57 protein-coding genes, 2 tRNA genes and 1 other RNA gene (1 of these 60 running past the window's edge) are annotated in these 54107 nt (G+C 61.3%); 38 read left to right on the forward strand and 22 right to left on the reverse strand.

Annotated features, from left to right (window positions below; all coding sequences use genetic code 11):
• The 4 genes from NW848_RS08375 to NW848_RS08390 all read left to right on the forward strand — a co-directional run.
• On the forward strand, nt 1–1450 hold a 1450-nt coding region (locus tag NW848_RS08375; RefSeq protein WP_414510875.1), incomplete at its 5' end, for an ABC1 kinase family protein.
• 42 nt (nt 1451–1492) lie between these two features.
• Nucleotides 1493–1867: a hypothetical protein gene (locus NW848_RS08380; RefSeq protein ID WP_011430406.1), complete on the forward strand. Its 375-nt coding sequence runs from the start codon at nt 1493–1495 to the stop codon at nt 1865–1867.
• Nucleotides 1868–2029: 162 nt separating this feature from the next.
• Nucleotides 2030–2359, forward strand: a complete 330-nt coding sequence (locus tag NW848_RS08385; protein WP_011430407.1) for a YggT family protein — start codon at nt 2030–2032, stop codon at nt 2357–2359.
• Entirely contained in the window at nt 2352–3719 is a 1368-nt protein-coding gene (locus NW848_RS08390; RefSeq protein WP_414402334.1) for a cytosine deaminase, read from the forward strand. The genes NW848_RS08385 and NW848_RS08390 overlap by 8 nt, the downstream gene beginning before the upstream one ends.
• On the opposite strand, the gene NW848_RS08395 is transcribed toward NW848_RS08390, so the two are convergent.
• The gene (locus NW848_RS08395; protein ID WP_011430409.1) at nt 3716–4885 is read right to left on the reverse strand and encodes a lipid-A-disaccharide synthase-related protein; all 1170 of its coding nucleotides are present in this window, start codon (nt 4883–4885) and stop codon (nt 3716–3718) included. The two genes, NW848_RS08390 and NW848_RS08395, sit on opposite strands and share 4 nt — an antisense overlap.
• Nucleotides 4886–5012: 127 nt before the next feature.
• Between NW848_RS08395 and NW848_RS08400 the strand changes: the two genes are divergently transcribed.
• From NW848_RS08400 to NW848_RS08435, 8 genes are all read left to right on the forward strand, one after another.
• Nucleotides 5013–5318 (forward strand): hypothetical protein, encoded by a 306-nt coding sequence (locus NW848_RS08400; protein WP_011430410.1) that lies wholly within the window; start codon nt 5013–5015, stop codon nt 5316–5318.
• A 67-nt stretch (nt 5319–5385) separates the two neighbouring features.
• Nucleotides 5386–6432, forward strand: coding sequence for a thiamine phosphate synthase (locus NW848_RS08405; RefSeq protein WP_414508507.1), 1047 nt, complete (start codon nt 5386–5388; stop codon nt 6430–6432).
• 154 nt (nt 6433–6586) lie between these two features.
• Complete coding sequence (locus tag NW848_RS08410) at nt 6587–8110, forward strand: AAA family ATPase (RefSeq protein ID WP_414402350.1); 1524 nt, start codon at nt 6587–6589, stop codon at nt 8108–8110.
• A 171-nt stretch (nt 8111–8281) separates the two neighbouring features.
• Nucleotides 8282–10390 carry an NAD(P)/FAD-dependent oxidoreductase gene (locus NW848_RS08415; protein WP_049749753.1) on the forward strand — a complete coding sequence of 703 codons (2109 nt, stop codon included), beginning with the start codon at nt 8282–8284 and terminating at the stop codon, nt 10388–10390.
• 401 nt (nt 10391–10791) lie between these two features.
• Entirely contained in the window at nt 10792–11130 is a 339-nt protein-coding gene (locus tag NW848_RS08420; RefSeq protein ID WP_011430414.1) for a hypothetical protein, read from the forward strand.
• Between the two features lie 48 nt (nt 11131–11178).
• Nucleotides 11179–11520 carry a histidine triad nucleotide-binding protein gene (locus NW848_RS08425; RefSeq protein ID WP_011430415.1) on the forward strand — a complete coding sequence of 114 codons (342 nt, stop codon included), beginning with the start codon at nt 11179–11181 and terminating at the stop codon, nt 11518–11520.
• 81 nt (nt 11521–11601) lie between these two features.
• Nucleotides 11602–12252 carry a precorrin-8X methylmutase gene (locus NW848_RS08430; protein ID WP_011430416.1) on the forward strand — a complete coding sequence of 217 codons (651 nt, stop codon included), beginning with the start codon at nt 11602–11604 and terminating at the stop codon, nt 12250–12252.
• Between the two features lie 173 nt (nt 12253–12425).
• Nucleotides 12426–12800, forward strand: a complete 375-nt coding sequence (locus NW848_RS08435) for a hypothetical protein (RefSeq protein ID WP_041438360.1) — start codon at nt 12426–12428, stop codon at nt 12798–12800.
• Nucleotides 12801–12880: 80 nt separating this feature from the next.
• Here the strand turns inward: NW848_RS08435 and NW848_RS08440 are convergent, their stop codons facing one another.
• Both NW848_RS08440 and hflX read right to left on the reverse strand, forming a co-directional pair.
• Nucleotides 12881–14611 (reverse strand): diflavin flavoprotein, encoded by a 1731-nt coding sequence (locus NW848_RS08440; RefSeq protein WP_099812067.1) that lies wholly within the window; start codon nt 14609–14611, stop codon nt 12881–12883.
• A gap of 114 nt (nt 14612–14725) precedes the next feature.
• Nucleotides 14726–16468 carry a GTPase HflX gene (gene hflX, locus NW848_RS08445; RefSeq protein WP_414402333.1) on the reverse strand — a complete coding sequence of 581 codons (1743 nt, stop codon included), beginning with the start codon at nt 16466–16468 and terminating at the stop codon, nt 14726–14728.
• Nucleotides 16469–16614: 146 nt separating this feature from the next.
• Here hflX and NW848_RS08450 point away from each other — a divergent pair, with 146 nt between their 5' ends.
• Nucleotides 16615–17889: an amidohydrolase family protein gene (locus NW848_RS08450; protein ID WP_414402332.1), complete on the forward strand. Its 1275-nt coding sequence runs from the start codon at nt 16615–16617 to the stop codon at nt 17887–17889.
• Here NW848_RS08450 and NW848_RS08455 read toward each other — a convergent pair.
• From NW848_RS08455 to NW848_RS08470, 4 genes are all read right to left on the reverse strand, one after another.
• Nucleotides 17886–18326, reverse strand: a complete 441-nt coding sequence (locus tag NW848_RS08455) for an FxLYD domain-containing protein (RefSeq protein ID WP_011430429.1) — start codon at nt 18324–18326, stop codon at nt 17886–17888. The genes NW848_RS08450 and NW848_RS08455 overlap by 4 nt on opposite strands.
• Nucleotides 18327–18351: 25 nt before the next feature.
• Nucleotides 18352–18930 (reverse strand): 5-formyltetrahydrofolate cyclo-ligase, encoded by a 579-nt coding sequence (locus tag NW848_RS08460; RefSeq protein WP_240527650.1) that lies wholly within the window; start codon nt 18928–18930, stop codon nt 18352–18354.
• A 108-nt stretch (nt 18931–19038) separates the two neighbouring features.
• Nucleotides 19039–19503, reverse strand: coding sequence for an FKBP-type peptidyl-prolyl cis-trans isomerase (locus tag NW848_RS08465; RefSeq protein WP_041438366.1), 465 nt, complete (start codon nt 19501–19503; stop codon nt 19039–19041).
• Nucleotides 19504–19561: 58 nt separating this feature from the next.
• Complete coding sequence (locus NW848_RS08470) at nt 19562–20203, reverse strand: hypothetical protein (RefSeq protein WP_011430432.1); 642 nt, start codon at nt 20201–20203, stop codon at nt 19562–19564.
• 55 nt (nt 20204–20258) lie between these two features.
• Between NW848_RS08470 and cobJ the strand changes: the two genes are divergently transcribed.
• A complete protein-coding gene (gene cobJ / locus NW848_RS08475; RefSeq protein ID WP_099812059.1) occupies nt 20259–22127 on the forward strand; it encodes a precorrin-3B C(17)-methyltransferase in 1869 nt (622 codons plus the stop codon).
• A 31-nt stretch (nt 22128–22158) separates the two neighbouring features.
• Here the strand turns inward: cobJ and NW848_RS08480 are convergent, their stop codons facing one another.
• Nucleotides 22159–22299 carry a hypothetical protein gene (locus NW848_RS08480; RefSeq protein WP_414401526.1) on the reverse strand — a complete coding sequence of 47 codons (141 nt, stop codon included), beginning with the start codon at nt 22297–22299 and terminating at the stop codon, nt 22159–22161.
• 255 nt (nt 22300–22554) lie between these two features.
• On the opposite strand from NW848_RS08480, the gene NW848_RS08485 reads away from it, so the two are divergent.
• The 6 genes from NW848_RS08485 to NW848_RS08510 all read left to right on the forward strand — a co-directional run bounded on the left by NW848_RS08485 (nt 22555) and on the right by NW848_RS08510 (nt 29604).
• Complete coding sequence (locus NW848_RS08485; RefSeq protein ID WP_011430435.1) at nt 22555–24414, forward strand: NAD(P)H-quinone oxidoreductase subunit F; 1860 nt, start codon at nt 22555–22557, stop codon at nt 24412–24414.
• Nucleotides 24415–24427: 13 nt separating this feature from the next.
• Nucleotides 24428–25945 (forward strand): NADH-quinone oxidoreductase subunit M, encoded by a 1518-nt coding sequence (locus NW848_RS08490; RefSeq protein WP_414402331.1) that lies wholly within the window; start codon nt 24428–24430, stop codon nt 25943–25945.
• Between the two features lie 53 nt (nt 25946–25998).
• On the forward strand, nt 25999–27258 hold the full coding sequence (locus NW848_RS08495; RefSeq protein ID WP_414402330.1) for a CO2 hydration protein: 1260 nt from the start codon (nt 25999–26001) through the stop codon (nt 27256–27258).
• Nucleotides 27259–27530: 272 nt separating this feature from the next.
• Nucleotides 27531–27602, forward strand: a tRNA-Cys gene (locus NW848_RS08500).
• A gap of 30 nt (nt 27603–27632) precedes the next feature.
• The gene (locus NW848_RS08505; RefSeq protein ID WP_011430438.1) at nt 27633–28793 is read left to right on the forward strand and encodes a pyridoxal-phosphate-dependent aminotransferase family protein; all 1161 of its coding nucleotides are present in this window, start codon (nt 27633–27635) and stop codon (nt 28791–28793) included.
• A 142-nt stretch (nt 28794–28935) separates the two neighbouring features.
• Nucleotides 28936–29604: a PHP domain-containing protein gene (locus NW848_RS08510; RefSeq protein WP_011430439.1), complete on the forward strand. Its 669-nt coding sequence runs from the start codon at nt 28936–28938 to the stop codon at nt 29602–29604.
• Nucleotides 29605–29622: 18 nt separating this feature from the next.
• Here NW848_RS08510 and NW848_RS08515 read toward each other — a convergent pair whose 3' ends face one another.
• Nucleotides 29623–30672, reverse strand: a complete 1050-nt coding sequence (locus NW848_RS08515) for a potassium channel family protein (protein WP_011430440.1) — start codon at nt 30670–30672, stop codon at nt 29623–29625.
• 88 nt (nt 30673–30760) lie between these two features.
• On the opposite strand from NW848_RS08515, the gene NW848_RS08520 reads away from it, so the two are divergent.
• Nucleotides 30761–30973, forward strand: coding sequence for a DUF2997 domain-containing protein (locus NW848_RS08520; protein ID WP_011430441.1), 213 nt, complete (start codon nt 30761–30763; stop codon nt 30971–30973).
• Between the two features lie 39 nt (nt 30974–31012).
• Here the strand turns inward: NW848_RS08520 and NW848_RS08525 are convergent, their stop codons facing one another.
• The 3 genes from NW848_RS08525 to NW848_RS08535 form a co-directional block, all read right to left on the reverse strand.
• Nucleotides 31013–31243, reverse strand: a complete 231-nt coding sequence (locus NW848_RS08525) for a hypothetical protein (protein WP_011430442.1) — start codon at nt 31241–31243, stop codon at nt 31013–31015.
• Nucleotides 31244–31394: 151 nt separating this feature from the next.
• Nucleotides 31395–31805, reverse strand: a complete 411-nt coding sequence (gene petE, locus NW848_RS08530; protein WP_011430443.1) for a plastocyanin — start codon at nt 31803–31805, stop codon at nt 31395–31397.
• Between the two features lie 821 nt (nt 31806–32626).
• Complete coding sequence (locus NW848_RS08535) at nt 32627–32794, reverse strand: hypothetical protein (RefSeq protein WP_011430444.1); 168 nt, start codon at nt 32792–32794, stop codon at nt 32627–32629.
• Nucleotides 32795–33196: 402 nt separating this feature from the next.
• Here NW848_RS08535 and NW848_RS08540 point away from each other — a divergent pair, with 402 nt between their 5' ends.
• The 12 genes from NW848_RS08540 to NW848_RS08595 all read left to right on the forward strand — a co-directional run bounded on the left by NW848_RS08540 (nt 33197) and on the right by NW848_RS08595 (nt 41271).
• Nucleotides 33197–33583, forward strand: coding sequence for a hypothetical protein (locus NW848_RS08540; protein ID WP_011430445.1), 387 nt, complete (start codon nt 33197–33199; stop codon nt 33581–33583).
• A gap of 54 nt (nt 33584–33637) precedes the next feature.
• Nucleotides 33638–33856, forward strand: coding sequence for an NAD(P)H-quinone oxidoreductase subunit O (gene ndhO / locus NW848_RS08545; RefSeq protein WP_011430446.1), 219 nt, complete (start codon nt 33638–33640; stop codon nt 33854–33856).
• A gap of 42 nt (nt 33857–33898) precedes the next feature.
• A complete protein-coding gene (locus tag NW848_RS08550; RefSeq protein WP_011430447.1) occupies nt 33899–34738 on the forward strand; it encodes a cell division protein FtsQ/DivIB in 840 nt (279 codons plus the stop codon).
• A 21-nt stretch (nt 34739–34759) separates the two neighbouring features.
• Entirely contained in the window at nt 34760–35485 is a 726-nt protein-coding gene (locus tag NW848_RS08555) for an energy-coupling factor ABC transporter ATP-binding protein (protein WP_011430448.1), read from the forward strand.
• Nucleotides 35486–36016: 531 nt separating this feature from the next.
• Complete coding sequence (locus tag NW848_RS08560) at nt 36017–36325, forward strand: carbon dioxide-concentrating mechanism protein CcmK (protein WP_011430450.1); 309 nt, start codon at nt 36017–36019, stop codon at nt 36323–36325.
• A gap of 91 nt (nt 36326–36416) precedes the next feature.
• Complete coding sequence (locus tag NW848_RS08565) at nt 36417–36758, forward strand: carbon dioxide-concentrating mechanism protein CcmK (protein ID WP_011430451.1); 342 nt, start codon at nt 36417–36419, stop codon at nt 36756–36758.
• Entirely contained in the window at nt 36759–37058 is a 300-nt protein-coding gene (locus NW848_RS08570; protein WP_011430452.1) for a EutN/CcmL family microcompartment protein, read from the forward strand. It begins immediately after the preceding gene.
• 48 nt (nt 37059–37106) lie between these two features.
• A complete protein-coding gene (locus tag NW848_RS08575) occupies nt 37107–39071 on the forward strand; it encodes a ribulose bisphosphate carboxylase small subunit (RefSeq protein WP_099812057.1) in 1965 nt (654 codons plus the stop codon).
• Between the two features lie 62 nt (nt 39072–39133).
• A complete protein-coding gene (locus NW848_RS08580; protein WP_099812056.1) occupies nt 39134–39841 on the forward strand; it encodes a hypothetical protein in 708 nt (235 codons plus the stop codon).
• 31 nt (nt 39842–39872) lie between these two features.
• Nucleotides 39873–40589, forward strand: a complete 717-nt coding sequence (locus tag NW848_RS08585) for a BMC domain-containing protein (protein ID WP_099812055.1) — start codon at nt 39873–39875, stop codon at nt 40587–40589.
• Between the two features lie 129 nt (nt 40590–40718).
• Nucleotides 40719–40816: signal recognition particle sRNA small type (ffs, locus tag NW848_RS08590), an RNA gene on the forward strand.
• A gap of 41 nt (nt 40817–40857) precedes the next feature.
• Nucleotides 40858–41271: a hypothetical protein gene (locus tag NW848_RS08595; protein WP_414402329.1), complete on the forward strand. Its 414-nt coding sequence runs from the start codon at nt 40858–40860 to the stop codon at nt 41269–41271.
• A 261-nt stretch (nt 41272–41532) separates the two neighbouring features.
• Here the strand turns inward: NW848_RS08595 and NW848_RS08600 are convergent.
• Together NW848_RS08600 and rplS are read right to left on the reverse strand one after the other, a co-directional pair.
• A tRNA-Trp gene (locus NW848_RS08600) sits at nt 41533–41605 on the reverse strand.
• Between the two features lie 62 nt (nt 41606–41667).
• Nucleotides 41668–42051, reverse strand: a complete 384-nt coding sequence (gene rplS, locus NW848_RS08605; protein WP_011430457.1) for a 50S ribosomal protein L19 — start codon at nt 42049–42051, stop codon at nt 41668–41670.
• 171 nt (nt 42052–42222) lie between these two features.
• On the opposite strand from rplS, the gene NW848_RS08610 reads away from it, so the two are divergent.
• The 3 genes from NW848_RS08610 to thrB all read left to right on the forward strand — a co-directional run bounded on the left by NW848_RS08610 (nt 42223) and on the right by thrB (nt 45821).
• A complete protein-coding gene (locus NW848_RS08610) occupies nt 42223–43620 on the forward strand; it encodes an efflux RND transporter periplasmic adaptor subunit (RefSeq protein WP_011430458.1) in 1398 nt (465 codons plus the stop codon).
• Nucleotides 43617–44828: an ABC transporter permease gene (locus tag NW848_RS08615; RefSeq protein WP_011430459.1), complete on the forward strand. Its 1212-nt coding sequence runs from the start codon at nt 43617–43619 to the stop codon at nt 44826–44828. Before NW848_RS08610 ends, NW848_RS08615 begins: the two co-directional genes overlap by 4 nt.
• A gap of 72 nt (nt 44829–44900) precedes the next feature.
• Entirely contained in the window at nt 44901–45821 is a 921-nt protein-coding gene (gene thrB / locus NW848_RS08620) for a homoserine kinase (RefSeq protein ID WP_011430460.1), read from the forward strand.
• A gap of 228 nt (nt 45822–46049) precedes the next feature.
• Here the strand turns inward: thrB and NW848_RS08625 are convergent, their stop codons facing one another.
• From NW848_RS08625 to NW848_RS08635, 3 genes are all read right to left on the reverse strand, one after another.
• The gene (locus NW848_RS08625; RefSeq protein WP_099812054.1) at nt 46050–46592 is read right to left on the reverse strand and encodes a diacylglycerol kinase family protein; all 543 of its coding nucleotides are present in this window, start codon (nt 46590–46592) and stop codon (nt 46050–46052) included.
• Nucleotides 46576–47067, reverse strand: a complete 492-nt coding sequence (gene ybeY, locus NW848_RS08630) for an rRNA maturation RNase YbeY (RefSeq protein WP_041438372.1) — start codon at nt 47065–47067, stop codon at nt 46576–46578. The genes NW848_RS08625 and ybeY overlap by 17 nt, the downstream gene beginning before the upstream one ends.
• A 385-nt stretch (nt 47068–47452) precedes the next feature.
• Nucleotides 47453–48193 carry a bifunctional 4-hydroxy-2-oxoglutarate aldolase/2-dehydro-3-deoxy-phosphogluconate aldolase gene (locus NW848_RS08635; protein WP_011430463.1) on the reverse strand — a complete coding sequence of 247 codons (741 nt, stop codon included), beginning with the start codon at nt 48191–48193 and terminating at the stop codon, nt 47453–47455.
• Nucleotides 48194–49007: 814 nt separating this feature from the next.
• Between NW848_RS08635 and NW848_RS08640 the strand changes: the two genes are divergently transcribed.
• Nucleotides 49008–50141: a murein hydrolase activator EnvC family protein gene (locus tag NW848_RS08640; RefSeq protein ID WP_071813517.1), complete on the forward strand. Its 1134-nt coding sequence runs from the start codon at nt 49008–49010 to the stop codon at nt 50139–50141.
• Here the strand turns inward: NW848_RS08640 and NW848_RS08645 are convergent.
• Nucleotides 50132–50782 (reverse strand): ABC transporter ATP-binding protein, encoded by a 651-nt coding sequence (locus NW848_RS08645; protein WP_011430465.1) that lies wholly within the window; start codon nt 50780–50782, stop codon nt 50132–50134. The two genes, NW848_RS08640 and NW848_RS08645, sit on opposite strands and share 10 nt — an antisense overlap.
• Before the next feature lie 58 nt (nt 50783–50840).
• On the reverse strand, nt 50841–51089 hold the full coding sequence (locus NW848_RS08650; protein ID WP_011430466.1) for a hypothetical protein: 249 nt from the start codon (nt 51087–51089) through the stop codon (nt 50841–50843).
• Between the two features lie 151 nt (nt 51090–51240).
• On the opposite strand from NW848_RS08650, the gene NW848_RS08655 reads away from it, so the two are divergent.
• Entirely contained in the window at nt 51241–51741 is a 501-nt protein-coding gene (locus NW848_RS08655) for a low molecular weight protein-tyrosine-phosphatase (protein WP_011430467.1), read from the forward strand.
• Between the two features lie 22 nt (nt 51742–51763).
• Here NW848_RS08655 and nuoK read toward each other — a convergent pair whose 3' ends face one another.
• From nuoK to NW848_RS08670, 3 genes are all read right to left on the reverse strand, one after another.
• Nucleotides 51764–52069 carry an NADH-quinone oxidoreductase subunit NuoK gene (gene nuoK, locus NW848_RS08660; protein WP_041439067.1) on the reverse strand — a complete coding sequence of 102 codons (306 nt, stop codon included), beginning with the start codon at nt 52067–52069 and terminating at the stop codon, nt 51764–51766.
• 79 nt (nt 52070–52148) lie between these two features.
• Complete coding sequence (locus NW848_RS08665; RefSeq protein WP_414347733.1) at nt 52149–52757, reverse strand: NADH-quinone oxidoreductase subunit J; 609 nt, start codon at nt 52755–52757, stop codon at nt 52149–52151.
• Nucleotides 52758–52862: 105 nt separating this feature from the next.
• Nucleotides 52863–54107: the 3' portion of a TPM domain-containing protein gene (locus NW848_RS08670; RefSeq protein ID WP_414508510.1), read on the reverse strand. It continues 84 nt past the right edge of the window; only the last 1245 of its 1329 coding nucleotides appear in the window; its start codon lies off the right edge, out of view; it ends in the stop codon at nt 52863–52865.

A 54107-nucleotide genomic window follows, 5' to 3' on the forward strand; every position in this document is an offset into this window, starting at 1 on the left:
GCCCAGCTTTCCTTCCCAGGAGGCGTTTGCCCGCATTGAGTCAGAGTTGGGCCGGCCGATCACCGAGATCTACGCCCAGATCTCGCCCGAGCCGGTGGCTGCCGCCAGCTTGGGCCAAGTTTACAAAGCGCAACTGCACAGTGGCGAATGGGTGGCGGTGAAGGTGCAACGGCCCCACCTGCGGGAGCGGCTGAGCCTGGATCTGTACCTCATCCGCTGGGCCTCCACCTGGCTGGGGCCTTGGCTGCCCCTGAACCTGGGCAACACCTTGACGGCGGTGGTGGATGAGTTTGGTCGCAAGCTGTTTGAGGAGATCGACTACCTGCAGGAGGGACGGAACTGCGAGCGCTTTGCCGAATACTTTCGCGGCGATCCCGATGTGTATGTGCCGCGCATCTTTTGGGCCTACAGCACCCGCCGGGTGTTGACCCTGGAGTGGATTGACGGCATCAAGCTCACCGATGTGGAGCGCATTCGGGCGGCCAACTTGGAGGTGAAACAACTGGTGCGCATCGGCGTGGTGGCCGGACTGAAGCAGTTGCTGGAATACGGCTTTTTCCACGCCGATCCCCATCCGGGCAACCTGTTTGCCCTCCCCGATGGCCGCCTGGCCTACATCGACTTTGGCATGATGGATCAGCTCACCGAAGAAATGAAGGAGTACCTGGTGGACGCGCTGGTTCACCTGGTGGATCGCGACTACGACGCCTTGATCGACGATTTTATTCACTTGGGCTTTTTACAGCCGGATGTCAACCGTCAAGAGCTGATCCCTGCTTTGGAGACGGTGTTGGCGGATGTGTTGAACCAGGAGGTGGGCAACTTTAACTTCAAAACCGCCACCGACCAGTTCTCCGATTTGATGTACCGCTACCCCTTTCAGGTGCCCTCCCACTTTGCGTTGGTCATCCGCTCTTTGGTTACCCAAGAGGGGGTGGCCCTCAGCCTCTATCCGCAGTTTCGCATTGTCGGCGTGGCCTATCCCTATGTGGCCAAGCGCCTGCTGACGGACGAATCGCCCCGCATTCGCCAGCGGCTGCTGCAAGTGCTAATTAAAGATGGCAAGTTCCGCTGGAACCGCTTGGAGAACCTGATCCAAATTGCCCGCAGCGATGGGGGGCTGGATTGGGTACCCACCGCCCGCATGGGTTTGCGCTACCTGATGTCGGAGGAGGCCCGTGAACTGCGCCGCCAGTTGGTGCTTTCTCTCACGGAAGATGACCGCCTTCACTTTGAGGAGCTGCAGCGGCTGTGGCATGTGATCAGCCCCGACTTGTCTCCAACTCACCTCTGGCAGGCGGCACTGGGATCCCTGCCCTCAACCAGCGATCTGCAACATACTTTGGCCGAGTTGAGGGAACAGGTGCAGGCCCACCTGGAGCGGCTCAGCCCCTGGCGACTTCCCCAGCCCTGGCCGAATTGGCTGGCGGGAGTGGGACAGGAAAGGTAAAACGGAAAAAGATAGCTTAAGTTTGGTGAGCTGGACAAAAGCGTGGCAGATCAGAAAGGCGACTTCATTGCCGGTGTGGTAGCCGGCGCTGTGTTGGGCGGGATCATCGGCGGGGTGATCGCCTTTGTGCTGGCCCCCCGACTAAGCAAGGGATCCGCCGAAGGCCAGCGCCGGGATCCCGACCGTCTCAACGGCACCTCTGTCCCTCCTGAACGACCGCGCCTCCGAGCCTCGGGTGAGCCGGCTGTGCCCAGCTCCGGCGACTGGAGGGAGTGGGAACAGGAAACAGAGCGGATTGCCCAGGCCCGCCGCACCCTCGAAGCCAAGATTGCCGAGTTGAACGAGGCGATCCAGGCCACCCGCGCACAACTGCTCGTCAAGGAGATATCTTCTAGCGCTGTCGAGGAAAAGCCTTAAGCAGGGGACCCCTGTCCATGCCAAACTAGAGGCGGCACTGGCTTTCTCCTCTGGGGAGTGCCAGCGTTCTCGCCTCTCGGCTGAGTTGCTCTCCTGGATCAGGTCTGCCTCTGCCGACAGCGCTTAAGTTGTTGAAGAGTTGTTCCCTCGCTGTTTCTAACCATGATGCTCAGCCCTTTGTTGCTCCCTCTCCCTTGGACAGACGGCCTCTCTCTGGGGCTGGTCTACGGCAGTGCCGCGTCTTTGCTGTTTCGCTCCCTTTACCAGTTCATCGTCATTTACAACGCGCTGTTGATTGTGCGGATTTTGCTGAGCTGGTTCCCGCAACTGAACTGGTCTAACCCCATTCTGTCGGTGCTCAGCCAGCTCACGGATCCCTATCTCAACCTCTTCCGCGGCCTCATCCCCCCCATCGGCGGCCTGGACTTCTCCCCCTGGTTGGCCTTTATTTTGCTGAGCTTTGCCATGCAGGTGGTGGGCCAGTTTGCCTAATTGCTGTACCACTGTGCAGATCCCTGGCGCTGCCCGCTACTGGCTGCTGAATGCCCAAGTTCCCATCTCGGTGCTGAAGGATGTGGTGCCAGCGGCGGTTCCCAACCGAGAGGGCTTGGTGCTGCTGGATCTGGAGATTAGGGAAGGGCGAATTGGCCATATCCGAGCGGCCACAGGGATCCCGCCCCAGGGAATCCCGAGTGTAGCTCTAAGGCGGGGCCAGGTGTGGCCCTGTTTTGTCGATATCCACACCCACCTGGACAAAGGGCACGTGTGGCCGCGCAGCCCCAACCCCGACGGCACCTTTGCCGGGGCCACCCGGGCCGAGCAGGAAGACTGGGCCAAGATGGAGCGGGCCTACGCCGGCAGGCGAGAAAAACTTTGGCAGGATGTCTACCGCCGCTGCAACTTTGGCCTGCGCTGCAGCTACGCCCATGGATCCCAGGCGGTGCGCACCCACCTGGTTTGCGAGGGCCCTCAAGCCGAGGTGAGCTGGGAAGTCTTTGCCCAGTTGCGCCGAGAGTGGGCGGGCAGGCTAGAGCTGCAGGCGGTGACGCTGACCTACTTGGATGTTTTTCTCACACCGGCAGGGGAGAAGCTGGCGGACAAGGTGGCGGAGCTGGGCGGGATCCTGGGCGGAGTGGCGGCGATGGGGCCGGAGCTGGATAAGCAGTTGGAGCGGGTGTTTGCCCTGGCCCAGGAGCGGGGGCTGGATCTGGATTTTCATACCGATGAGACAGACGACCCTGAATCCCTGACGTTGCGGCATGTGGCAGCGGCAGCCCTGCGCCATGGGTTTGCAGGCCAGGTGGTGTGCGGCCACTGCTGCAGTTTGGCGGTGCAGCCGCCGCAGGTGGCCCACCAGACCATGGCCCTGGTGAAGGAGGCGGGGATCGCCGTGGTCAGCCTGCCCCTGTGCAATCTCTATTTGCAAGACCGCCGCCCCGGCCACACGCCCCGCTGGCGGGGGGTGACGCTGCTGCACGAGCTCAAAGCCTTGGGCGTGCCGGTGATGATCGCCAGCGACAACTGCCGGGATCCCTTCTACGGCTTTGGAGATCACGATGGCCTAGAAGTGTTTCGGGAGTCCACCCGCATCCTGCACCTGGACACCCCCTATGGGGATTGGCCGCAGGCCATCACTGCCACCCCGGCCCGCATGATGGGCTTGGTAGAGGCCGGGGCGATTGGGGTGGGCCTGCCGGCAGACTTGGTGCTGTTCAAGGGGCGGGGGTTTGACGAGCTGCTTTCCCGACCCCAGCACGACCGGGTGGTGCTGCGCCAAGGTCAGCCCATCGACACGGCGCTGCCGGACTACGCAGAGCTGGACGACTTGATGGAGAGGGTGGGGCGGACTTAGCCAGCGGGGTTGGGGAGCCAGGCTTTAATCTGGGCGGCAATGCGCTGAGCAGCGCCAGGGGATCCCATACGCCGCTGCCCGTGGGCTCGCAGTTGGTCGGCGTAAGCGGGATCGCTGGCCAGGCGGCTCAGAATCCGGCAGAGCACGGCAGGGGCCTGCTGGGGTGAAGTGAGGTGGACTGCGGATCCCAGGAGACGGGTTTGAGCTTCGGCAAAGCGGGGGGTAAATTGCGGCCCCTCCCCCGGCAGGGTGACCACCGGCTTCCCTAGGCCCACGCATTGTTCCGTGGCCGTCCCCGCCATGGCCAGCACCGCTGTTGCCCGGTGAGCACAGGTGCCAAAATCTCCCCACACCAGGAGCAGGTCGCGGCGTCGAGCAGGGATCCGCTCTTGAAGGGGGTTCCGCTCCAGGTTAGGGCTGAGGGCGGCGTAAACTTGGATTTCCGGCGGCAGTTGCTCTACCACCTGCATCATCAAGGCCCAGTTGCGGTAGGCTTCCGGCGGGCGGGATCCCGGCAGCAGCAGCACCGCGGGCCGGTCGGGATCCAAAGGCAATTCTCCCCGCGGCTCCAGGTCATCCATCATCGGGTTGCCCAGGTAGAAAGCCCGGAGGCCCCGTTTTTGCAGAGCGGTGGCCGTCAGCTCATCTCGCAAGAAGGAGCCGCGACAGCGCCTGCGGGCCATGAGCCAGCGCTCCCAGGGCAGGTAATCGGAAACCGGCTGTCCCAGCCAAGCGCGTCGGTAGGGCCCTTGTTCGTCCCGCCAATAATAGTCCGACTTGGCTGTGCCCACGAAGACGTAGGGGCTGCCGCTCCACCAGGCCATTAACAAAGGCACAATGTCCCCCACCGCCAGCACCAGCTCGACCTGAGCCGCCGCCCGGCGAACCAAAGCCAGTTGCCGCCCCGTCAGGCCCAGCAAGCCAGCGCGCAGATCCCGCCACAACTGCCGCCAATCTTGATAGATAAATCCCCCTGAAGGCATCACCTGGGTCAGGGGCAGCAGCGGGATGCCGCGGCGGCAATAGGCGGTGCCTTCCCCCACAATCGGCAGGGCTTGCACCGAGATCCCCAGGCCGGTCAGGGCCAGGGCGATGCGACTGCCCACCTCATCTTCCCCGTGGCCATTGCTCAGGCACAGCACCCGCGACAAATTCTGTGGATTCATTGGGTAGAGGATGGGAGTTCAACTCTGGGGTGTTGCCGCCTCCATTCGAGCTAAACGAGCAGAACCCTGTAGCTTACCAAAAATCTCTTCTTAAAATAGAGCCAACCTGCGAGGGGAAGCCAGGGTAATGATTCGAAATGAGCGACAACGAGCCGAGTTTATTGCAGCGGTGGAAGCTTTGCGCCTGGAAGGCCCTTACTTCGTCGAGACCCGTCTTACCCGTCAGCGGGGGTATTTTTGGCGGGCGGTGAAGGATGTGGCCGCCGGCCAGCCCTGGTGGGAGATCCGCTACTTTCCTGCCTGCGAGTGCTATGCTTGGGCCTACCTGCCGGAAGGGATCGGCCCCCGTGAGTTTGCCTGGGGACACACGCCACAGCAAGCTTTCCTCAACGCCCTTTGGCAACAGCCTGCCTCCTTTTCGGACAAAGGCTAGGACAGGTGCCAGAGAAACCGTTTCAACTTACAGTAAAAAAAGATTAAAACTCCCACGCGCAGGGGACATGAAACCGCAGGCCGTCGCCCGTATCCTGGATGCCAACCTCGACCGAGCTCGTGAGGGATTACGGGTGCTAGAGGAGTGGTTTCGCTTTGGCCTAGAAAACGGCGAGCTGGCCAGCGAATGCAAGGCCATGCGCCAAGCCCTGGCCCGCTGGCACAGCGACCCGCTGCGGTTGGCCCGCGACACCCCTGCCGATCCGGGCACCCAGATCTCCCATCCGCAAGAGGAGCAACGGCGGGATCTCGGCCACCTGCTGCAGGCCAATTGCAGCCGTGTGCAAGAAGCGCTGCGGGTCTTGGAAGAATACGGCAAGTTGGCCGAGTCCAGTCATTGGGTAGCACCCGGCCTGGCCAAGCTGGCCAAAGACATGCGTTATCGGCTCTATGTTCTAGAAAGCGAGCTGCTGGGGGGATCCCTGCGCCAACAGCTGTTGGCGGCCCATCTCTACCTGGTCACCAGCCCGGTGCCCCACTGGCTGGAGGTGGTGGAAAAGGCGCTGCGGGGAGGGGTGACGCTGGTGCAGTACCGCCGCAAGAACCTCACCGATAGGGAGATGCTCTGGGATCTCAAACAGTTGCGGCAAGTGTGCGACCGCTACCAGGCGTTGATGATCGTCAACGACCGGGTGGACTTGGCCTTGGTCAGCCAAGCGGATGGGGTGCACCTGGGCCAGACGGATCTGCCGGTTGCCCAGGCGCGGCACCTGCTGGGATCCCAGCGCCTGATTGGCCTGTCGACCACCAATGCCGAAGAGCTGGCCCAAGCCCTCAATAGCGGCGTGGACTATATCGGTGTCGGCCCCGTCTATGCCACCCCCACCAAAGCGGAAAAACCCCCCGCCGGCCTGGAGTACGTGCGCCTGGCCGCTGAGAAGGCCCACTTGCCCTGGTTTGCCATCGGCGGCATCGACCTCCACAACCTGGCCGAGGTGCGCCAGGCAGGCGCCAGCCGCGTAGCCGTGGTGCGGGCTCTCATGGAGGCGGCGGATCCCACCCAGACCGCCCGTGCCATGCTGGCCGAACTGCAACGGATCCCTGCTCTATCCTGAAGTTAGACACAGAATCTTCTCAAAACCCTCCTAACTCCCGATGGCAGAAGCCGTAAAAGATCTCACTGACCCCACTCGGCAAAGCGGCGGGGATCCCATCCTGAGCGGGATCGCCACCGAAGTGCAAGGGGAACTGGTGCGGGAGCTGGATCTGATGATCCGGGCTCGCTACCCCCTGATCTACTTGGTTTCTCCAGAAGAGGAGCCAGCGGATGCTGTGCTCGTGCAAGTAGCCAAGAGAACCGATCCGCCGCGGCGGCTGCTGTTTTGGGACGTGGTGCGGGGCTGGCAAGATAGCGGCGAAGATCGCGGCTCCATCATGGCCGCCCTGGGGCGGGTGTGGCGCTCGGCTCCTCAGGAAGACACCCTGTTTGTGTTGCGGGATCTGCACTTTGTGCTGCGCAACGCCAGCAGCGACAAAAACGCCCCTATCCTGCGGGAGCTGAAAAACCTCAGCCGCGAGCTCAAGCGCACCCGCAAGACGCTGATCCTGCTCAGCCACATTCTAGAAGTGCCCAGCGACCTGGCCGAGGAGATCACCGTCGTCGACATTCCCCTGCCCAACAGCGAAGAGATCAGCCGCCTCATCCAGCTCTATGTGGCCCCGGAAAAACTCAAGCTCACCCCCCTGGCCCGCGAGCAACTGGTCAAAGCCTGTCAGGGGCTGAGCCGGGAGCGCATCCGCCGCGTCTTGGCTCGCGCCCTGGCCGCCAAGCAGGAGGTGAACGAGGCCGACATCGACCTGGTGTTGGAGGAGAAAAAGCAGGCCATCCGCCAGACCGGCATCCTGGAGTTTTTCACCGCCCGCGAGACCCTGAAAAGCGTGGGCGGGCTGGACAACCTCAAAGCTTGGGTGCGGGTGCGCCAGGAAGCCTTTACCGAAGAGGCGCGGCGCTACGGCCTGCCCAATCCCAAGGGCGTGCTGCTGGTGGGGATCCAGGGTACCGGCAAGTCCCTCTCCGCCAAAACCATCGCCAACGAGTGGCGGCTGCCGCTGTTGCGGCTGGACGTTGGGCGGCTGTTTGCCGGCATTGTTGGCGAATCGGAAAGCCGCGTGCGCCAGATGATCCAACTGGCGGAGGCCATGGCCCCCTGTGTGCTCTGGATTGACGAAATCGACAAAGCTTTTGGCAACATCACCAGCAGCGCCAACGGGGACTCGGGCACCAGCCGTCGGGTGTTTGGCAGCCTGATTACCTGGATGCAGGAGAAGACCAGCCCCGTTTTCATCGTGGCCACCGCCAACAACGTGCCCCTCTTGCCGCCGGAGCTGCTGCGCAAGGGCCGCTTTGACGAGATTTTCTTTCTCAACCTGCCCACCCAGGCCGAGCGCAAGGAGATCTTCCGAGTGCACCTCCAGCGGCTGCGCCCCAGCCGGCTGCGGGAGTTTGACCTAGATGAGCTGGCAGCAGCCGCCCAAAACTTCAGTGGCGCCGAGATCGAGCAGGCTATCGTTGACGCTATGTACAACGCCTTTGGAGGCAGCGGCAGCGGCGCTCGGCGAGACTTTACCCAGGAAGACATCCTGCAGGCCATCCGCGAAACTGTGCCCCTGGCCTCCATTGCCCGCGACCAGATCGAAAGCCTTAAGTGCTGGGCCGCCCAGGCAGGCGCTAGAACCGCCTCCCAGGATGCTCAGGTGCTGCAGGAGATGAAGCAGTGTTTTGCAGCTTCCTAGAGGGGATCCCCGATTTTTCCTGCTTGAGGGGAGCGAGTGGGAAGCCCCCTAGGCTCGGGTTTGGGCCTTGGAGTCGGATCCCGTCACTGAGGCATTAGTTCGCCTCTTCCCCTTCGTCTCTGGGAATGGATGGTCGAGATAACCCCACCTCCGGCATCCCCTCGTGTCACAATGGGTAAAGATCGGCTTTTTTTGTGTCTTGGCGCTGTGCTCAAGCTCCTGTACTACCGCGAGATCCCTTGCCCAGATACCGCTCAAGTGCTGAGCTGGCTGCAGGAGCACCTGCCTCTGCCTGCGAGCAGCCAAAAGGTACTCACCCCCACTGGGCTACGCCTAGAGGGATCCGGAGCGCAGCTGGCCGTTTTCCTCTGGTCGGGGCTGAACACCACCTATCTCAAGATCTTTCAGTGGTCAGAGCGGCCTTTCCCCCAGCAGGGCCGCTGGCTAAAGGAAGTGGAAAGGGCTATCCAAAGCCAATTTCCCCACCGCTACCCGCAGTTGCCAGATGTCGATCTCAGCCAGGGATCCATCTTTGAGCAACTGGAGCCCTTTTACCCGCAGACGGTGAAGTATTTCCGCCGCATCCCCAACGGGGAGTTTGACCTGCAGCGGGTTTACTGGTGGGAGAAACGCTGGCGGGAAGAAGTCCAATCCCCTCACGCTTGCCGGCCCCCCGTGCTATTTCGCCAGCCTGCCCCAGAGCCCGCCCCCCAAGAGTGGGACTTGGTGATCGTGGGCGGGGCGTTGGGGGCTATCTACGGCGCGGCCATGGCCCGCTTAGGTTACCGCGTGGCCCTGGTGGAACGGCTGCCCTTTGGCCGCATGAACCGGGAGTGGAACATCTCGCGGCGGGAGCTGCAGACGCTGGTGGAGTTTGGCCTCCTCAGCCCTGAGGAGATGGAGAGCCTCATCCTCAGGGAATACACGGATGGTTTTAACAAGTTTTTTGATGGCAACAGCCCCGTGCGCGCCCCCGTCCTGCACACGCCGACGGTGCTCAACCTGGCCATTGATGCCGAAAAGCTCCTGCAGCTCTGTGGTCAAATCTTGAGATCCAGGGGTGGTGCCATCTACGAGCGCAGCGAGTTTCAGCGGGCCTACATCGAGGAGCAAGGCGTCACGGTGGTGGTTAAGGACCTAACCACTCAAGAAGAGTTCTCTCTGGGATCCCGCCTGTTGGTGGATGCCATGGGGACGGCCTCCCCCATTGCCCAGCAGCTCTACGGCCGCCGCGCCTTCGACAGCGTTTGCCCCACGGTAGGGGCCACCATTGCAGGGGGGTTTGAGCCAGGAGTTTGGGATCCCCAATTTGGCGACATCCTGGCCAGCCACGGCGACATCAGCCGCGGTCGGCAGCTCATCTGGGAACTGTTCCCTGGGCCGGGGGAGGATCTCACCTTCTACCTGTTCCACTACCACCAGGTGCATCCGGAAAACCCGGGCTCCCTCTTGGAGCTGTACGAAGACTTTTTCACCATCCTGCCGGAATACCGCCGCTGCGACCCGGAGCGCCTGCAGTGGAAAAAAGCCACCTTTGGCTACATCCCCGGACGCTTTGGCCAGCAGCCAGCTCCCCAAGAGCCCTTCGACCGCCTCCTTTTAATTGGGGATGCGGCAGCTCTGCAATCGCCCCTGAGCTTTACGGGGTTTGGATCCCTGGTGCGCAACTGCCCTCGCCTGTGCGATTTGCTGGACACAGCCTTGCGCCATAATCTCCTCAAAGCCGCCGACCTAGCCCAGATCCGCGCCTACCAGGGCAACTCCGCCGTCACTTGGCTGTTTTCGCGGGGGATGATGGTGCCCACCGGCAAGGTGTTGCCGCCCGAGCGCATCAACGCCATCCTCAACAGCTTTTTCGGTATTCTCGCCACCGAGCCGCCTGAGGTGGTGGACGACTTCATCAAAGACCGGGCTGGCTGGCTGGCCTTTAACCGCATGGCTATCAAAGCGGCTCTGCAGAACCCGCGGCTGCTGCTGTGGATCTGGGAGGCAGTAGGAGCGGAAGGCTTTGCCCAGTGGCTACCTACCTACTTCAGCTACACCGGACTGGCTTTGCTCTCGGCCCTCCTGGGAAGTTGGTTTCCCAAGCTGGTGCGGCGCCTGCAGCCCTGGCTGGAGTCCCGCTACCCCCGCCTGTGGTTGCGCTGCCTGAGCTGGAGCTACACCCTCACCTACGGGGTAGGCCAGCCGCGCCTGGAGTTTCATCTCCCCGCTCCCAGCTCTCCTGCCGCGCAAAACCTGCAAAACCCAATACCGACCTGGATAGAAGAAAGGGCCTAGGCCGGAGACTTTCACCAAGCCGTTGTTTCCACCGTCTCTCTGGCGCCTCCAGGAAAGGCGGGCGTCAACTGTTTTGTCGGCAGAGTCAACTCACAAAAAATCTCGAGGAGTGCTGGCAGTCCTTGCTTTGGTTTGCTAGCAGTTTTCGGCCTTATCTGCACAAGATTGTTTGCCGCAGCAGCCGATTCCCAGGTAGTGGCCAGCGGCAAAAGAGCTGTGTCCACCTGCTCTTTACCTTGGCAATTGGCTCAAGTTGAGTATAATCAGTGCCTACCATCCACTAACCTTCAGGTTCAGGCCGAAGAGGGTTGGGAAGGGATCCCAACTTGAATCGGTCGAGGAGTTTCTGAACCTCTTTTTGCAAGGTCTCTATTTTGGCAAGAAAACTAGGACCAGATCCAATGGTTTATACTTTTGAAATCATCGGCATTGCCCCTGCCCTCGATTTTTTCTGGCAGCAGCAGGAGCTGGCAAAGCGGCCTTGTCGGGTAGAGTACCTGGGCACCCGCCCTTGCACCCTGGATGCGCTGCTGGGATCCTTGGAGGAGGTGCCGGCGCGGCGGGGCTGGGATTTGGATCAGCTAATCGAAGCGGTTATTCGCTTCTGGTGCAACAATCCCGACTTGGTCAGTTTGTGGCGGTCTCGCTTTCAGGATGCCGGAGAAGATGTCCTGCTGATCTCGCGGGTGGGGCCCATTCAATCCCTACAGCAGGAGTTTGAGTGGCTGCTCAACCAATGAGATCCCTAAACCGGGTAGGCTAAGGGCAGGATTGTTTCGTAACTACCCATGAGCGACACCGTTTTCAGCAAGATCATCCGCAGGGAGATCCCGGCCCAGATTGTCTACGAAGACGAGCGAGCCATCGCCTTCAAAGACATTGCTCCCCAGGCTCCTGTCCACATCTTGGTGGTGCCCAAGGAGCCTATCCCCGGCATTGCCCAGGCCAAGCCCGAACACGAAGCGTTGCTAGGGCACCTGCTGCTGACGGCTCAGCGGGTGGCTGTTGAAGCTGGCCTAAGCAGAGGTTATCGCTTGGTCATCAACCAAGGAGAAGACGGGGGTCAAACCGTCTTTCACCTGCACATCCACGTTCTGGGCGGTCGGGCGATGGGCTGGCCGCCGGGCTAGCTTCGGGTTTTGCCGCCAAGTGGGGCCTCTACAGCTAGAATGCTGCCATTGAGGGTGGCTGGCAGGCGAGGTTTAGAGGCGATGGAGTGGCATGTTACCGATGCGGAAAGCCTGATGATCATCGACCAGGAGGTGGGCAAGCACGAGCTTTCCCCCGCCGAGTATGAGGTGGTTCGTCGAGTTATTTACGCTACTGCAGATTTCGAGTATCTCCACCTCATCCGTTTTGGCAACGAAGCCCTGCAGGCTGGGGCGGCGGCTTTGGCGGCGCGCACCACCATTGTGGTGGACGAGCCGATGGTGCAGGTAGGCATCGCGCGGGCCGTGCAGAACACCTTCTCCAACCCCATCTACTGCGGCAGCGAAGCTGTCACCCGCCCCCAGAGGGACAAGACCCGCTCTGCCTGGGGCCTGCAAACCCTAGCTCAGCGCTACCCTGAGGCAATCTTTGTCATTGGCCAATCCCAGACGGCTCTTTCCACCCTGGTGCAGTTGATCGCCGAGAAAGAGGTATCCCCTGCCCTGGTCATCGCGACGCCGGCTGGGTTTGTGGATGTGGTGAAAGCCAAGCAGGAGCTGGCCGATTCCATGGTGCCCCACATCCGCACTGAGGGACGGAAGGGCGGCCCTGCAGTGGCGGCGGCGGTCTTGGATGGCCTGCTGGATTTGGCTTGGCAGGCCTATGTGGGAGCCAGCAGCCCAAGCCCTACTGGCAAATCAGTTAGCGGATAGAGGGGAGCTCCGTTGATCTGATGATCTAAATGGTTCTGATCCAGATCACAGGCTTGGCAGGATCTCCGTCATGCTTCCCTCGGTCTGGCTTCGAGAAGATGGGAGCTATCTTCTCAGTGCCGGACAAAAAAGCCCGAGAAGCGGCTAGTCGAGGCAGAGCGAGGGATCCGGTCATGCAGCAGTTCATTTGGGTTTGGGGAAGCGGCTGGCTTTTGGCTATGGCCTTGGCCAGGGGAGGATGGGCCCAAGCGGAGGTAGCGGCTCTTTTGCCCGCCGGACAGCCGGCTATATCGCCCTCTCTCCCTGTGCCGTCGAACATCGACCAGAGGGAAGCTCGACTCAGCCCCTACCAGCGCTGGCAACAGCAGCATGCTGCCGCGGAGATTCCCTCTTCTGGGTTTGGGGAGGTCTTCTACCGCCTCGCTCAGAAAGCGGAACAGAGCCCAGAGGGGCTGCCTTTTCCACTGCGGCCAGCCGGGATCCCTCTGGGAGAGGGTAGCCCTTTTTTCCTCCATGTCAACGGGCTGGTCTACCAACTGTCCTATTGAAATAGGCGGGGAGGTTTTCGCGTTAGCAGGACGGCTATTTCAAGCCCTGCTGAACCTCTCCTCTCCCTGGGGGTGAGGGATCAGTAATGATTCCCCACCTTGCGGTGGTGGACGGCGGTGAGGCCCTCCAGGTTGGAGACCCGCCCGGCTTCTAGGGTGCTGTAGACCACCCAGTGGTCGCTGGTTTCTAGGCGGCTGGCCACGCGGCACTCCAGGTAGGCCAAGGCATCGGCCAAGATGGGGGATCCGTTGGCGGCGGGGTAGGTCTTGATGCCGGCAAAGCGGTCGGCTCCCGGCGGGAAGCGCTTCAGGAAGTGGCGCATTAGGGACTGGTGATGGCCTTCCTGCAACACGTTGAGGACAAAGGTATCGCCCACCTGCAGGAAGGACTCGATGGCCCGGTCTTTGGCCACGGCAACGCTGATCCCCGGCGGATCGCTGCTGGCCTGGGCCACCCAGGAGGCGAGCATGGCGCTGGTGGCCTGCCCTTTGCGGGCGGTGAGGATGTAAAGGCCATTGCTGATGCGGCCTAGGGCGCGATCCAAGTCGGCATCCAGGGCTTTCATCTGCTGAATGGTGCGATCCCGCGTTAGCCACTGCCCCAGGTCGGTGCCGGCTTCCTCCGCCAATTGCAGCAGGGTTTCGTCTAGGGGTTGCTTGAGGAGAATAGGAGGGAACACTTCTTTGGCGCCCATCTCCTGCAGCGTGTTGCGGCAGAGGTAGACCGACTCGTCATCTGCTCCCCCCGACTCGAACAGGCCAAAGCCTTGTTTGCTGTGGGCAGCAGCCAGGAGGGTTTTCAGCAGCACCTGGGTGGAGGCCGCATCAGGCCCCGCTTGGGGCGGCATGCCTATCACCACACCAGCGGCCAAGCTCATCAGCTCGCGCACCTCGTGGGCATCCAGCAGCCGCAGATCCGCCAGCTCTACGGCAACGCCGGTTTTTTGGATGCCGCGGGCAATGGCTTGGGCCAATGCTTCCGCCTGGCCATAGCCCGATAGGTAGAACACCGCCACCATTCGTTCGGCTTTGGCCTGCTCCAGGCTCCAAGTGCGGTAGTGCTCCACCCAATCAGACAGGTGGTGGCGCAGCAGGGGGCCGTGGCCGGTAGCAATGGCGGCGATGGGGGGCAGGGACTCCATGCGCTTCAGGGCCGAGAGTACCGAGCGGGCGTTGGGCCCCATGAGGCAGTCGTAGTAGAGCTTGAAGTCGGCCTGTAGCAGGTGGGGATGCTCGTCCCAGGCAAAGTCATCGCAGTAGTGCATCCCAAAGACGTCGCAGGTGTAGAGGATCTGCGTGCCGTGGTCGTAGGTGAGGATGGTGTCGGGCCAGTGCAGGTTGGGAGCAGAGATGAACTCCAGAACATGTCCCTTGCCCAGATCCAGGCGATCCCCCTGCTTGACCACCAGGTGCCGGAAGGGGCGATGCACCAGGTTTTCCAAAAATTGCACGGCCACTTTGGAGGCCACTACCGTCATTTGGGGCGCCAGCTCCAGCAGATCCCCGACTAGGCCGCTGTGATCCGGCTCGGTGTGGCTGACCACCAGGTAGTCGAGGGTGGCGGGATCCAGGAGGCCTCGCAGCAGATCCAGGTACAACTGGCGAAACTTCTCGTGGGAGGTGTCGATGAGGGCCACCTTCTCCCCGCGAATTAAAAAGGAGTTGTAGGTGGTGCCGTTTTCCAGGGCGAACTCGATATCAAACCGATCCCGATCCCAGTCCTGGGAGCGGATGGCAAGGGTATCGGCTCCAATGAGCAGCGTCTGCAGCGTAAGATGGCCTGAACGCGGTGCAACTGCCGTAACGGCCATGTTTTCCCCCTCTGCCAAATGGCAACTTTACCTAACTGCCCTCTGCACTCATCGTAACCGTGATGTAACTAAATGTTGAGGAGCCGCCAAGTTTTGATTTTCTGATGAAATGCTTCAGGGATCCCCAAACTGCCGACCCCCGCAGGGTCTGGGAGCAAAAGCTGCGGCAAACTGGGCCAGGGTGTGGCGCAGTTGATCCAAGTTTTGGCCGTTGGCGGCGGACACAAACAGGGCCTTGGGGTAGAGCAGGCGCACGTCCTCGACCCATTCGGGATCGAGGCGGTCAATTTTGTTAAACACCAGTTGTCGCGGGCCGGTGGCCAGGGGCATCTCGTCCAGCAATTTTTCCACCGCCTCGATGTGCCCTTCCCAGTTGGGGTGGGAGAGATCCACCACGTGCAGCAGGGCATCCGCCTCCGTCACCTCCTCCAGCGTGGCCTGGAAGGCCTCTACCAATTGCTCAGGCAGCTCGGTTAAGAATCCCACCGTGTCAGTCAACAGCACTGCCTGCTGGCCGGGCAGCTCCAGCCGCCGCGTGGTGGGATCCAAGGTGGCAAAGAGTTGATCGGCCACATAGACCTGGGCCTGGGTGAGGGCGTTGAGAAGGGTGGACTTGCCGGCGTTGGTGTAGCCCACCAGGGCCACCACGGGAATTTGGGATCCCTCCCGTCGCTGGCGCAGCCGTTGCCGGTGGCGGCGCAGCTCTTCCACTTCTTGCCGCAGCTTGGCGATGCGCCGCTGAATGGCCCGCCGCTCCATTTCCAGTTGGGTTTCCCCGGGGCCGCGGGTGCCGATCCCACCCCCCAACCGCGACATGGTGCGCCCTCGGCCGGCCAGGCGCGGCAGCAGATATTGCAGTTGCGCCAGCTCCACCTGCAATTTCCCGGCCCGGGTTCTGGCCCGCTGGGCAAAGATATCCAGGATCACCTCGCTGCGATCCACCACCCGCACCCCTACTGCCTGTTCCAGGGTGCGCACCTGGCTGGGGGTGAGCTCGCGGTCGAACACCACCAGGTTGGCGCCCAGATCCTGCACCAGCAGGGCCAGCTCCTGCACCTTACCGGAGCCGATCGCCGTGGCCGAATTGGGACTCTCCCGCCGCTGCCAAAGGGTTTGCAGCACCTGGCCGCCGGCGCTCTCCACCAGGCGGCCCAGCTCGGCCAGCCTGTCTATGAGGTCTTCGCTGCTCTGTCCCGGCTCCTGCAGTCCCACGAGGATGGCCCGCTCCTGCTGGGGATCCACCTGGCGGGCAGTGAATTGGCGACGAAAACTATCTTCCAACTCCGCCACCAGCTCCTGCAGATCCTGCTCTGCCAGGGTCGCCAGCGGCAGAGGCTCGGAGACCTGCCAGCGGCTCTCTCCCTGGGGCACTAGGTGGGCCAGATAAGCGTAGTTGACAAAGCCCGTGGCCCCTCCGCCGCGGCGCAGCCGTCCTCCTGAGGGAGATACCGACAGGAGAATGAGGGCGTCCAGCCGCTGCAGGGCCATGGCCGTCAGCGCCTTTTGGCTGGGGCCGCCCTCGCCCACCTGGGTGGTGATGCAGCGGATCCCGGATAGGCGCTCCGCCCCTTGGCGGGGCAATTCCCAGGCCGGGATCTGGGTCTCAAAAGGGGATCCCAGCCCCACCCGGATGACTTGGCCGCGCCGGTTGAGGTAAACGCTAATGGGCTGGCCCTCCAGCTCCTGGGTCAGGGATCCCAGCCGTTGGGCAAACTCCACCGTCACCAAGCGATTGGGGGGCAGGCGCAGTTGGTAAAGCCGTTGCAGTTGCTTTCGCTGGTAGGGCTTTAGCCCCTTGGCCTGGGCAAGGCTGAAACGGGGGTCGGTCTGCTGGCAAGCGGTGCTAACCCTGGGCATAGGGACGGGGAAATACCCGAAAACAGGCTTTACCTACCATATACGCTAGTGGCCAGCAGGAACTTGCGGGGATCCCTGTCTCGAGCTTGCCATTGAGGCAGCTACCGCTGGCGAGAAAAGGGTCAAGCCGAGTTTGGAAGAGGTGGATGGATGTAATCTTGCGCCGGGCCAATTTGCCGGATGGCCGCAAGGGGGTCGATATCGGCATTGAGGGGGAGCGCATCGTTGCCCTGGAGGTGAATCTGCAGGCCACTGCCTGGCAGGAAATTGATGTGAGCGGCCGCTTGGTGTCGCCCCCCTTTGTGGATGCCCACTTTCACCTGGATGCCACCCTCACCTATGGGATCCCGCGCGTCAACCAATCGGGCACCTTGCTGGAAGGGATCGCCCTTTGGGGGGAGTTGAAGCCGCTGCTGACGCCGGAGGCAGTGATGGAGCGGGCCTTGACCTATTGCGATTGGGCGGTGGCGCGCGGGATCCTGGCCATCCGCGCCCATGTGGATGTGTGCGATCCCAACCTGTTGGCGGTGCGGGCCTTGCTGGAGGTCAAGCAAAAAGTGTCCCCCTACCTGGATTTGCAACTGGTGGCCTTTCCCCAAGATGGCTACTACCGCTCGCCGGGGGCGGTGCAGCTTTTGGAGAAGGCCTTGGATCTAGGGGTGGAGGTGGTGGGCGGGATCCCCCACTTTGAGCGGACGATGGCCGAAGGGGCAGCTGCGGTGCGGGCCTTGTGCGAGATCGCGGCGGCGCGGGGTCTGCGGGTGGATCTGCACTGCGACGAGACAGACGATCCGCTTTCGCGCCACGTGGAGACCCTGGCCTACGAGACGCAGCGGCTGGGCTTGCAGGGGCGGGTGGCCGCCTCCCACCTCACCTCGATGCACTCAATGGACAACGCCTACGTGAGCAAACTCATTCCCCTGATGGCCGAAGCAGAGCTGGGGGTGATCGCCAACCCGCTGGTGAACCTGGTGCTGCAGGGCCGCCACGATACCTATCCCAAGCGGCGGGGGCTGACGCGGGTGCCGGAGCTGATGGCCGCCGGGCTGACCGTAGCTTTTGGCCAGGACTGCGTGATGGATCCCTGGTATCCCCTGGGCAGCGGCAACATGCTGGAGGTGGCCCACATGGGGATCCACGCTGCCCAACTGACAGGCTATGAGCAGATGCGGCAGTGTTTCTTGGCGGTTACGGAAAACCCGGCCCGCATTCTGGGGTTAGAAGGCTACGGACTAGAACCCGGCTGCTATGCCGACTTGGTGGTGCTCCAGGCTGCCGATGCTGTCGAAGCCATTCGCCTGCAACCGGCTTGCCTGTACGTTTTCCGTCGGGGACGGCTGATCGCCCAAACCCCGCCGGTGGTTGCCCAGCTCCATTTGCCGGGGCGCCCGGCCCAGGTGGACTTCACCCGCCAGCTTTAACGGCGCACGGTGCCGCTGAAGCCGCTGGCTTTGAACTGCTCCATAGTCAGAGGCAGCGGGCTGGTCACGGGCACGGAGATGCGAATGGAGAAGGGGCTTTCGCCGGGGGGAACCTCCTCGATGGCTCCCAGGCGGGTGCGCTCCGGCAGAACCTCATTGCCGTTGGCATCGTAAAGGCGACCGAAGACATCCGCATTCAGCACAGTATTTCTGGAGCGGTTGACCACCGTGCCTTCAATGAATAGGCACCTGGCCGGTATGGGGTTGCCGTTGCTGGTAACCAGGTTGGTGTATTCGGGGGTATCCGGGCAGGGGGTGAGGTGCAAATCCTTCAGTTGCAGGGGGATGGCTCCAAAACCCAGCAAGAGCGCCGCCAAAGCTGCACAACCCAGGCTCCAGCAGAGGGAGCGAAGCCCCTTCTTCCAAACTTGGCTCATGTTTTTTCTCCAAGGCCCATCTCCCCTAGTCTAGGGGATCCCCCGCCCGGTAAAACCCCTCCTCGGTCTGGATCCCGTCCAAGCGCTGATCCCAGGGATCCTGAGGCAGAGGCTGCTCCAGTAGGCAGGCCTGCGGGACAATGCCCCACTTGGGCACGCCGGGATCCGGCAGCGAGGCCAAAAAGCGGTCGTAATAGCCGCCGCCATAGCCCAGGCGCCTCCCCCAGCGATCGCAGGCCAGGGCGGGCACAAGGATTAACTCGGCTTCGGCGGGATCGATGACTTCGCTGCTGGGAGAGGGCTCCAGCAACCCCCAGCGGTTGGGAACAAGCTCAGCTGGGTGGTAGCGGTGCCACCGCAACTGCCGCTGCGGCAAGCAACGAGGGATCCCCCAGCGCTTTTCAGGGAAAAGGGCGAACAGGGATCCCAAGTCCACCTCGGAGCCGAAGGCCACGTAGGCCAGGATGGTCTTGGCCGCCAAAAGCCGGGGCTGAGAGGCCAGATGAGCCACTATCTTCTGCTCGACCAGAGAGCGATCCACCCCTTGCCGCACTTGGCGGAAGTGCCGGCGCAAGCGAGCTTTGGGGAGAAAATTGGGCCCCACAGACGGAGACAGGTTTGTAGCGTAGAAGGGAGTTGCCGCAGCGCCATGCCATCTCCCTGCCTTGACTTTCCCCACCCCCAGTCAAGCTTAGGGGTGGATATCCAGAACCTACTGGATGGCCAGGAGCTCCACTTCAAAATCGAGAGTAGCGTTGGGAGGGATCACGCCGCCGGCGCCGCGGCTGCCATAGGCCAACTCCGGCGGAATGCGCAAATACCGCTTGCCACCCACCCGCATGGTGGCCAGACCTTCCTCCCAGCCACGGATCACCTGCCCTACCCCGTAGGTGAAGGTAAAAGGTTGATTGCGCTTGTAGGAGCTATCGAAGACGGTGCCATCCTGCAGCTTGCCCACGTAGTTCACCACCACCGTTTGCCCCGGCTGAGGTGAAGGCCCTGTACCTTCGACAAGGTCGTAGTACTGCAGACCCGACTCGGTGGTGATAAATTGCTGGGCTTGAGATTGCACAGTAACTGCTGGGTGATCTTTGGCTCGCGACAGAGCCATGGCCGGCTGTCCAGCCCACACCCCAATCCACAGCAAACCCAGCAACAGCAGCAGCATCTGTTTCATCCGTTGGCGTCCCCCCGGTGCCGACTTTTTGCCTCCCCAACAATCTTAGGGGATCCCCTCATCCTATTTCGGCAAATTCGACGATCTGCCCTTGATGGTCGCGCACCCAGAAGACAAAAGGCTTTTCGGAGCGGACGCTGCTGCGGATCCCTTGCTTGTTGATCCGCTTCAGGAGGGCTTTGAGGGCTTCCCGTTCGTAGGTGGTGTGGCGATAGCGGACGCCGCTGCTGCGACCGGCTGCCGCCCCGTAGGCAGGTACAAAGGGAGTTCTGGAGAGACTGCCGTAGGGATCCGTGGTACCGGGGATCACGTGCAGTTGCACGGTGTCGGAGAGCTGATACCAGAGGCCAGCGGTATCGAGAGGTGTCGAGGTGGAGCGGGCTTTGGCATCAAGGCGGGAGCTGAGGCCAATATCCGCCGGGAAGTAGGCAGATCCCAGGCTGGAGCCGACCATGCTTTGCTCATAGCCGTAGTAGTACTGCAGCGGCAGCTCCGCCTCCGGCAGCCTCAAGACCTTTTCGTAAAACCCTCGCGCCTGCTCCAGATCGGGCACGATGATGGTGTAAACCCGCGGTGCGCCGCTCAGAAACGTCCACATGGCCCCGCCGTAGGCCGATAGCAGCAAAAACATCAGCCCCTTCGTGGAGAGCAAAACCTCCAGGGGGATCAGCGGCAGCATCAGTCCAAGGGGGGTTGGCATTGGCGCTTGTCCATTTGCGGGTGGCTCTGTAGTCCAGTATAGGATCCCTAGGCTGATGAAGCTTGCCCTGTTTGCCCCCACCCCGCGCGGTCGCCGCTTGGCCCAGGCTCTGCTGTCGCTGCTGCCAGAGGAGTGGATCTGCTGGAGCAAAGCCAATCCACAGGGAGAGCCGCTGCCTTGGCCCTGGCAAGCCTATGGGGATCCCAGCCATCCCACAGCGCCCAGATCCCTGGCGGCAGCGGTGGCCCAAACTTGGCCCCAGGTGCAGGGCTGTCTTTTCATCTTGCCAGTTGGGTCGGTGGTGCGGCTAATTGCCCCCCTCTTGCAGGACAAATACCGGGATCCGGCGGTGGTGGTGGTGGATGAATCAGGCCGCTGGGCCATTAGCCTCTGCGGGGGACATGTGGGCGGGGCCGATGCGCTGGCGCGGCAGGTGGCGGCTGCTTTGGGAGCCGAGCCGATCCTCACCTCTGCCTCCGAAGGGCTGGGGATCCCGCCTGTGGATGTGTTGGGGCATCCCTACGGCTGGCGGCGGGGCAGTGGCGATTGGAACGGGGTAGCTGCTGCCCTGACGCGGGGAGAGCCGGTGGCCGTAGAGCAAACCTGCGGCACGCAGCTCTGGCGGCGGGCCTGGCCAGCGGATCATCCTCTTTTGACTACGGCTCCCGACCAAGCAGTGGCCCAGATCCGGATTGGGGAATACACAACGCCTTGCCCCCACATCCCCACCGTCCACTGGCATCCGCGGGTGCTGTGGGTGGGGGTGGGCTGCGAGCGGGGCACCAGCCGCGCCTGGCTGGAGGGATCCCTGCGGCGCCTGTTGCAAAACCAGGGGCTGGCCCTCGAGGCCGTTGCCGGCTTGGCCACTCTGGAGCTGAAACGGGATGAGGCGGGGCTCTTGGAGCTGGCCCAGGCCCATGGCTGGCCCATCCAGTTTTTCTCCGCCGCGGCCCTGGCAGGGATCCCGGTTCCCCACCCTTCAGAGGCGGTGCGGCAGGCGGTGGGCACCCCTTCGGTGGCGGAGGCGGCTGCTCTTTTGGCGGCCCAGCGCTGGTCGGGAGAGGACAATCCAGCCCAGGGGAGAGCCACCCTTGTCTGCCCCAAGCAGATCTTCACCTCAGAAAGCGAGGGAGCTTGTACCCTGGCCATTGCCCGCGCCGCCCGCGAGTATTCCCCTCGCGCCGGGCACCTGTGGCTAATTGGCATCGGCCCTGGGGATCCCGCCCAATTGACCTTGGCCGCCCGCCTGGCCCTGGCCCAAGCCGAGGTGGTGATTGGCTACCAGCTTTACCTGGACTTGGTGGCGCCCCTCCTGCACCCCGGCCAGATTTGCGAAGCCTTTCCCATCACCCAGGAGGTGCAGCGGGCGCAGCGCGCCATCGCCCTGGCCCAGCAGGGGCTGCAGGTGGCGGTGATCTCTTCGGGGGATGCGGGGATCTACGGCATGGCCGGCCTGGTGCTGGAGTACTTGGCCCGCAGCGGCTGGGATGGGATCCGCCCCTCCCTGGAGGTGCTGCCGGGGATCTCCGCCCTTCAAGCTGCTGCCGCTCGCCTAGGAGCCCCTCTCATGCAGGATTTTTGCGCTATTTCCCTCTCGGATCGCCTCACCCCCTGGCCGGCCATCGAGCAACGCCTGCAGGCGGCTGCCCAGGCCGACTTTGTGGTGGCCCTGTATAACCCCCGCTCGCGGCAGCGGTTGGATCCCTTCCTCAAGGCGCTGCAGATCTTTCGCCGGGCCCGCCCCACCCACACCCCGGTGGCGGTGGCCCGCAACCTCTACCGTCCCGGCGAGGCCATCCACCTCACCACGCTAGGGGAGTTGGATCCTGAGCAGGTGGACATGTTTACCCTGGTCTTGATCGGCAGCTCGCAGACCTTTCGCTACGGCAGCCGGCTGATCACTCCCCGCGGCTACCGCTTGTGATGAACCCACCTGATGGCCGTTGGATTTCGATTCAAAACACCGTGAGATGGCGGGGATCCAACTGCAGCCACCAGGGGGATCCCCAAGCTTCCACCTCGTGCCACACCTCGGCTTGCAGGCGATAGTCCTGGCTGTGGTCAGGAGGGCTGCCCAGCCTAAAGAGGAGAATCAATCGGTGAGGGGTCTCACTCCCCCTGGCGCCAATCCGCGATAGCCCCAGCCGGGGTCTGGGCAAGGTATTCGGAGCGCCGCCATTTTCTGTCCAAAAGAACCGGGAGCTCAAAGAATCTAAGGGCGCCGCCTGCTTGCCTAGGCAGAGGCAGAAGCTGTGTCCAAGTGGGGAGAGACGCTGCCGCTGGAAAACTCCTAGTATATTGGACTGTAGCTGTTCATTAAAAAATGCTTAACTACTTGTTGCAAGCAGCAGATGGCGGGTTTTGAAGACTGGGCAATTGGGCCAGAGAGCGCCTGGTGTCTCCCCTTTTATGGCTGGGTAGGGACAGCGCTGGCTCTTCCTTGGGCCGCTGGCTGGATCAAGCGCAGTGGCCCACGTCCGGCAGCCTACCTCAATATCCTGCTGACCTTTGCGGCCCTTGCTCATAGCTTTTGGCTGTTGCGACAAGTTTGGGGTCGGGATCCCCAGCTCCTGAACTACCTCTGGTTTCGGGTGGCCGATTTGGACTTGTCCCTGGCTTTGGAGGTCTCGCCTCTGACGCTGGGGGCGGTGGTCTGGGTAAGCGGCTTGAGCTTGCTGGCCCAGATCTACGCCCTGGGGTACCTGGACAAGGATTGGGGGTTGGGCCGCTTTGCCGCCCTGATGGGCTTTTTTGAGGGGGGGATGACGGGGATCGCCCTCAGCGATTCGCTGTTTCTCAGCTACGCGCTGCTGGAGATGCTCACGCTTTCCACCTACTTATTGGTGGGCTTTTGGTACGCCCAGCCGCTGGTGGTCACGGCGGCGCGGGATGCTTTTCTCACCAAACGGGTGGGAGACCTGCTGCTGTTGATGGGGGTGGTGGCGGTTTCCAATTTCTCCGGCTCCTTGACCTTTTCCGGCCTGCGCGATTGGGCGGCTACGGCCAGCTTGGATCCAACTTGGGCGGCCTTGATGGGGTTGGCTTTGATTGCCGGGCCGCTGGGCAAGTGCGCCCAGTTCCCGCTGCACCTGTGGCTGGATGAGGCCATGGAGGCGCCCAACCCGGCTTCGATCCTGCGCAACTCGGCAGTGGTGGCCGCTGGAGCTTTTGTCCTCATCAAGCTGCAGCCAGTCTTGGCCCTCTCCCCTTTCACGGATGGGGTGCTGGTGGCCATCGGCACCATCACAGCCGTAGGGGGATCCCTGGTGGCCTTGGCGCAAATCGATCTCAAGCGCACCTTCTCCTATTCCACCAGCGCCTACCTGGGCCTGGTGTTTGGGGCGGTGGGGACGGGGCAGCCGGATTTGGCGCTGGAGCTGCTGCTGCTGCACGGCCTGGCCAAGGCGCTGCTGTTTATGGGGGTGGGATCCCTCATCTACACCACTTCTACCCAAGATCTGACGGAGCTGGGGGGCCTAGGGGGCCGCATGCCGGCTACGGTGGCCGCCTTTGCTGTGGGATCCCTGGGGATGGTGGCCCTGTTGCCCCTGGGGTGCTTTTGGATCCTAATCCGCCTGGCGCTGGTGTACAGCGCCCTGCAGCCGGCCCTGTTGGGGGTGTTGCTGCTGATGAATGGGCTGACGGCTTTGAACCTGGCGCGGGTGTTTGGCCTGGTCTTCTTGGGATCCCCGCAGCCCAAGACGCGCCGTGCCCCTGAGGTGGGCTGGCCGATGGCCCTGCCCATGGTCATTCTGACGGTGCAGAACCTGCTCATGCCCTGGCTGTTTTGGCGCTGGGGGCTTTATCCCGGTTGGATCCCAGAGCTGCAGCAGATGGCGGCTCTGCTGGCGGCCTCGGGTTTGCTGGGGGCCGGTGTTGGTGCTTGGCTGTACTGGGGGGGCCGGCGGCGGCTGCGCCTACCCTGGCCGGAGCTGCAGGATCTGTTGGCGCAGGATTTCTACACCGGGCAGCTCTACCAGGCTTTGGTGGTGCAGCCGGTCGGCGCCCTTTCCCGCGGACTGGAGTGGCTGGATCGCAACGGGGTGGATGGCCTGGTGAACGGAGTGAGCCTGGCTTTTTGGTTTAGCGGCGAAGCCCTCAAGTACACCCTGTCGGGGCGGATGCAGCTCTACGTGTTGCTCATTGTCATCGGGGTCGTGGTGGTTACCGCTTGGCTGCTGCGCTCGCCCCTGGTGGGATTGGCCTATTGAGACGGGAGGAACCATGCTCAGCCTTCTAATCGGGATCCCCCTATTGGGTGGCCTGCTGGTGGGGCTGATCCCCGAGCAAGCGGGGAAGGGCCTGCACCGAAGTTTGGCCTTGGGCTTCGGCCTGGCTTGGTTGGGGCTGAGCTTGGGGCTGCTGCTGCAGTTTGATCCCCAAGCGCAAGGGATCCAGATGGCCGAACAGATGGCCTGGATCCCGCAGTTGGGCCTGGTTTACGAGCTGGGGGTGGACGGGATCTCCCTGCCGCTAGTGGTGATGACCGGCTTGCTGGTATTGATTGCCCTCTGGGCCAGCGGCCCGGTGGAGCGGCCCCGCCTCTACTACAGCTTGGTGTTGCTGCTAGCAGCCGCCATTGTGGGGGCTTTTCTGGCCCAGAACCTGCTGCTGTTTTTCTTGTTCTACGAAGTCGAGCTAATTCCCCTTTATCTGCTGATTGCCATCTGGGGCGGGCCGCGGCGCACCTATGCCGCCACCAAGTTTTTGGTCTACACCGCCCTCTCGGGGGTGCTTCTGCTGATTGGCTTTTTCGGCCTCAGTTGGCTGAGCGACGCCCACAGTTTTACCTACACCGTTTTGCAGGCCCACCCCTTGCCGCTGCTGCCCCAGATTCTCATCCTCATTCCCATCCTGCTGGGGCTGGCCATCAAGATCCCCTTGGTGCCCTTCCACACCTGGCTGCCGGACGCCCACGTGGAGGCTTCCACCCCCATTTCTGTGCTCTTGGCGGGGCTCTTGCTCAAGTTGGGCACCTATGGCCTGGTGCGCTTTGGCCTGCAGCTTTTGCCCGATGCCTGGGAGCAAGCCGGGCCGTGGCTGGCCAGTTGGGCGGTGGCCAATGTGCTGTATGGATCCCTGAACGCCTTGGTGCAGCAAGACATGAAAAAGCTGGTGGCCTACAGCTCCATTGCCCACATGGGCTACATTCTCCTGGGCACGGCGGCGGCCACCCCCCTCTCCTTGGTGGGATCCGTCTTCCAGATGGTGAGCCATGGGCTGATTTCCTCGCTGCTGTTTTTGCTGGTGGGTGCTGTCTACGCCAACACCGGCACGCGGGATCTCAAGCGGCTGCGGGGATTGCTCAACCTGGAACGCGGCCTGCCACTTGTTGGAAGCTTGATGGTGTTGGGGGTGATGGCCAGCGGCGGCACGCCCGGCCTGGTGGGCTTTATTGCCGAGTTCACCCTCTTTCGGGGCAGCTTCCCCGTCTTCCCCCTGCAGACGTTGCTGTGCATGGTGGGGACGGGATTGACGGCGGCCTACTTTTTGCTGATGGTGAACCGCGTCTTTTTCGGGCGCCTCTCGGAAGTGGCCATTGCCATGCAACGACGCGCCACGGGAGAACGCCTGCCTGCTGTAGTTTTGGCCTCGCTGGTGGTGGTGCTTGGCCTCCAGCCTGCCTGGGCAACCCACTGGGTGGAGTCCACCGCCGCCCATTTGGCCAAGCCGGCGGCCCTCAATCTTGCCGAAGCAGGCGGGCCGACCACTGCTTTCGAGCCTGGGTTCTTTTCGTTGTGACGATTTAGTGATACGACTGAGTTTTTGTTGTTGTCTCAACCCCTCCTTCTCCCATGACGGCCACCCTTGTTCCCGCTCCTTCCCGTTTCTTTCTGGCTGGCTTAGATCCTCTAGAGCAACGGCGACTGGCTCCCATCGTCCAACGCCTAGAAGCAGGGGGAGCCCTTGTGCCGGATTCTTCCAGCAACCGGCTGGAGGTCATCGGCATCCTCCACAGCTACGGCCAGGTGCTGGATGCCTACTCCCAGAATTTGATCTTCATAGCCGACCACCAATTTTTGGAGCTCTTCCCAGTTTTTAAGTACTTCAACGGCGAAATCACCCTGGGCAAATGGCTGCGCTACCTCTGGCATGACCGCATCAACTACGAGTTTGCCGAATACTGCATGAAAGCCATGCTCTGGCATGGAGGGGGAGGCCTCGATCGCTATCTGGATACTCCCGAATTTGTCGAGCGGGCCAAGGTGGCCATCCGGGCCAAGTTCCGCTTCAACCCCCTTCTGCAGGGCCTCAACTTCCTCTGCCCCGACTTTGCGCTGGAACAGGTGCGCATGCTGGCCATGTACAGCGGCCTGGGCCAGTTCTGGCGGGTGATGAGCGATATCTTCCTGGCCTTGGCCAAGCGCCGCGAGAGCGAACCGCAGCTCACGCTTCCCGACGTAGTAGCCCACATTCAGCAGGGGTTGGTGGCAGCTGCCAACAAGCCCATCACCTACGCCCCCTGCATCTGGGGCCGCCGCTACGAGATCATCCCCCTGTCGGCGGGGCTGACCTTCCTGCCCGATACGGCCCTGCCCTACGTGGAAGCTGTGTTTTTCCGCTCCTTTCCCTTCATGGGCACCGTCTCCTACAATGCCCAGGCCCACCAGATCCCGGCCGAGCAGGCGGACTTCGCCTACGGCGCTTTGTATGCCGATCCGCTGCCGGTGGGGAGCGCCGGGATCCCCCCTACTCTCTTGATGCAGGATATGATGCGCCACCTGCCTGGCTATTTGCGGGAGCACTACCGCCGCCAGCCGCGCGGGGAAGATGACCTGCGGGTGAAAATCTGCCTCAGCTTCCAAAAGGCCATGTTCTGTGTTACCACCGCCGCCCTGCGGGCCCTTGCCCCCTTTCCTCTGGAAACCCAGGATCCCCAGCAGCAGTTGGCCAATCGCGAGTTTCTCGCCCCCTGGCTGCAGCGGCTGCTGGGATCCCGCCTGCTGAGGGTACAAGAAGAAGTTGACACTCCCACCCAGCGGATTCTTACGCAGCCCAAGATGGACTCGCGAAGGCGCTGTCAAGACGCCCCTAGACAGTCCTTTGAGGCATAACCTCAAAGTTCTGCTTACTTCGGACTTAAGTTCCTCCAGGTTAGTTATTGCCGCGCGGGTTTTGCACCGCAGTAGGTTGTTTTCCTGGAGAAGCTCTGTACTAACTATGAAGCAACTAAAGTGGCTCAAGGGCTTTTTCGCCCCGCACTCAAGTACGGGGCTACCAAGCTATTGTCGATGCCTAGCGAACCCGAGCGCTGTTGCCGTTGGCTGCAGCAAGTGGAAGCGGGATCCCATTTTCGGATACAATGTTTTGTCCGATTGAGGAGTAGGGTGGCGTAGCCAAGTGGTAAGGCAGAGGTCTGCAAAACCTCTATGCGCCAGTTCGAATCTGGCCGCCACCTCTCAAACCTGACATCCCCAGCGGGACCCGCATGAAAGACAAGTTGATGTTGATGATCCCCGGCCCCACTCCCGTTCCCGAGAGTGCGCTGCTGGCCATGGCGCGGGGGCCCATCGAGCACCGCAGCCAAGAGTTCAGCGCCATTCTGGAAGAGGTGACGGAGGGGTTGCGCTGGCTGCACCAGACCACCTCCGATGTGTTTGTCTTTGCCTGCAGCGGCACCGGGGCCATGGAAGCCGGGATCCTCAACACCCTCAGCCCCGGGGAGCGGGTCTTGGTGGGGGTCAACGGCAAGTTTGGCGAGCGCTGGGCCGAGATGTCGGAGCAGTTTGGCCTGCAGTGCGAGCGGATAGAGACCCCCTGGGGCGTGCCCTATCCTGTCGAAGTCTTCCAAGAAAAGCTGGCCGCCGACCGGGAGAAGACCATCAAGGCGGTCATCCTCACCCACTCGGAAACCTCCAGCGGCGTAGCCAACGATGTGCAGGCCATCGCGGCTGCTGCCCGCGAGCACGGAGAAGCCCTGGTGATTGTGGATGCGGTCACCAGTTTGGGGGCCATGCCGGTGCCTATGGACGAGTGGGGCCTAGACGTGGTGGCCTCCGGATCCCAGAAAGGCTACATGATCCCGCCCGGGCTGGGGTTTGTGGCGGTGAGCCCGCGGGCCATGGCTGCTGCCGAGCGCTCTCGCTTTCCCAAGTACTACTGGAGCTTTAAACTGGCCCAAAAAGCCCTGCGCCAGGGCACCACTCCCTTTACGCCCGCGGTGAACCTGTTTTATGCCCTGCAGGTAACCCTGCGCCTGATGCGGGCCGAAGGGTTGGAAGCCATCTGCCGCCGCCACGCCCGTTTGGCCCAGGCCACCCGCGCCGGCGTCAAGGCCCTGGGGCTGAAGCTTTTGGTCAACCCGGAGTCGGCAGCCAGCCCCTCGGTAACTGCTGTGCTGGCGCCTGAAGGGATCAACGCCGATACCCTCCGCAGCACCCTGAAGAAACGCTTCGACATCGCCCTTGCTGCCGGTCAAGACCACCTCAAGGGCAAGATCTTCCGCATCGGCCATCTGGGCTTTGTGAGCGACCGCGACATTCTCACCACGCTGGCTGCCCTGGAGTCGACCCTGCACACGCTGGGTTATGGCGACTTCCCTCCTGGAGCGGCCATCAAGGCGGCCGAGGAGATCTTGGCAAGCCCCTAGGGATCCCTTGCCCATTCTGTAGTTCTTGACACCTGGCGCCCCTCCCTTGCCCTGGCTAGAATGGGTGAGCGTTCTTAACAAAAGATAAAATTCCAGAGTCGACTGCTCTGGAGAGCTATCTGTTCCCAACCCAAGGGTTGACATGCTGGTTAGTTTGCAACGGGATCCCTGTCAAACTGCCTCGGCGGCGGAGCTGCGGCGGGTGCTGCAGGGGATCGGCCCTCTCTCCTGCCCGCTGCAGTACAACTTTCACCTGCACACCTGCTGCTCCGATGGGCGCATGGATCCGGCAGACTTGGCGGAGCAGGCGCGCCGGCACGGCCTCAAGGGCCTGGCCATCACCGATCACCACACCCTGAAGGGCTACGAGCAAGCGCAAGCCTATCTGGATCGCCCCGAGGACCCCCTGCTATGGACGGGGATCGAGATTACAGCCAACCTGCTGGGCTGCGAGGTGCATATTCTTGGCTACGGCTTCGATCCGGCGGATCCTGTTTTGGATCCCTACATCCAGGGGGAGCAAGTTCCCGGCCTGCCCGCCGCTGAGGCCATTGGGGCCATTCAAGCAGCAGGCGGCCTGGCGGTGTTGGCCCATCCCTTTCGCTACTGGCTGCCTGCGGAAGAGCTGGTGCCGGCAGCCGTGGAGTTGGGCCTGGATGGCCTTGAGGTCTACTACGCCTACAAAAACCCCGACATTTGGGCTCCCAGCCCAGAGGAGGCGGCGATTGGGGAAAAGCTGGCAGAGACCTACGGACTTTTGAAAACCTGCGGCACCGACTCCCACGGCCCCAGCATCCTCAGGCGTATCTAGCCGACTTGTCCAGCCCATCTAGGGGCGGGGATAGAGCAACTGGCCCAGGCGGCGCAACTGCTCGGCCGTGCCCATACACAGCAGCAGATCCCCCGGTTGCAACAGGGTGTCACCGCTGGGGCCGCCAATCAGCTGGCCATCGGCTCGCCGAATTGCCACCACCAACGCGCCGGATCGCGCCCTTAGATTGGCTTTCCCCAGGGTCTGGCCAACATAGGGGCATTCTTGCGCCGCCAGCTCGTACTCTTCCAAGTAAAAAGTGCGATCTCGACCCGACAGGATCCCATCCACAAAGTCCACCACGCGGGGGCGCAGGGCAGCCGCTGCCATCCGTTTTCCACCGGTGATGAAGGGAGAGATGGCGTGGGCAACGCCCGCTCGCTGCAGCTTTTGCAAAGCCTCTTCCGTGTTGGCGCGGGCAATGGTGCGGATACGAGGGTTGAGGGTGCGGGCCGACAGCACCACATAGAGGTTTTCGGCATCGCTGGAGAGGGCGGCAATCAACCCCTCGGCCTGCTGCACCCGCGCCGCCAGCAAGGTGGCATCGAGAGTGCTGTCTCCCTGGAGAGCGACATATCCCAGCTCTTGGGCCACCTGAATTGCCTCGGCCGATTGATCGATCACCAAAAAGGGCACCCCCTCTGCCTGAAACTCCTGGGCCACCTGTCGCCCAATGCGCCCAAAACCGCAGACGATGTAGTGGTTGTTCAGCGCTTCCATCTGTTTCTTCCACTTCCGCTGCCGGATCCCTTCCTGAAAATGCCCCTGGATGAGGGCCTCTGTAAAGCGGTTCACCATGAACCCGATGCTCAAGACCCCCATCAGGATCAAGGCCACCGTGAACAAGCGCCCCCGATCCCCCAGCGGCTGCACCTCCATGAAGCCCACAGTAGTTAGGGTGATAACGCTCATGTAAAAAGCTTCCACCCAAGGCCATTGCTCCACCCCGTGGTACCAAAGGGTGCCGATCAGGACAACGCCCAGCAGCGCCCCTACTCCCAAACTCAGATCCCGCTGGATACCGGGATCCCTTTTGGCAGGAGGAAACGGGGGACGAGCAGAAGCCATACGGCCCAGCCAGATCGAGCGGGGAAAAAGCGAGAACTACAATGGGTAGGAGAAAGTCAGTTGTTGAGCAGCAGCGAGTGGAGTGCAGATGCCCGAGTACATCAAGGTGGAATATCGGATCGACAAAAAAGGACAGGTGACCGAGACCGTATTGAACGGATCTGGCTCCAGTTGTACTCTAGCCACGGCAGAGCTAGAAGCAGCCCTTGGAACGGTGCAAGAACGAAAGCTGTTGCCGGAGTTTCATCAGCCAGCAGAAGCCGAGATAGAATCACAAGTTTCTTTACAGCAAACCCGCTGACTCCATCCCCTTCCCCCCAGTTTTCCCGTATCTACCTGCCTACTTTCGCTTCTTGCCCCCCTTGCCGGCAGCGCCGCTGGCTCGTGCCGCCCCAACTGCCGATTGAAACAGCCAAACCGCCAAGGGAGCAGCGACGATCAAGATAATGCTGGTGGGGCCGACGCCAAAATCCGGCTCACCGGAAGCCAACTCGAAAATCGAACCCACAGCGGCAATGGCACTGATGCAGGAAACGGCCAGGAGCAGGTAGCCTTTAACACTGGTGGTCATGGGGAACCTGTCTAACGTCTATTCGCGAAAAAGCCCTCCCACTCTCGAGAGGGCTACTTTCTATGCTACGGGCAGGGATCCCATGCCAGCAAGCCAGAGCCGGAATCTCCCTCTTAAAAAGCAACCAGAGAAGTGGAATTGGAGCGCCAGCCTAGCCCTTGACGATGATCTTGCCGACCATGCCAGCCCCCCGGTGGGGAGTGCAGTAGTAGGTGTACTCACCCAGAGGGACATCGACAAAGGCCGATTCCACCACTTGGTTGGGAGCAGTGAGCAGGGCCTTGTGGGACAGCTTGGCTGCCAGGGCCGCATCGCCACCAGGTACCTTGTCAAAGACAACGTTGTGAGGATAGACCTTGTTGTTGACCCACCGAACAGTATCTCCCTGATTGATGGTGAGGGTGGGGGGATCATAAATGAGCTGGGCCTTGTCAGAGCCCATCTTGACCGTGTAGGTTTCAGCAGCAGCAGGGTTGGACAGGAAAGCTACCGCAGCCACCCCGACTACGAGAGCGAGGAGGATGCGCTGCAGACGCTTAGCTAGGTTAAAAATGAACAACATGGATTCCTCTCAAAACGTAACGGCCGTCGCCCCCGCCTCTGCGGCTGGGCCCCCCCTTTCCAAGTTGTAAAGGAAAGGCACCCAGTCCAGCAGGGACGTTCAACTCCTATCTTAGGATCTTAAGGCGGAACAGGAACACCCATTCCCTTGCTAGAGCGAGGGGCTGTTCCAGACGGCAAGGCCACAGGGAGGGATCGGGCGACGAGATTGCCTCGAGCCTCTACCTTTCTCGTTGCCTCTCACCGCAAGGCGGCGATCCTTCGCCCGTGGGATCTCGGAGAGAAAACCGGCCATCTCTGAAAAACTGGGAGTGCCTTGCCGGCCAAAATCCGTAGGGTCGCCGATGCGGGAGAGGGACAAGCCGCTCTAGTCTTTAAGCAAAGAACGATGCGGTATTTCTTTTGCTGTTCTCCAATTACTTTCCAAGTCGCGTATAAGATATCAACCCGCTGAACAAAATTGAGAGCTTGCTTAAGATGAACAGCCGGTATTCGTCCATCGCCAGCCCGAGCAAGGCCTCTACCAGGATTTTAGAATCGGCGGAGCAAAAGCAAAACATTCAAATCTTGGCTCGCTGCATCGGCACAGCCTTGAATTTAGGCAGTCCGCTCAGGGTTGCCATACATTACACCTCGCAGGCAGAGGGGTAACGCTTGCTCCCCAACGCCTGCCAGGTAATTTCGCTCGCACTTCTGGAGATGATCTCAGAAGCTTCTTGAGCCTAAAGGGTTTCGCAGAGGAAGGGATCCCAAAAGTTTTTGGGCCCTCTCCGTAAGACGGGCATCCGGAGTGCCGCCTGTAATTATTTAGGGATCCCGAGGCTAGTGCTGAACAATTCCCTGAACCATAGCGTCGCTCAGGTAAGCCAATGCCTTCAAATCGGCCTCGTCAAAACACCGATCGCACAACAGGCGGTAGATTAGGCTCTCGTGTTCTGAGGTAAAGTGGCGAGTTTGCAAGACTTCTTCAACGATGGATCGAATGGTCATAGTTTGCCCCTCCTGGGATCGGGCTTAACACTGCTTGCCCATACTGATTGTGAAGAGTCAAGCCATAGCTCAAAAAGGGAGCCAACACGGATTTTCCAGCAAAAAAACTGTACATTGGCCAGTCATTGGGATCCCCAAACTTACTAAAGAGCCGTGACTGAGGATGTGCTCGCTGCCCTTGGCCAGACTACTTGCCTAGGGTCGAAGGTCCTCCCCTGGCAGAGCCTCCGAGAGTTGAACATGTGGCCGAGAAAGCCGTCCTGCAGCCAGGGAGCATGTTATCCTGAGTTGGCTTAACATGATTTCATAGCCGGGCTCAGCCGTCACCTTTCTAGCTGCGGCTGGCTGACCCGACGTCTAGGGATCCGGCTCAACTTTCTTCGCATTGCAGGCAAGACACCAATGGTGGGCATCTTCAGGCGCTTTTTCGGCTCTCGTGGTCAGGCAGATTCCAAACCTTCATCAGGGACGGCTGCTCAGCCGGCCAAAAAGAAAGACAACACCTTCTTTCTCGACCCAGATGAGGCCAAAACCCTTGGCAACATCGAATACATGCGCACTCCTAGGATCGTGAAGCACACCTTCCAGGATTTCGGCTCTACAGAGAAGGTGGAGGTGGTGGAGCAGGTTTCTTCCCTAAGCAAAGTTAAGTTGGCCGTAGAACAGGCCAAAGCCCCTGAGCAAAGCTCTTCCACCTCAAACAGCAGCAGTGGAGCAGGCTCACGCCGCCAGGGGGGATCTGACATGGACATGTTTCGCAACATGGCCCGCAGCCTGAAGCGCAAGTAGGCTGGACCCGGCTTATTGGCGGCACAGGATACAACGGCTATCGAAGGAGGGGCAATGGCGATTAAGCGAGGCACTTTGGTGCGGGCCATCCGCGAGAAACTGCAAGGCAGCCTGGAAGCCCAGGCCAGCGACCCTTTGATTCCCAACTACGTCTTCGAAACTCCTGGAGAAGTGGTGGATATCAAGGACGACTACCTCCAGATTAAGTTTGGGGCTGTTCCCACCCCTCCAATTTGGCTGCGGGCGGATCAGGTCGAGGAGATCGCGAGTTGAATAGGAGCATGGAATGCTCCCCTTTGGCTTGAGGGAGGGCTAATGGTACCTCTGGCTTCTCCCACGCGCGACCAACTTCTGCAACGCAGGCGACTTTTGCGTCAGCAACGGCGCAAGCGCTTTTGGCAGGGATCCTGGCGCTTGGCCAGCTCGATGGGCGTTCTGACGCTGCTGGTGTTGGGCCTGCAGCAGCCCTACTGGCAAATTCGCCGGCCGGAGCAAATTCAGGTAAAGGGCAGCTACTGGGTCGACCCCGACTGGATCCGGGAGCAACTGCCTCTGACCTATCCAATGAACCTCTGGCAGGTGCAGCCGGCTGTGTTGGAAAGAGCCTTGCTGGCATCCCCGGCCCGCCCTTCTCCCATCGAAAGCGTCCAGGTACAGCGGCGGCTGCTGCCGGTGGGGGTGATCGTCCAGGTGCGGGAACGGCAACTGGTCGCGCGCGCCCGTCGGGGCGACCAGACAGGCTGGGTGGATCGGCAAGGCCATTGGCTGCCCCCCGATCCCTTTCGACGCCACAGCGGATCCTCCCTTTCCTGGCCTGAGCTGGAGTTGCTGGGCTGGGAGAACCACGCGCCCGAGCAATGGGCCTTGTTGCTCGAAGCCCTGCAACAGGCTGAGATCCAGATCGAGACCGTAGATTGGCAGTCGGGAGAGGGAATCACGCTCCACACTGAGCTGGGCAACGTCTATCTGGGGCCGATTTCTGACCGCCTGCCTCTGCAAATTCAAACCCTCAACCAAATGCGGGATCTGCGCCGCCACTGCGAGTGTACACCCGACGAAATTCTCCAGATCGACCTGACCAGCCCCAGCGTACCCACCCTGCAGCTCACCCCTGCCGCCACCCAGAAGCGCTGGAAGCATTGGGAGCAGCGCTAGCCCTGGGATGAGCTTGCTGCCATGAACACAGCGCCGGCGGTGGAGGTCAAACAGTTGTGGGTCGCCTATCCCGGTTGTCCGCCGGTGCTGCAAGGGCTGGATCTACGGGTTGAGGCCGGGCAGCGCCTAGGAATCATTGGCCCCAATGGCGCCGGCAAAACCACCCTGTTCCTGGCCCTCGCTGGCCTGTTGCCCCCCTGTTCCGGCCAGATCACTTTGTTTGGGCAGCCGCTCCAGCCTGGCCAGTTTCGCCCTGAGGTGGGGCTGGTGTTTCAGGATCCCGACGATCAACTGTTTGCCGCCTCGGTGGCCGAGGATGTAGCCTTTGGGCCGCGCAACCTGGGACGTTCTGAGACAGAGGTCGCGGCTGTGGTCCAAGCAACCCTGGCGATGACCGGCACCCTGAATTTGGCCAACTGTCCCCCCCATCATCTCTCCGGCGGTGAAAAACGCATGGTCGCGATCGCCGGGATCCTGGCAATGCAGCCGCAGTTGGTACTCTACGATGAGCCGACTGCCAACCTGGATCTGCGCGCCCGTCGCCGGCTAATCGCCTTTTTGTTGCAAGCAACGCACACCTTTCTGCTCGCTTCCCACGATCTGGAACTGATCCTGGAAGTGTGCGATCGGGTGATCCTCTTAGATCAAGGCCGGATTTGCGCCCAGGGATCCCCGGCCCATCTGATGAGCCAACCCGACCTCATGGAAGCCCATGACTTGGAAGTGCCCCCCTCGCTGCGCCGATAACGGCAAAAGCTGAAAAGATGTCAAGAATTATTTTTGAGTTGATAACAATTTTGTCTCTCTTAATAAAAAGCTATCGTGCTAATTAAAAATATTGATTTTCGTCCAGGATTGAATGGGGATATCATTTTGTTGAGTCGGGGGATCCCTTCTCTGGGGCGTCCTCGTCGATTTTGTATGATCGATTTTGTGCAAGAAAGATGGGGACTTGGCCTGGAGTTGGCAGCTTTGCCCGCCTGAGCGACAGTTGTGGTTAACCCGGATGGCTCCCACAACCTTTTCTGGCCTCCGTCTGATTGAGTCTGAGGTCGGGGGTTGGGCACGGCCTTCTCTCCAGGGGGAGGTCTGTGGTGGCTGGAGTCGGTGTTGCCGAGAAGAGCTGTCCACTGAGGGTTGGGCAGAGGATCTCTTGGATGAGTTCGAGGGAAATTGCAGGATCGAACCCAATAGGCGAGATCAATTTGGAGATCGATTGGCCTTATTGCTGGGTTCGGCAACGTTCAGGAACTGAGTGTTCAAAAGTGGAGAGTTGATATGCCTATTGCAGTCGGAATGATCGAAACCCGCGGGTTCCCGGCAGTAGTGGAAGCTGCCGACGCCATGGTAAAGGCCGCGCGCGTCACCCTAGTGGGTTACGAAAAAATTGGCAGCGGGCGCGTCACCGTGATCGTACGGGGCGATGTCTCCGAGGTGCAGGCCTCGGTGGCCGCTGGCTTGGAGTCTGCCAAACGGGTGAGTGGGGGCGAGATCCTCTCCCACCACATCATCGCCCGTCCCCACGAAAACCTGGAGTTTGTGCTGCCCATCCGCTACACGGAGGCAGTGGAGCAGTTTCGTACCTAACTGAGTAGTTGCACTTAGCCTGGAATTGACCCGATCCAGAAAATCTGGACAGGTTCCAACCCCCTCCACAATTTCAGCGTAAGGAGTCCCTATGGCTATTGCAGTCGGAATGATCGAAACCCTGGGCTTCCCGGCAGTGGTGGAAGCTGCCGACGCCATGGTAAAGGCCGCGCGCGTCACCCTGGTGGGTTATGAAAAAATCAGCAGCGGGCGCGTCACCGTGATCGTACGGGGCGATGTCTCCGAGGTGCAGGCCTCGGTGGCCGCCGGGATCGAGTCGGTGAAGCGGGTCAATGGCGGCCAGTTGCTCTCCTGGCACATCATCGCCCGTCCCCACGAAAACCTAGAGTACGTGTTGCCCATTCGCTACACCGAGGATGTGGCTCAGTTCCGCGAAGGGGTCAACGCCATCCGTCCCTTCACCCGTCCCTAGATGCGTATCGCGATTGTGCGGGGCACTGTTACCAGCACCCAGAAGGATCCCAGCCTGACAGGCGTGAAGTTTCTGGTGGTGCAGTATGTCGATCTCGAGGGCCGACCGCAGCCCGACTACGCTGTAGCTGCCGATCCGGTGGGGGCCGGCGCCGAGGAGTGGGTGCTGGTCAGCCAGGGCAGCGCAGCTCGCCAGCCGCAGGGAAACGAAACCCGTCCGCTGGATGCAGTGGTGATGGCGATCATCGATACCGTCAGCATCGGCGGTCGCTCCCTCTACAACAAGCGCGACCAACGCTAGCTGGGATCCCTCCTTCCTCTCTCTGACGTGTTCTAGAGGCTCACGGTTATGCCTGCTCACACCTATGCTGCGCCGCCAACGCCCTGGTCTCGCCGCCTGGCGGAGCCGACCATCCATCCCTCTGCCTACGTGCATTCCTTTTCCAATCTCATCGGGGATGTGCGCGTGGGCGCCCAGGTGCTGATTGCCCCAGGAACTTCCATCCGTGCGGATGAGGGCTCTCCCTTCTACATTGGCGACGGCTCCAACGTCCAGGATGGGGTGGTAATCCACGGCCTGGAGCAAGGGCGGGTCATTGGGGAAGATGGCCAACCCTACTCCGTGTGGATTGGCAAGAACACCTCCATTGCCCACATGGCCTTGATCCACGGGCCAGCCTATGTGGGCAACAACTGCTTTATCGGCTTCCGCTCCACGGTGTTCAACGCGCGGGTGGGGGATGGCTGCATCGTCATGTTGCACTGCTTGATCCAGGATGTGGAGATCCCGCCGGGCAAGTATGTGCCCTCCGGCTCCATCATCACCACGCAAGCTGAGGCGGATCGGCTGCCCGATGTGCAGGATAGCGATGCCAAGTTTGCCCAACATGTGATCGGCATCAACCAGGCTCTGCTGGAAGGCTATCACTGCAGCGAAAACCTGGTCTGTATTGCTCCCATTCGCAACGAACTTCTGCGGTCGCGCACCTCTAACCCAACGGCTACGGAGACGGCATCCATGACTCATTCCTCCTCTCGCGCCGACGGCCGGAACGGCGGCGGATCCCTTCTCAAGCCGGAGGTGGTGGAGCAAGTTCGCGCCCTGTTGGCCCAAGGCTATCGGGTAGGGCTGGAATATGCCGATGCCCGCCGCTTCCGTACCTCTTCCTGGCAGAGCGAAAGCCCGATCACCAGCACCCGCGAGGCCGAGGTCATGCAATCGCTGGGGGCTATTTTGGCGGAGCACCGCGGCGAATACGTGCGCCTGTTGGGGATCGACCCCAAGGCGAAACGACGGGTGTTGGAGCAGATCATCCAAACCCCGGAGGGGCCGGCGACCGTTTCTGGATCCCCCAGCCACGTCTCGGTTACGGCCCCAGGTTCCGGCGCAGCCAATCCGCGCCCTGACGCCAGCTTGGAGGAGGAGATCCGGGCGCTATTGGCGCAGGGGTATCGCGTCGGCCTGGAGGTGGCCGATGTCCGCCGCTACCGCACCTCTTCCTGGCAGACTTTGGGCAATTGGAGCGGCTCGGCCCAAGAGATCCTGGCGGCTGTGCAGGCGGCCTTGGCCGAACATACGGGAGAGTATGTGCGCCTGCTGGGAATCGATCCCAAGGCCAAACGGCGGGTGCTGGAGAAGGTGATTCAAACGCCCCAGATGAGCAGCAGCGGCGGGACAGCCTCGCCCGCAGAGGGGGGCAAGCTGGGAGGGAGCGCTGCTGGCCTCGACCTGGAGTTACAGGAAGAGGTACATCGGCTGCTGGCCCAGGGCTATCGCATCGGCTACGAATATGCTGACGAGCGCCGCTTCAAAACCTCCTCTTGGCAGACCGGGCCGACCATTCGCGCCAGCCGCGGGCCGGAGGTGTTGGCCGAGCTGACGGCTGCTTTGGCGGAGCACCAAGGCCACTACGTGCGCCTGTTGGGGATCGATCCCAAGGGGAAAAAGCGGGTTTACGAGCGCGTCATTCAAACCCCCGGCGGCAAGTCGCCTGCCCCTGCAGCCCAGGGATCCCCGGCGGCTACTCCTGTTTCCACCGTTCCTGCCAGCACCCGACTCAGCAGCGAGGTGGTGGCACAGGTGCAGCAATTGCTCAGCCAGGGCTACCGCATCGGCACCGAACATGCGGACAAGCGGCGTTTTCGCACCTCCTCTTGGCAGAGCTGCAGCCCTATCGAGGCCACCCAGCTGCCCCAGGTGGTGGCGGCTCTGGAAGCCTGCCTGGAGGAGCATCGCGGCGAGTATGTGCGCCTGCTGGGCATCGACCCCAAAGCCAAACGACGGGTGCTGGAGCAGATCATCCAAACCCCTTGAGGGATCCGCCTGTTCTCTGATCACTGTCGGTTCAAGGTTGGTTTTGATCCGACCTCCTAGCGATGAGGAGCACCTTGGCTTTGCCTCTGCCCACCTCTACAACGCTGCGCTCCTGGCCCAGCCAGAACGGCGAAACTCGCTACTATGTCAGTGGCGAGGTGCAGGTGGAGGCAGGGGCAGGCATTGCAGCGGGAGTGCTGTTGCGGGCCAACCCCGGCTGTCGCATCGAGATCGGGCGAGGCGTCTGTATTGGCATGGGATCCATCCTGCACGCCTGCGGGGGATCCCTCGTCGTGGAGGCGGGGGCCACCTTGGGAATGGGGGTGCTGGTGATCGGGCAGGGCACCATCGGCAAAAACGCCTGTATCGGCTCGGAAACCACGCTGCTCAACTGTTCAGTGCTCAGCCAGGCGGTGATCCCTCCCCGCTCGCTGGTCGGGGATCCCACCTATCCCAGCAGGCAAGAGGCGGAGGTGGGCATGGCTAGCGAGGCAGAGCCCGTGTCGGCGGCGGCCCCGCAAGAGCCGATAGAACCCCCTGAGGAAACCTTGCCTGAGCCGACCCCTCCCTCTCCCCCCGACTCGCCGCTGGCCCAGGTGGAAAAGCAAACCCGTCGTTGGCAGGAGGCGGCTGAGCAAACCCAAGAGAACTCGAGATCCCCTAAGACCCGCAAGCTAAATGGGATCCCGGGCTATTCGGAGCTGGATCGGCTGCTGGGCAAGATCTATCCTTACCGGCAGATCCTATCCTCTGGGGGTGGCCAGTCTTGAGGGCTACACTGGCATAAAGAAGTAGGGTGCTATGTCCACCTCTTTGGGCCTTATTCAGACACGCAGCTTTCCGGTCATTGTGCGCATTGCCGACGCCATGACCAAGTCGGCGGGGGTGACGCTGATCGGCTTTGAGAAGATCTCAGGAGGCTACTGCACGGCAATCGTACGGGGAGGGATTGCCGATGTGCGCATTGCCATCGAGGAGGGGATCGAGGTGGCCCGCCAGTTTGAGCAAGAGGAGATCTCCAGTTTGGTCATTCCACGGCCTTTGCCTAACTTGGAGGCGGTGCTGCCCGTCAGCAGCAAGCTGTCTCAACTGGCACAAAACCGCGGCTACAGCCGCCTCAGCAACTTGGCCGTGGGCCTGCTGGAAACCCGCGGCTTTCCGGCTATGGTAGGGGCCGCCGACACAATGCTGAAAACGGCGGATGTGCAACTGGCCGCCTACGAGACCATTGGCGACGGCCTGTGTACGGCCATCATTCGGGGCACGGTGGCCAACGTGGCCATCGCCATCGATGCCGGCATGTACGAGGCAGAGCGCATCGGCGAGCTGAACGCGGTGGCTGTGATCCCGCGCCCTCTCGACGAACTGGAGCAGGCTCTGCCGGTGGCCAGTTGTTTCGTTGCCCAACCGGTTACCTTGCCGGTGGCTATTCCCCAAGCCCAGGGACAAGAGGTGCGGCGCAGCGATACCGTTGTGGAGCGGATCCCAGTTTATCTGGAGCCGCCGGAAACCCCTTAGGTTTACCTTGCAAGACGGGAAGGCTCGCGCTGTACTCTGCCCCCTCCCGCCGTCTACAGGGGGAGAAGATCTGAGATCACCTCCAGAAAGCCGAGCGGGGCAGAGAGGAAAAATGTTAGGCTACTGGAAGACCTGGGTCCGTGCAGCTCCGACGCCCAAACCGTGTCAGGATCGGAAGATAGCAGCACTACGGGATGCTCTGAGCAGGCGCGTCAACCCGGGTCGCCCTCTTCCAAGTTTTACCTCTGCCCTGGCAGCGCACACCTGTATGGCCGAGACAGACAACCCCCTCGCCAACTTTGCTCAGAAGGCTTTCTACCTCGGCATGGGTTTGGCCGCGGTGGTGGCAGACAATGCTGCAAAGGTGGCCGGGAGAGCCAACAGCCGTCTGCTGGAGCTGCGCAAGCAGGTCCAGGCTTTGGTGGATGAATTGGTGGAGCGGGGGGCGATGACCGCCGAAGAGGCGCGGGCCTACATGGACGCCATCGCTGCCAACGCCAACCGTAGGGGGGGGGAAAGGTCTGCTGGCGCCCCTCGCAAGATCAACATTGACGACATGGGCGACGCTGAAGACAAGACTGGCACTGCCCTTGAACTTTCGGAAGCTGCCCGTTTGCGCCAACAGATTGCTGAGCTACAGGCAGAGTTGGATCGCATCAAGAAGGAAGCGAGGAAGTCCTAGGTTTGGCCCGGGAAAAGTTGGGATCTCTATCTCTTTAATCCTCGTTCACGGGGAACTGGAAGACTCTCCGCAGCGCCCTCAGCCCGATTGCGAACGGCTGCCGCCGAAGTTCCTTGGCCGCAGCGGCGAGTCTAAACAGGCTCGTCCAATTTTTGTTGGAGCGGTTGGCTTGGATCCCTGACTTCTCTCTGAAAATTGGCAGCTCGGGGCGCTTAAGCTTGAGAATCTACCCCAAGCCACCTCAAAATGCCGAACCGCTGACGCGTCCTGGAGGACTCGAACCCCCGACATCCGGTTTTGGAGACCGACGTTCTACCAACTGAACTAAGGACGCAGGAGTAGTAAAGGGTCAGCCCCTTACCTAGTTTACCTAGTGTAGCAGGTATGCCCAAAGCCTTAGAGGGTTTCTTCTTTAGAATCCGTTTTGGCTTTGATGCGAGTGGCCTTGCCCACTCGGTTTCGCAGATAGAACAGCTTGGCCCGCCGCACCTTGCCACGCCGCAACACCTGGATTGAGTCGATGCGCGGCGAGTGAACTAGGAAGACCCGCTCCACTCCAATTCCCTGGAAAATCTTGCGCACCGTGATGGTGCGGTTGCATCCAGAGTGACGCATAGCAATGACCGTGCCTTCAAAGGCCTGCACCCGCTCTTTGCCGCCCTCTTGAATGCGCACCCCCACCCGTACCTGATCGCCAACATGGATCTCTGGCAGATCCGACTTCATGTGGGCCGCTTCGATGGAGCGGATGATCTCTTCGGCGTTGATGCGAGCGTTCATGGCTTTCCCGCGTTATCGGCAGCTAATCAGTGTAGCAATCCCCCCTTTTTTTGTACAGAGCTTGCCAGCCGTCCGAACCCAATGGCCATGCGGGAAACCGCGTTTGCACCCCCTCTCCTTTTTCAATAGGCTGGATACAGAGAAAGCCCTTGTTAAAGGCGAGAGACTTTTGTGATCCTGCGCACCAATGAGCCCCAGACGGGATCCCCAACCCCTGCCAAATCTGCTGACCAACCTCTGCCACAGACCGGATCCCACAACAGAGGACTGCCCATCGGCTGGATCCTTGTGGGGATATTGTTAGCCGGCTTGGGCGGCGGCATTCTCGTTCAGCGTCAGCTCCGGCAACAGACGGCCCAGCGCCTGGAGAGGCTAACGGTGCCCGTGCAGGTGACAGATCTCGCCCAACGCCTGCGGGTGAGCGGCCAGGTGCAGCCGATCCGGCAGGTGAATGTCAGCCCCCGCGAGTCCGGTCGTCTGGCAGAGCTGCTGGTGGATCAGGGAGATGAGGTAGTGGCAGGGCAAGTGTTGGCTCGGATGGATTACGGGGATTTAGCCAGCGGCATTCGCCAAGCCCAAGCCCGCATCCAAGAGCTACAGGCCCGCCTAGCGGAACTGCAAGCTGGCGAGCGACCCCAGGTGATCGCGGCGGCCCAGGCCAGGGTGGATGCGGCGCGGTCGCAAGTGAGGTTGGCCGAAAGGGAATTGGAGCGGATTCAGACCCTGGTGCAGCAGGGGGTGGTGGCCCGTAGCGAGCTGGATCAACGCCTGGCCCGCCTGGAACAGGCGCAGGCGGACTGGCAAGCGGCTCAACAGGAGCTGGAGCGATTGCGGTCAGGTAGCCGCCCAGAAACGCTGCAGCAGATCCAAGCCCAGATTGCCCAAGCGGAGGCAGAGCTGGCCCAGCGGCAATCTCGCCTGGCTGAGGCCGAGATCCGGGCGCCCTTTTCCGGCGTGGTTGTCCAGCGCTTTGCCGAGGTGGGATCCTTTGTAACTCCCACTACCGCAGCTTCCGATGCCACCGCCGCTTCTTCCAGCTCTATCTTGGCGCTGGCCCAGGGGATCGAGGTGCGAGCCGAGGTGCCGGAGGCGCAGATTGCCCAGGTGCGGGTGGGGCAGCCGGTGGAGATCCGCTCCCTGGCCTATCCGGATCGGGTGGTGCAGGGGCGGGTGAAGCGGATTGCCCCTGCCACGGTGGTGGTGCGGGAGGTCACCGTCTTTCGGGTCATGATCGAACCGGAGGCGGGGGCAGACTTTTTGCGCACCGGCATGAACGTCTCGGTGGATTTTATCGGGGAGCGGCAGCCTCAGGCGCTCACGGTGCCCTCGGTGGCCATCTTGCGGGAGCAGGGCCAAGAGGGAGTGATCCTGCTGGATCCGCGAACCCAGCGGCCCGTCTATCGACCGGTGGAAACAGGCCTCACCCAGGGCGGGATCACCCAAGTGCTCTCCGGCTTGCGGGCGGGGGATCGGGTCTTTACGGCGCTGCCGCCGGGGGTGAACCTGGAGACTTTGATCCGACAAGAGCAAAATCGCAGCGAAACCGCTCAAATCAAGCCACACCCATGAGCCTACCGATTGCAGCCCGAATGGCCTGGCAAATGGTGCGCCGCTACCGCCTGCGCACCGGTTTAAGCATGTTAGGGATCCTCATCGGCAACGCCGCCGTCGTGGCCATTGCCGGGTTTGGCCATGCTGCCCAGGAGCTGGCCGTGGATCAGTTCCGTTCTTTGGGCACCAACTTGCTCATTGTCTTTTCTTCCAGCTTGGGCCTGGCGGACGCCAGCAACACCCGTCCCATTACCCTCGACGATCTACGGGCAATTGCCGCGGAAGTGCCCGCTGTGTCGGCAGCCGTCCCCAGTCTTGTGGTCAATGTGCGCGCCGTGCGGGGGGGAGTGGATCGCCGCTATGAGGCCACAGGCACCTGGCCGGAGTATTTGTCGGTGCTGAATTTGGAGATCGAGGAGGGGCGCTTTCTCTTGCCAGCGGATATTGAGGAGCAGCGCCCGGTGGTGGTGCTGGGCAGCGAGGCCGCCCGCGAGCTGTTCGGCTTGGATCCCGCTGCCGCCATCGGGGAGACGGTGCTGCTGAACAACCTGCCCTTCGAGGTAATCGGCACGTTGCGTTCTAAGCCAACGGTGTTTGGCAACAGCGATGCCGGCCTGTTTTTGCCGGTGGATGTGGTGGCCAACCGGTTTGTGGGGCGGCGCTCCCCCTATGGCCTGGAACTGACGGCGATCTTCGTCTCGGCCCGCTCCGAAGCAGATCTGCCGGCTGCCGAGTTCCAGATCCGCAACTTGCTGCGGCAACGGCACCAACTGGTGGGGGAGGATGACTTCGTCGTCCGCAACCAAAAGGTGTTGCTGGACGGGGCGGCCAGGATCTTAACCTTGCTGCGGGTGCTGCTGACCGGCACGGCGGCCCTCTCGCTGCTGGTGGGCGGGGTGGGGATCATGAATGTGATGCTGATCTCGGTGTCGGAACGCACCTCCGAGATCGGGTTGCGCAAGGCGATCGGCGCCGATAGCCGGCAAATTTTGCAGCAGTTTGCCACCGAAGCTATTCTCATTGCCGTCAGCGGGGGCGTGGCCGGGATCCTCCTCAGCAGCGGCCTGCTGGTGGCGCTGCAAGTGTTCACCCCCCTGGCCACCCGCGTGGATGCAGTGGCGGTGGCGGTGTCCTTTTCCCTCTCGACGGGGATCGGGGTGGTTTTCGGCATTTTCCCGGCCCGCCAAGCGGCGCAACTAGATCCCATCGAGGCCCTGCGAGCCTGAGATCTCCCATTCGTAGGATAATGGGGGCTTACAGGTATTGAGTTGCCCGCCGTTCGCTAAGGAGCTTCCCCCTTGGTTAGAGAGCGAGTAGAGGTGATCGTCCCCGCCACCACCGCTAACTTGGGGCCGGGGTTCGATTGCATCGGTGCAGCCCTGGAGCTCTACAACCACTTCCAATTTCGCGAGATTCCCACCGGCCTCAGCATCCACTATCGCGGCAGCGATCACATCAGCCAGAGCAAGGACAACCTGGTGTACCGCGCTTTCTGCCGTGCTTTCGAGCTGCTAAGCAAGCCGGTGCCGGGGGTGGAGATTGAGATCACCCTCAACGTGCCCCTGGCGCGGGGCCTGGGCAGCTCTGCCACTGCCATTGTCGGCGGCCTGTTGGGGGCTAATGCTCTTGGATCGCTGAACCTGGCTCCTGAGACTCTCCTGCAGTTGGCCATTGCCCTTGAAGGCCATCCCGACAACGTGGTGCCCGCCCTCCAGGGCGGCTGTCAACTCTGTGTGCAGGGGCAGCAGGGGCAATGGGTATTTTGCCCGGTGGATTGGCACGAGCGCATCGGCCTAGTGGCGGCGGTGCCTAACTTTAAGCTGTCTACCCAGGCGGCCCGCGAGATCCTGCCCAAGTCCGTCAGCCTGGCGGATGCTGTCTTTTCCGTCAGTCACCTGGGGCTGCTTATCCGCAGCCTGCAGTCGGGGCGGGCGGACTGGCTGAAGGTGGCCTTGCAGGATCGACTGCACCAACCGGCGCGCATGGAGCTGATTACCGGCTTCAAAACCGTCCAGGCAGCGGCTCTGGCTGCCGGGGCCTATGGGGTGGTGATCAGCGGGGCTGGCCCCACGCTTTTAGCCTTCTGCGCCCCGGAGGAGCGAGAACGGGTGGGATGCGCCATGGTCGGCGCCTGGGAGCAACTGGATATCGAAGCAGAGGCCAAACCCCTGAATTTGGATCGACAGGGGGGACGGGTGGTGATCCATTCCCAAATATAGAGGAGGCCCTTGGGTCAAGCTGGTCACCCCGATTACAAAGGGGTCGTGCTTTTAGGCGTATAGGCCTTTCGCAGACTAGGACACCGCCCTCCCACTCAAGTTCCCGACCCTCCTTATCCCTCACCCCTTAACCCCTTTCCCTGCGGGAGAGGGGAGCCAGGAATCCACAGCACAAACCTGTTTGGGATGGGATCCCTTGAGAGGCTGGGCAAAACTTTTTCGGCGTCCCTACCCTGGCAGCAGCAGCAGCAAGGGGGGGAGAAACAGCCAAGCTGCCACAGCCAAAGCCGCCATCGCTGCCACTAACACCGCTCCAGCAGCGCAATCTTTGGCAATTTCTGCCAGCAGGTGATAGCGGCTGCCCAGGGTCAGATCCACCACTGCTTCCAGGGCAGTATTCACCAGCTCCAAGGCCATCACCATCCCGCTGGTCAAGCTGATCAGGGCCATTTCTACGGCGCTCAGCCGCAGGGCCAACCCTAAGACAAAGGCCACTACCGCCATAGCCAGGTGGATGCGAAAGTTGCGCTGGGTGCGGGCGGCGTACAGCAGGCCCTTTCCTGCATAGTAGAAGCTTTTACTTAGGCTAGTGGCCACCTGCCACGAGGGGGGGCGCTGCCAGGGATCCTGCGCCGCGAGGTCAGCCTCGGCTCCCGGGTCTGGTGCCTCGGAGGGATGGGCCGAATCGACCTGCGCTGAAGTGAAAGGGGCTCGCCGTCGCAATGCCGCCAAACGCAGCGGCTGGGGAAAACGGCTAGGGCTGCTGGCCATGGGTCACCTCCAGGTCTTCTTGGATGGCGGCAAGCAGGTGGTGCTGTTGCTGCAGCATGCGCTGTAGGGAAAGCTCATCGGGGTGATCCCATCCCAAGAGATGCAGCAGGCCGTGGCTGGCCAGCCAGGCCAATTCCCGCGACAGCCGCTGCCCCTGGGCTTTTGCCTGCGCGCAAGCGGTGGGTACCGAAATCACGATATCCCCCAGCAGGCGCACCCCTGTTATCTTCTGCAGCTCGACAGGGGTGGACGTCTCCTCGGCGGCAAAGGCCAGGACATCGGTGGGAGCGTCGATGTGGCGAAACTCGCGGTTGAGCTGGCGGATGTGCTCGTCGGAGGTGAGGCAAAGGCTGAGCTCGCAGGGATCCGTCACCCCCAGCTCCCGCAGCCACACCTCAAACCAACGGTGCCAAGTGGCTTCCTCAACTGGGCTGGGGACGTTTAGCTCCAGGTACAGATCCAGGAATCCCTCCATGCAGGCCTCACTCACACCCAAAATTGGCTCGCTGGCCCCATTGAGTACGGAGCGGAACGGCCACCCACGACTTGAGTCGCCCTTGCCAGTGGTACAAACCTTCAATGTACTGTAGCGCTAACATTGCTGGCTGTGCTAGGGTGCCGCTGCGATAGCCATAAAAGACGCCTCCCCAGGCAAATACGCTGCAAACCCTGGAAGGGGGAAGTCAAGGAACCCCATGTAAGGGGAGCGGCGGCCAAGGTGATAGGGAAATCAGACGCAACTCTCGGACTTTCTTTGTCTGAGGGATGTCGGGGGTGCGGCTGGGCAGCGCCCTCCAAAGTTTGCTGCCAGGGTGCTCGGCCATCTCCCCACTCAAGTGCGGGGAGCGTCAACGCGCCCCCTACTCTGGGGGTTCACCCGGAAGTTCGGGCCAGGCTGCGGCGACCCTCTGGCTGGCAAGCTGTTGTAGCGTTTGCCGCAGCCGATTTTCCAGCTCTTGCCGGCAACTGTCTGGATCAACCCCTTGCTGGGAAAGAAGCTCCGCCGGGAAGAGATCCCCGGCGATGCCGACAGCCCAGGCCCCTGCCTGCAGATATTCTGCTGCATTGGCCAAGGTAACCCCCCCAGTTGGGATCAAAGGCAGGGATCCCAGCACCGGTTGCAGATGGCGCAGGTAACGGGATCCGCCAAGGCTTTCTGCCGGAAACACCTTTACTGCCGTTGCCCCGGCCTGCCAGGCCCTCCAGATCTCGCCGGGGGTGAGGGCGCCGGGCACAATGGGCAGCCCTGCTTCCCGACCCCAGCGGATGATGCTCTCGTCCGCAAAGGGGCAAACATAGAATTGGGCTCCCGCCTGCCAAGCCTGCTCTGCCATCTGCCGATTTAAAACCGTGCCCACCCCTACCCAGCAATGCGGGTAGTCTTGCCGCAGTTGGGCAATCAACTCCAGATACCGGGGAACTTGGGGAGTGATCTCAATGTGGCGGATCCCGGCCCGGATGGCCAGGGTGGATCCCTCAAGGGCTTGGGCCGGGCTGGCCGAGAGGCGGATCACCGCGATCAGGGGCTGCTGCCACAAATGGAGTAGCCAGGGGTGCCGCCATCCCTCTCTGAAGCTCTGTTCAGAACCCTCAAACACCATCTGTGGAAAAGCCCTCTCTCATCGATTTCTACCTTGCTTGGGTTGATTTTAAGTTTAATTGCAATTAAAAATAACCAAACAGCCCGACGGTAAAACAATGACAAGCTATAACAAATTTCCTTTTGAGAAGAAGGCTAAAATAGAATAAAGAACAGGCAAAAGTGGTGTTTATAGGGGCAACTGTTTGCGGGTTTGTAGCACTCGTTGGAGCGCTTACTTTTCCCATCCTTTCATGGCGTCGCTGGTCTCTCATTTTAGTAGCTATCTGCAGCCTTGTTAGCTCCTTAACCAACATTGAACTCGGCAGAGGAGAGGAGGAAGCTCCCTCAGGGGAAAGGTGGCGCATGGTAGCCCATCTCTACGAGGTAACTTTCTGGTTGGCATTGATCGTTTTCATCTTACTGGCATGAGGTTTTGCCGGCAGGTGAGCGGCTAGTTTATCGCCATTGTCTGGATGTTGTGTCGAGGTTGCTCTGGCTTGCCGGTTGTTTAGGTTGGGCACCGATTAGACCTGTGGGATCTGGAGATCGATACGAACCTAGCCGCAGTGAGGATCCCTCGCCCCCAGCCCCTCTCTCAAAGGGAGGGGGAAGTCAGGAATTGAAGGAATGAACGGTTTTACTGGTATTGAAAATAACCCAGCCGTTTTGCTTGTATCTTGTAACGATTTGGAGTAACGACAGCGGGCAACAGCGCGATTGGGCTCGATCAGTCCTTGCGAATCTTTGTATTCTTAGGGTCGGTAGGTTGGTTGCCGAGGGTGTGGGGAGTGGTCAAGCTCAGTTGTGGGACACACAGCCTGAAGGCATGGGTGATGGTCGGGTTGCTCGCCCTCCTGGTGCTGGGGGGACTGTGGCGGGTTGCTCCATCTCAGGCGCAGAATCTCCACCAACTGCAACAGCGGCAGCAACAGATCCAGCAACAAATCCGGGGCACCCAGCGACGCCTGGGAGAGCTGCGCCAAGCGGAAGAAGAAGCCCGTCGCCGCATGGGATCCCTGCGGCAAAACATCCAACAGACAGAAGCTAGCCTTCGCGACAACCAATATCGTCTGGAACAGGCCCAGAGGGCGCTAGAGCAAGCGCAGAAGGAGCTCCAAGAGCTGGAAGACCGCCTGAGACGGCAGCAGCAGGGCACGGCCGCCCGCTTGCGCTACATGCAGCGGCAGGGGGCGGAACATTGGTGGGCTTTGCTGCTCACCAGCCGCGACCTCAACGAGTTTTTCGATCGCCGCCACCAGTTGCAATTGCTAATCGAAGCCGACCGGCAGTTGATCCGAGAGCTGCAGGTGATGGCCAAGGAGGTGGATCAGCAGCGGATCGCCCTGGAAGCGCAGCGCAACGAGATTTCTTTAATCTTGCAGGAGCTGGCAGCCCAGAAAAACCAACTGCAGCAGCAGGCTGCCGCCCAAGAGCAACTGGTGGGCCGCCTGGCCAACGAGCGCGCCGCCTATGAAGCAGCCCAACGGCGTTTGGAAGCCGATTCCCAACAGTTGACCATCCTCATCCAGCAACTGATCGCCCAGCAGGCTCAGCAGCGGGGGGGCAGAGATCCGGTTCAGGGGACAGGCCGGTTGATCCCACCAGTGCGCGGGCCAATCACCAGCGGCTTCGGCTGGCGGGTTCACCCCATCTACGGAAGCCGCCGCTTCCATGCGGGGATCGACTTCGGTGTGCCCACCGGCACGCCAGTTCGGGCATCAGACCGGGGCACCGTCATCTACGCCGGCTGGTATGGCGGCTACGGCTACACGGTGATTGTCAACCACGGCGGCGGCATCACCACCCTGTACGCCCACAACAGCCGCGTCGCCGTTGGGGTGGGTCAGCAGGTACAGCGGGGGCAGGCCATTGCCGCTTCCGGCTCCACCGGCCTCTCCACCGGCCCCCACGTTCACTTCGAGGTGCGGGTCAACGGCCAGCCGGTGGATCCCCGCCGCTACCTTTGAAGCAGCGCATCTGTCGGCAACGGCTGCAGGGATCCCGCCTGCAAGATCCACCGCACATCGGCAATGGAGGATAGCTCCTCTGGGTCGTGGGAAACCACCAACACCGTCCAGGTGGATTTCAGCCGGGCCAGCAGCTCGATCAACTGCCGCCGCACCGACCAGTCCAGCCCTGCCGTCGGCTCGTCCAGCAGCAGTAGCAGCGGGCCGCGAATAAGCTGTACCGCCAGGGCCAAGCGCCGTTGTTGTCCGCCACTGAGATGGTTGGGGGAGGTGCACAGAGGGATCCCTTCCAATCCCACCTGTTTGAGAACGTTTTCAATCTCCTTTTGTTGCAGCTCCGGGTGGCCGAAGCGCATTTCCTCTAGCACCGTCAAGCCACAAAAGTGACGCTCCGGGAACTGAAACACCAGCCCCGCCATGCTGCGCAACTGCTGGGGGGAGAGCTCTGTTCCTCCCCAGGCAATCCGCCCGCGCGTGGGCCGCGCCAAGCCGGCCAAAATTTCCAGCAGGGTGCTCTTGCCGGCCCCACTTTTGCCCACGATCAGCCCCAACTGATTCAGGCCCAGCTCAAAGGAGAGATCCCGGAGAATCGGCTGAGGGAGGGTTGCCGGGTGGTAGCAGAGATCCTGAACCTGCAACATGAGCGGCGCCCCTGGGAAAGTTGTCGTTATTTTGGCACTGGAAAGCTCTGCCGGACAGCTACAACCATTCTTCTAGGCGCCCCAACTGATCCCGAAAGCCATAGGTGAGTTCGCGGTACCACTCCCGCAGCTCCAGTTGATCTACAGCTCGCCGCAAAGCCTCTTGGGAGCGCTCGATGGGGCGCAGAGCCGCAGACGGGATCCCTTCTTGAGCAGCCCATTGTTCAAACAGAGCCAGCTCCGTTTGCAAGTAGAGAATGAGGTTGGCCACATCCTGCGGGTGGGGGTAGCGGGTGGCATCTGGCATAAGACATCTCACCAGGGGAACTAGCTCCATTCTGGCCAAGAATCTGTCCCGCTGCCGCCTGAGGGCCCTATCCCCTCTCGCCTGCTTCTGTACTCTGGGCCGCAAAACGCAGATAATGCGGTGGGAAATGTTCACTGCCGTCGAGGGATCCATGAGCCAAAAGCTGCTGTTTGTGTGCCTGGGCAACATCTGCCGTTCTCCCGCTGCCGAAGGGATCACCAACCACCTGCTGCAGAGCAGCGGCCATGAGGGGGACATCCTCTGCGATTCGGCAGGTACAGCCGCCTACCACCTCGGCAGTCCCCCAGATCGCCGCATGCGACAAGTTGCCCAGCGCTATGGACTGGAGCTGCACGGCCAAGCCCGGCAAATTCATCCTTTGGATCTGCGGGAGTTCGACCTGATCCTGGCCATGGATCGGCAAAATTACCGCGATATCCTCAGCCTCGATCCCCAGAGAAGATATGCCGACAAGGTACGCCTAATCTGTAGCTACTGTCGTTCTCACACCGATGAAGAAGTTCCGGATCCCTACTACGGGGGCGAGGCAGGGTTTCACTACGTGATCGAGCTGCTCTGGGACGCCTGCAGCGGCCTGCTGGAATCCCTGATCCCTGGGATCCAATGCCCGCCGCTGCCCAGCCGCACCTGAAAGTCATCGATCAAGAAAACAACTACCACCTGAGCAGGTTAAAGCTCTCCATGTCGATGGTGGCGCGGTTGCGGTAGATCCCCAACACAATGGCCAAGCCCACTGCCGCCTCGGCAGCCGCCACGGTGATGACAAATACCGAAAACACTTGGCCGCGAATCAAGCCCGAGTCGACAAAGTTGGAGAAAGCCATAAAGTTCAGGTTGACGGCGTTGAGCATCAGCTCAATCGACATCAACACCCGAATGGCGTTGCGACTGACGATCAAGCCGTAGATGCCGATGCAGAAAAGAATTGCCGCGACCACCAAGAAAAACTGCAGTTGCAACATCACAAGAGGCTCCACTGGATACAGATGAGAGGGGCATCAGGAAAACGCTGGGCTGTATGGCCGAGAGCAGGCAGCTTCAACGCGTGCTCACCAGCTCTGCTGGGCGTTCCGACTCCGATTCAAGCTGTGGCCGGGCCCGCTCCAGCAAGCTGAGATCCCCTTCTTGGGCTTGGGGAACGACAAACTCTCGACGCGCCAGCACAATGGCCCCGATCAACGCCATCAGCAGCAAAACAGAAGCCAACTCGAACGGCAACAGATAGTCGCTAAAGAAATGCCCACCCATCACCAAAGCACTGCTCGTGGGCTGGATCGGCTCCAACTGCCAGGGGGTATTCAGGGCCATTGCCGTCAGGAGGGCAAACAGCCCCAAACACACCGCCGCTGTCACTCCATTGCGCAGCCAGCCCAGCTTCAGAGGGGCAAAGGTGTAGCGCCGGTTCACCAGCATGATGGCGAACAGGATCAGCACGTTGACGGCGCCGACGTAGATCAACACCTGAGCTGCAGCCACAAAATCGGCATTCAAGAGAAGGTACAGCCCAGCTATGCTCAGGAAAACGCCCCCCAAGAGAAAGCCGGAATAGACGATGTTAGGGGCCCAAACCACTCCCAGGGCAAAGCCAATGGCCATTGCCGAGAGCACCCCAAAGCTAACCAGTTGTACGCCTTCTGCAAGGGTCATGGGATCTTCTCTATCGCTGCTCCCTTACCACTGTACTGCCCTGGCGGATTTAAGAGAAGCCCGACTCCTTTTTCAGATCGATAGAGAAATCTCTAGAGTTGGGTCTCACCAACTGCCGCCCGCTCCGCCACCTCCGCTGCTACCGCCACCGAAGTCTGAATCTCCACCTGAATCTCCACCGAAGTCTGAATCTGTGTCTGTGTCGCTGAGCTCGGGGATGACCACCTCTCGCTCGCTGCGGTACCCGCAGATAGGACAGCTCAGGATTTCCAGCTTCAAGCCGCTAGAGGAATAGGTGGCTTCCCTGAGAACCTGGGTGGTGAGGTCGAGGGTGAGAGCTTGACACCGGGGGCAATAGAGGTGGCGATAAAATGCATTCTCGCGAACAACCACAGCTGCCCCCTGACAGCTAGGGCAAAACCAGCCGTAGTAGCTGGCTCTGCCCCGGCTTTTGGCTAAGCGATCTCCCGGGGAGAGGCACGTATCGAGAACTTGCGCCTGGATGGGGCGCATGGGTCGACCGCAGCTTTGGCAGACCACGGGCTGAAAGGGGATCCCCCGCTTCTGGCACAGGGTGCCGTCGGTCACCACAGCCGCCAGGAGGGGCAGCGTCAGCACCAGCCAGTTGCCACTGGCCGACATCAGGAAGAGGCCAAGGCAAAGGGAGCCGGAATAGAGAAACAGTCGAATGGGATCGCTCTGGAGCGAAGAGAGAGCAGCCGCCTCTTGAGTTCGACGGGTCAGGGGGATAGCTCGTCTTGTCCCTCGCTCGGCCTTTAGGTAGACCGGCAAGCGGGAGCGCTGCCACCCCACCCCTAGGATGATGATCCCCAATAGCAGCAGGATCCCTTCCAGGGAGCTTTGGGCAACAGCCAGGGATCCCGCTCCAACCGCTTGAGGAACGGTTGCAGGGGAAAGAGAGGTGGAAGCCTGCTGCCCCTGCAGGGCTGAGGCCAACTGCCGTACTCCCGCTAGGGTGCCGCCGTCGAAGTCTCCGGCGCGAAACCTGGGCAGGATTTGCTGGTCGATAATCTGCTGAACCTGGCTGTCGGGGAGGAGGGTGGTCAAGCCTCTGCCTGTCTCAATCTCTATCCGCCGATCTCCTACCGAGACGAGGAACAACACGCCGTTGTTGCGGCCAGCCTTGCCAATGCCCCAGTAGTTGAATAGTTGCGTAGTGAACGCTTTCGGTGTGGCATATCCCTGGGTATTGGGTACCGTAACCACCGCCATCTCGGCACCGGTGCGCTGCTCAAGCTGGGTGATAAGGCGGTTCAGCTCGTTTTCAGTGCTACTGCTGAGGATATTGGCGGTGTCGGAAACCCACCCTCCATACTGACGGCGGGGGTT

Source organism: Synechococcus sp. RC10A2, assembly GCF_047502605.1.

What these genes read in the sequence shown, in the direction of transcription:
- NW848_RS08385 (WP_011430407.1), top strand. Translation starts at nt 2,030, where the DNA reads ATGATGCTCAGCCCTTTGTTGCTCCCTCTCCCTTGGACAGACGGCCTC.
- NW848_RS08395 (WP_011430409.1), bottom strand. Translation starts at nt 4,885, where the DNA reads ATGAATCCACAGAATTTGTCGCGGGTGCTGTGCCTGAGCAATGGCCAC.
- NW848_RS08400 (WP_011430410.1), top strand. Translation starts at nt 5,013, where the DNA reads ATGATTCGAAATGAGCGACAACGAGCCGAGTTTATTGCAGCGGTGGAA.
- NW848_RS08405 (WP_414508507.1), top strand. Translation starts at nt 5,386, where the DNA reads ATGAAACCGCAGGCCGTCGCCCGTATCCTGGATGCCAACCTCGACCGA.
- NW848_RS08410 (WP_414402350.1), top strand. Translation starts at nt 6,587, where the DNA reads ATGATCCGGGCTCGCTACCCCCTGATCTACTTGGTTTCTCCAGAAGAG.
- NW848_RS08415 (WP_049749753.1), top strand. Translation starts at nt 8,282, where the DNA reads ATGGGTAAAGATCGGCTTTTTTTGTGTCTTGGCGCTGTGCTCAAGCTC.
- NW848_RS08420 (WP_011430414.1), top strand. Translation starts at nt 10,792, where the DNA reads ATGGTTTATACTTTTGAAATCATCGGCATTGCCCCTGCCCTCGATTTT.
- NW848_RS08425 (WP_011430415.1), top strand. Translation starts at nt 11,179, where the DNA reads ATGAGCGACACCGTTTTCAGCAAGATCATCCGCAGGGAGATCCCGGCC.
- NW848_RS08430 (WP_011430416.1), top strand. Translation starts at nt 11,602, where the DNA reads ATGGAGTGGCATGTTACCGATGCGGAAAGCCTGATGATCATCGACCAG.
- NW848_RS08435 (WP_041438360.1), top strand. Translation starts at nt 12,426, where the DNA reads ATGCAGCAGTTCATTTGGGTTTGGGGAAGCGGCTGGCTTTTGGCTATG.
- NW848_RS08440 (WP_099812067.1), bottom strand. Translation starts at nt 14,611, where the DNA reads ATGGCCGTTACGGCAGTTGCACCGCGTTCAGGCCATCTTACGCTGCAG.
- hflX (WP_414402333.1), bottom strand. Translation starts at nt 16,468, where the DNA reads ATGCCCAGGGTTAGCACCGCTTGCCAGCAGACCGACCCCCGTTTCAGC.
- NW848_RS08450 (WP_414402332.1), top strand. Translation starts at nt 16,615, where the DNA reads ATGGATGTAATCTTGCGCCGGGCCAATTTGCCGGATGGCCGCAAGGGG.
- NW848_RS08455 (WP_011430429.1), bottom strand. Translation starts at nt 18,326, where the DNA reads ATGAGCCAAGTTTGGAAGAAGGGGCTTCGCTCCCTCTGCTGGAGCCTG.
- NW848_RS08465 (WP_041438366.1), bottom strand. Translation starts at nt 19,503, where the DNA reads ATGAAACAGATGCTGCTGCTGTTGCTGGGTTTGCTGTGGATTGGGGTG.
- NW848_RS08470 (WP_011430432.1), bottom strand. Translation starts at nt 20,203, where the DNA reads ATGCCAACCCCCCTTGGACTGATGCTGCCGCTGATCCCCCTGGAGGTT.
- cobJ (WP_099812059.1), top strand. Translation starts at nt 20,259, where the DNA reads ATGAAGCTTGCCCTGTTTGCCCCCACCCCGCGCGGTCGCCGCTTGGCC.
- NW848_RS08485 (WP_011430435.1), top strand. Translation starts at nt 22,555, where the DNA reads ATGGCGGGTTTTGAAGACTGGGCAATTGGGCCAGAGAGCGCCTGGTGT.
- NW848_RS08490 (WP_414402331.1), top strand. Translation starts at nt 24,428, where the DNA reads ATGCTCAGCCTTCTAATCGGGATCCCCCTATTGGGTGGCCTGCTGGTG.
- NW848_RS08495 (WP_414402330.1), top strand. Translation starts at nt 25,999, where the DNA reads ATGACGGCCACCCTTGTTCCCGCTCCTTCCCGTTTCTTTCTGGCTGGC.
- NW848_RS08505 (WP_011430438.1), top strand. Translation starts at nt 27,633, where the DNA reads ATGAAAGACAAGTTGATGTTGATGATCCCCGGCCCCACTCCCGTTCCC.
- NW848_RS08510 (WP_011430439.1), top strand. Translation starts at nt 28,936, where the DNA reads ATGCTGGTTAGTTTGCAACGGGATCCCTGTCAAACTGCCTCGGCGGCG.
- NW848_RS08515 (WP_011430440.1), bottom strand. Translation starts at nt 30,672, where the DNA reads ATGGCTTCTGCTCGTCCCCCGTTTCCTCCTGCCAAAAGGGATCCCGGT.
- NW848_RS08520 (WP_011430441.1), top strand. Translation starts at nt 30,761, where the DNA reads ATGCCCGAGTACATCAAGGTGGAATATCGGATCGACAAAAAAGGACAG.
- NW848_RS08525 (WP_011430442.1), bottom strand. Translation starts at nt 31,243, where the DNA reads ATGACCACCAGTGTTAAAGGCTACCTGCTCCTGGCCGTTTCCTGCATC.
- petE (WP_011430443.1), bottom strand. Translation starts at nt 31,805, where the DNA reads ATGTTGTTCATTTTTAACCTAGCTAAGCGTCTGCAGCGCATCCTCCTC.
- NW848_RS08535 (WP_011430444.1), bottom strand. Translation starts at nt 32,794, where the DNA reads ATGACCATTCGATCCATCGTTGAAGAAGTCTTGCAAACTCGCCACTTT.
- NW848_RS08540 (WP_011430445.1), top strand. Translation starts at nt 33,197, where the DNA reads ATGGTGGGCATCTTCAGGCGCTTTTTCGGCTCTCGTGGTCAGGCAGAT.
- ndhO (WP_011430446.1), top strand. Translation starts at nt 33,638, where the DNA reads ATGGCGATTAAGCGAGGCACTTTGGTGCGGGCCATCCGCGAGAAACTG.
- NW848_RS08550 (WP_011430447.1), top strand. Translation starts at nt 33,899, where the DNA reads ATGGTACCTCTGGCTTCTCCCACGCGCGACCAACTTCTGCAACGCAGG.
- NW848_RS08555 (WP_011430448.1), top strand. Translation starts at nt 34,760, where the DNA reads ATGAACACAGCGCCGGCGGTGGAGGTCAAACAGTTGTGGGTCGCCTAT.
- NW848_RS08560 (WP_011430450.1), top strand. Translation starts at nt 36,017, where the DNA reads ATGCCTATTGCAGTCGGAATGATCGAAACCCGCGGGTTCCCGGCAGTA.
- NW848_RS08565 (WP_011430451.1), top strand. Translation starts at nt 36,417, where the DNA reads ATGGCTATTGCAGTCGGAATGATCGAAACCCTGGGCTTCCCGGCAGTG.
- NW848_RS08570 (WP_011430452.1), top strand. Translation starts at nt 36,759, where the DNA reads ATGCGTATCGCGATTGTGCGGGGCACTGTTACCAGCACCCAGAAGGAT.
- NW848_RS08575 (WP_099812057.1), top strand. Translation starts at nt 37,107, where the DNA reads ATGCCTGCTCACACCTATGCTGCGCCGCCAACGCCCTGGTCTCGCCGC.
- NW848_RS08580 (WP_099812056.1), top strand. Translation starts at nt 39,134, where the DNA reads ATGAGGAGCACCTTGGCTTTGCCTCTGCCCACCTCTACAACGCTGCGC.
- NW848_RS08585 (WP_099812055.1), top strand. Translation starts at nt 39,873, where the DNA reads ATGTCCACCTCTTTGGGCCTTATTCAGACACGCAGCTTTCCGGTCATT.
- NW848_RS08595 (WP_414402329.1), top strand. Translation starts at nt 40,858, where the DNA reads ATGGCCGAGACAGACAACCCCCTCGCCAACTTTGCTCAGAAGGCTTTC.
- rplS (WP_011430457.1), bottom strand. Translation starts at nt 42,051, where the DNA reads ATGAACGCTCGCATCAACGCCGAAGAGATCATCCGCTCCATCGAAGCG.
- NW848_RS08615 (WP_011430459.1), top strand. Translation starts at nt 43,617, where the DNA reads ATGAGCCTACCGATTGCAGCCCGAATGGCCTGGCAAATGGTGCGCCGC.
- NW848_RS08625 (WP_099812054.1), bottom strand. Translation starts at nt 46,592, where the DNA reads ATGGCCAGCAGCCCTAGCCGTTTTCCCCAGCCGCTGCGTTTGGCGGCA.
- ybeY (WP_041438372.1), bottom strand. Translation starts at nt 47,067, where the DNA reads ATGGAGGGATTCCTGGATCTGTACCTGGAGCTAAACGTCCCCAGCCCA.
- NW848_RS08635 (WP_011430463.1), bottom strand. Translation starts at nt 48,193, where the DNA reads ATGGTGTTTGAGGGTTCTGAACAGAGCTTCAGAGAGGGATGGCGGCAC.
- NW848_RS08640 (WP_071813517.1), top strand. Translation starts at nt 49,008, where the DNA reads ATGGTCGGGTTGCTCGCCCTCCTGGTGCTGGGGGGACTGTGGCGGGTT.
- NW848_RS08645 (WP_011430465.1), bottom strand. Translation starts at nt 50,782, where the DNA reads ATGTTGCAGGTTCAGGATCTCTGCTACCACCCGGCAACCCTCCCTCAG.
- NW848_RS08650 (WP_011430466.1), bottom strand. Translation starts at nt 51,089, where the DNA reads ATGCCAGATGCCACCCGCTACCCCCACCCGCAGGATGTGGCCAACCTC.
- NW848_RS08655 (WP_011430467.1), top strand. Translation starts at nt 51,241, where the DNA reads ATGAGCCAAAAGCTGCTGTTTGTGTGCCTGGGCAACATCTGCCGTTCT.
- NW848_RS08665 (WP_414347733.1), bottom strand. Translation starts at nt 52,757, where the DNA reads ATGACCCTTGCAGAAGGCGTACAACTGGTTAGCTTTGGGGTGCTCTCG.